The 57671-nt window shown below is 64.0% G+C and carries 47 protein-coding genes (1 of these 47 cut by a window edge); 31 read left to right on the forward strand and 16 right to left on the reverse strand.

The genetic code is table 11. The features are described 5' to 3' along the window. Positions 1–367 precede the first annotated feature (367 nt). Positions 368–3898, forward strand: coding sequence for a MobF family relaxase (gene mobF, locus EG850_RS03135; RefSeq protein WP_124970175.1), 3531 nt, complete (start codon positions 368–370; stop codon positions 3896–3898). Positions 3899–3964: 66 nt separating this feature from the next. Here the strand turns inward: mobF and EG850_RS03140 are convergent, their stop codons facing one another. Continuing rightward, entirely contained in the window at positions 3965–4960 is a 996-nt protein-coding gene (locus tag EG850_RS03140) for a DNA-processing protein DprA (protein WP_124969818.1), read from the reverse strand. Between the two features lie 69 nt (positions 4961–5029). Further along, positions 5030–5374 carry a hypothetical protein gene (locus EG850_RS03145; RefSeq protein ID WP_034375417.1) on the reverse strand — a complete coding sequence of 115 codons (345 nt, stop codon included), beginning with the start codon at positions 5372–5374 and terminating at the stop codon, positions 5030–5032. Positions 5375–5641: 267 nt separating this feature from the next. Between EG850_RS03145 and EG850_RS03150 the strand changes: the two genes are divergently transcribed. From EG850_RS03150 to EG850_RS03175, 6 genes are all read left to right on the forward strand, one after another. Next, a complete protein-coding gene (locus EG850_RS03150; RefSeq protein WP_047691388.1) occupies positions 5642–6598 on the forward strand; it encodes an AAA family ATPase in 957 nt (318 codons plus the stop codon). 83 nt (positions 6599–6681) lie between these two features. After that, positions 6682–9213: a S8 family peptidase gene (locus tag EG850_RS03155; protein WP_235829190.1), complete on the forward strand. Its 2532-nt coding sequence runs from the start codon at positions 6682–6684 to the stop codon at positions 9211–9213. A gap of 629 nt (positions 9214–9842) precedes the next feature. Continuing rightward, positions 9843–10667: an aminoglycoside phosphotransferase family protein gene (locus EG850_RS03160; protein ID WP_124969824.1), complete on the forward strand. Its 825-nt coding sequence runs from the start codon at positions 9843–9845 to the stop codon at positions 10665–10667. Positions 10668–10773: 106 nt separating this feature from the next. Beyond that, positions 10774–10995, forward strand: coding sequence for a hypothetical protein (locus EG850_RS03165; protein ID WP_124969827.1), 222 nt, complete (start codon positions 10774–10776; stop codon positions 10993–10995). Between the two features lie 45 nt (positions 10996–11040). Continuing rightward, positions 11041–12201, forward strand: a complete 1161-nt coding sequence (locus EG850_RS03170; protein WP_124969830.1) for a putative Ig domain-containing protein — start codon at positions 11041–11043, stop codon at positions 12199–12201. A 146-nt stretch (positions 12202–12347) separates the two neighbouring features. After that, the gene (locus EG850_RS03175; RefSeq protein WP_124969833.1) at positions 12348–12791 is read left to right on the forward strand and encodes a hypothetical protein; all 444 of its coding nucleotides are present in this window, start codon (positions 12348–12350) and stop codon (positions 12789–12791) included. Positions 12792–12798: 7 nt separating this feature from the next. Here the strand turns inward: EG850_RS03175 and EG850_RS03180 are convergent, their stop codons facing one another. Further along, complete coding sequence (locus EG850_RS03180; RefSeq protein ID WP_124969836.1) at positions 12799–13650, reverse strand: NADPH-dependent oxidoreductase; 852 nt, start codon at positions 13648–13650, stop codon at positions 12799–12801. A gap of 113 nt (positions 13651–13763) precedes the next feature. On the opposite strand from EG850_RS03180, the gene EG850_RS03185 reads away from it, so the two are divergent. Beyond that, on the forward strand, positions 13764–14669 hold the full coding sequence (locus tag EG850_RS03185) for a hypothetical protein (protein ID WP_124969839.1): 906 nt from the start codon (positions 13764–13766) through the stop codon (positions 14667–14669). Between the two features lie 88 nt (positions 14670–14757). Here EG850_RS03185 and aceB read toward each other — a convergent pair whose 3' ends face one another. Together aceB and aceA are read right to left on the reverse strand one after the other, a co-directional pair. Then, positions 14758–16431: a malate synthase A gene (aceB, locus tag EG850_RS03190; protein ID WP_124969842.1), complete on the reverse strand. Its 1674-nt coding sequence runs from the start codon at positions 16429–16431 to the stop codon at positions 14758–14760. A gap of 46 nt (positions 16432–16477) precedes the next feature. Beyond that, on the reverse strand, positions 16478–17791 hold the full coding sequence (gene aceA / locus EG850_RS03195; RefSeq protein WP_124969845.1) for an isocitrate lyase: 1314 nt from the start codon (positions 17789–17791) through the stop codon (positions 16478–16480). Positions 17792–17976: 185 nt separating this feature from the next. On the opposite strand from aceA, the gene EG850_RS03200 reads away from it, so the two are divergent. The 3 genes from EG850_RS03200 (at position 17977) to EG850_RS03210 (ending at position 20380) form a co-directional block, all read left to right on the forward strand. Beyond that, the gene (locus tag EG850_RS03200; RefSeq protein ID WP_124969848.1) at positions 17977–19443 is read left to right on the forward strand and encodes an XRE family transcriptional regulator; all 1467 of its coding nucleotides are present in this window, start codon (positions 17977–17979) and stop codon (positions 19441–19443) included. Between the two features lie 77 nt (positions 19444–19520). Continuing rightward, positions 19521–19709, forward strand: coding sequence for a hypothetical protein (locus tag EG850_RS03205; RefSeq protein WP_124969851.1), 189 nt, complete (start codon positions 19521–19523; stop codon positions 19707–19709). Continuing rightward, the gene (locus EG850_RS03210; protein ID WP_124969854.1) at positions 19706–20380 is read left to right on the forward strand and encodes a DsbA family oxidoreductase; all 675 of its coding nucleotides are present in this window, start codon (positions 19706–19708) and stop codon (positions 20378–20380) included. The genes EG850_RS03205 and EG850_RS03210 overlap by 4 nt, the downstream gene beginning before the upstream one ends. Positions 20381–20475: 95 nt before the next feature. On the opposite strand, the gene EG850_RS03215 is transcribed toward EG850_RS03210, so the two are convergent. Then, entirely contained in the window at positions 20476–21051 is a 576-nt protein-coding gene (locus EG850_RS03215; RefSeq protein WP_124969857.1) for a PadR family transcriptional regulator, read from the reverse strand. Between the two features lie 89 nt (positions 21052–21140). Here EG850_RS03215 and EG850_RS03220 point away from each other — a divergent pair, with 89 nt between their 5' ends. Both EG850_RS03220 and EG850_RS03225 read left to right on the forward strand, forming a co-directional pair. Further along, positions 21141–21611, forward strand: coding sequence for a nuclear transport factor 2 family protein (locus EG850_RS03220; protein WP_124969860.1), 471 nt, complete (start codon positions 21141–21143; stop codon positions 21609–21611). A 217-nt stretch (positions 21612–21828) separates the two neighbouring features. Then, positions 21829–22143, forward strand: a complete 315-nt coding sequence (locus EG850_RS03225) for an antibiotic biosynthesis monooxygenase family protein (protein ID WP_124969863.1) — start codon at positions 21829–21831, stop codon at positions 22141–22143. Between the two features lie 39 nt (positions 22144–22182). Here the strand turns inward: EG850_RS03225 and EG850_RS03230 are convergent, their stop codons facing one another. Continuing rightward, on the reverse strand, positions 22183–23070 hold the full coding sequence (locus tag EG850_RS03230) for a VOC family protein (protein WP_124969866.1): 888 nt from the start codon (positions 23068–23070) through the stop codon (positions 22183–22185). Between the two features lie 109 nt (positions 23071–23179). Then, positions 23180–24616, reverse strand: coding sequence for a DEAD/DEAH box helicase (locus EG850_RS03235; protein WP_124969869.1), 1437 nt, complete (start codon positions 24614–24616; stop codon positions 23180–23182). A 195-nt stretch (positions 24617–24811) separates the two neighbouring features. On the opposite strand from EG850_RS03235, the gene EG850_RS03240 reads away from it, so the two are divergent. Continuing rightward, a complete protein-coding gene (locus EG850_RS03240; protein ID WP_124969872.1) occupies positions 24812–25552 on the forward strand; it encodes a DsbA family protein in 741 nt (246 codons plus the stop codon). 75 nt (positions 25553–25627) lie between these two features. On the opposite strand, the gene EG850_RS03245 is transcribed toward EG850_RS03240, so the two are convergent. The 3 genes from EG850_RS03245 to EG850_RS03255 all read right to left on the reverse strand — a co-directional run bounded on the left by EG850_RS03245 (position 25628) and on the right by EG850_RS03255 (position 29453). Next, positions 25628–25975, reverse strand: coding sequence for a histone-like nucleoid-structuring protein Lsr2 (locus tag EG850_RS03245; RefSeq protein WP_124969875.1), 348 nt, complete (start codon positions 25973–25975; stop codon positions 25628–25630). Between the two features lie 218 nt (positions 25976–26193). Then, positions 26194–28686 (reverse strand): FtsX-like permease family protein, encoded by a 2493-nt coding sequence (locus EG850_RS03250; RefSeq protein WP_124969878.1) that lies wholly within the window; start codon positions 28684–28686, stop codon positions 26194–26196. Further along, positions 28683–29453 (reverse strand): ABC transporter ATP-binding protein, encoded by a 771-nt coding sequence (locus EG850_RS03255; RefSeq protein WP_124969881.1) that lies wholly within the window; start codon positions 29451–29453, stop codon positions 28683–28685. The genes EG850_RS03250 and EG850_RS03255 overlap by 4 nt, the downstream gene beginning before the upstream one ends. Positions 29454–29656: 203 nt before the next feature. On the opposite strand from EG850_RS03255, the gene EG850_RS03260 reads away from it, so the two are divergent. From EG850_RS03260 to EG850_RS03275, 4 genes are all read left to right on the forward strand, one after another. Next, the gene (locus tag EG850_RS03260; protein ID WP_124969884.1) at positions 29657–30952 is read left to right on the forward strand and encodes a sensor histidine kinase; all 1296 of its coding nucleotides are present in this window, start codon (positions 29657–29659) and stop codon (positions 30950–30952) included. Then, the gene (locus EG850_RS03265; protein WP_124969887.1) at positions 30949–31647 is read left to right on the forward strand and encodes a response regulator; all 699 of its coding nucleotides are present in this window, start codon (positions 30949–30951) and stop codon (positions 31645–31647) included. The genes EG850_RS03260 and EG850_RS03265 overlap by 4 nt, the downstream gene beginning before the upstream one ends. Positions 31648–31715: 68 nt before the next feature. Then, positions 31716–32678 (forward strand): AraC-like ligand-binding domain-containing protein, encoded by a 963-nt coding sequence (locus EG850_RS03270; protein WP_124969890.1) that lies wholly within the window; start codon positions 31716–31718, stop codon positions 32676–32678. A gap of 45 nt (positions 32679–32723) precedes the next feature. Continuing rightward, positions 32724–33656, forward strand: coding sequence for an AEC family transporter (locus EG850_RS03275; protein ID WP_124969892.1), 933 nt, complete (start codon positions 32724–32726; stop codon positions 33654–33656). Here the strand turns inward: EG850_RS03275 and EG850_RS03280 are convergent. After that, complete coding sequence (locus EG850_RS03280; RefSeq protein WP_124969895.1) at positions 33598–35499, reverse strand: heavy metal translocating P-type ATPase; 1902 nt, start codon at positions 35497–35499, stop codon at positions 33598–33600. The genes EG850_RS03275 and EG850_RS03280 overlap by 59 nt on opposite strands. Positions 35500–35672: 173 nt before the next feature. Between EG850_RS03280 and EG850_RS03285 the strand changes: the two genes are divergently transcribed. The 4 genes from EG850_RS03285 (at position 35673) to EG850_RS03300 (ending at position 38885) form a co-directional block, all read left to right on the forward strand. Continuing rightward, the gene (locus tag EG850_RS03285) at positions 35673–36167 is read left to right on the forward strand and encodes a beta-class carbonic anhydrase (RefSeq protein WP_124969898.1); all 495 of its coding nucleotides are present in this window, start codon (positions 35673–35675) and stop codon (positions 36165–36167) included. Next, positions 36164–36679, forward strand: coding sequence for a methylated-DNA--[protein]-cysteine S-methyltransferase (locus tag EG850_RS03290; protein WP_124969901.1), 516 nt, complete (start codon positions 36164–36166; stop codon positions 36677–36679). Before EG850_RS03285 ends, EG850_RS03290 begins: the two co-directional genes overlap by 4 nt. A gap of 76 nt (positions 36680–36755) precedes the next feature. Beyond that, a complete protein-coding gene (locus EG850_RS03295) occupies positions 36756–37709 on the forward strand; it encodes a lipase family protein (RefSeq protein WP_124969904.1) in 954 nt (317 codons plus the stop codon). Positions 37710–37796: 87 nt separating this feature from the next. Beyond that, on the forward strand, positions 37797–38885 hold the full coding sequence (locus EG850_RS03300) for an alpha/beta hydrolase family protein (protein WP_124969907.1): 1089 nt from the start codon (positions 37797–37799) through the stop codon (positions 38883–38885). A 37-nt stretch (positions 38886–38922) separates the two neighbouring features. Here EG850_RS03300 and EG850_RS03305 read toward each other — a convergent pair whose 3' ends face one another. The 4 genes from EG850_RS03305 to EG850_RS03320 all read right to left on the reverse strand — a co-directional run bounded on the left by EG850_RS03305 (position 38923) and on the right by EG850_RS03320 (position 45011). Then, positions 38923–42474 carry a DNA polymerase III subunit alpha gene (locus EG850_RS03305; RefSeq protein WP_124969910.1) on the reverse strand — a complete coding sequence of 1184 codons (3552 nt, stop codon included), beginning with the start codon at positions 42472–42474 and terminating at the stop codon, positions 38923–38925. Positions 42475–42476: 2 nt separating this feature from the next. Then, positions 42477–42809 (reverse strand): DUF6504 family protein, encoded by a 333-nt coding sequence (locus tag EG850_RS03310; RefSeq protein ID WP_235829191.1) that lies wholly within the window; start codon positions 42807–42809, stop codon positions 42477–42479. Positions 42810–43023: 214 nt separating this feature from the next. Then, entirely contained in the window at positions 43024–44232 is a 1209-nt protein-coding gene (locus tag EG850_RS03315) for an App1 family protein (RefSeq protein ID WP_235829192.1), read from the reverse strand. Positions 44233–44285: 53 nt separating this feature from the next. Beyond that, a complete protein-coding gene (locus EG850_RS03320; RefSeq protein WP_124969913.1) occupies positions 44286–45011 on the reverse strand; it encodes an SOS response-associated peptidase in 726 nt (241 codons plus the stop codon). A 42-nt stretch (positions 45012–45053) separates the two neighbouring features. Here EG850_RS03320 and EG850_RS03325 point away from each other — a divergent pair, with 42 nt between their 5' ends. The 9 genes from EG850_RS03325 to EG850_RS03365 all read left to right on the forward strand — a co-directional run. Beyond that, entirely contained in the window at positions 45054–45749 is a 696-nt protein-coding gene (locus tag EG850_RS03325) for a DedA family protein (RefSeq protein WP_124969916.1), read from the forward strand. A 162-nt stretch (positions 45750–45911) separates the two neighbouring features. Next, positions 45912–47336: a cytochrome ubiquinol oxidase subunit I gene (locus EG850_RS03330; protein WP_124969919.1), complete on the forward strand. Its 1425-nt coding sequence runs from the start codon at positions 45912–45914 to the stop codon at positions 47334–47336. Next, complete coding sequence (gene cydB, locus EG850_RS03335) at positions 47336–48427, forward strand: cytochrome d ubiquinol oxidase subunit II (protein ID WP_124969922.1); 1092 nt, start codon at positions 47336–47338, stop codon at positions 48425–48427. The genes EG850_RS03330 and cydB overlap by 1 nt, the downstream gene beginning before the upstream one ends. 182 nt (positions 48428–48609) lie before the next feature. Next, positions 48610–50283, forward strand: coding sequence for a thiol reductant ABC exporter subunit CydD (cydD, locus tag EG850_RS03340; protein WP_124969925.1), 1674 nt, complete (start codon positions 48610–48612; stop codon positions 50281–50283). Continuing rightward, positions 50280–51992: a thiol reductant ABC exporter subunit CydC gene (cydC, locus tag EG850_RS03345; protein WP_328588370.1), complete on the forward strand. Its 1713-nt coding sequence runs from the start codon at positions 50280–50282 to the stop codon at positions 51990–51992. Before cydD ends, cydC begins: the two co-directional genes overlap by 4 nt. Before the next feature lie 72 nt (positions 51993–52064). After that, positions 52065–54605: a leucine--tRNA ligase gene (gene leuS / locus EG850_RS03350; RefSeq protein ID WP_235829193.1), complete on the forward strand. Its 2541-nt coding sequence runs from the start codon at positions 52065–52067 to the stop codon at positions 54603–54605. 62 nt (positions 54606–54667) lie between these two features. After that, positions 54668–55432 (forward strand): phosphatidylethanolamine N-methyltransferase family domain-containing protein, encoded by a 765-nt coding sequence (locus tag EG850_RS03355; protein WP_124969931.1) that lies wholly within the window; start codon positions 54668–54670, stop codon positions 55430–55432. A 17-nt stretch (positions 55433–55449) separates the two neighbouring features. After that, positions 55450–56094, forward strand: a complete 645-nt coding sequence (locus tag EG850_RS03360; protein WP_124969934.1) for an immunity protein Imm33 domain-containing protein — start codon at positions 55450–55452, stop codon at positions 56092–56094. A 514-nt stretch (positions 56095–56608) separates the two neighbouring features. Next, on the forward strand, positions 56609–57671 hold the 5' portion of the coding sequence (locus EG850_RS03365; protein WP_185714927.1) for an N-6 DNA methylase. It continues 596 nt past the right edge of the window; only the first 1063 of its 1659 coding nucleotides appear in the window; its start codon is at positions 56609–56611; the stop codon falls past the right edge of the window.

A 57671-nucleotide genomic window follows, 5' to 3' on the forward strand; every position in this document is an offset into this window, starting at 1 on the left:
CGACGTAGTGAACGTCGCGCCCAAAAGGAGGTGGTCGGCATGCCGACGCTTTCTCTGCTGGACGACGCCTGCGGCATGTGGGAGTCGTAAAACGCTTGTGGAGGGGCCGTAGGTCCGTGGATAACCTCGCGGCTGGAACCCTGAGAAGCGAGAAGCGCGTCGCGGCGTAGCCACGTGGCGCATTCCATCCTGGCAACGGGGTGGCGTTCCCGAGACTTCGGTGAACGGCAAAACCTCCAGAGTGCGAAAAGATCCAGGAGGTTGGCGGCGACGCCGCCGAGGGGGTGGCCGTATAGGTCACCCCCTCTCTCGCATCTAGGACGTGAGCACCTTTCGGTGAGAGAGGTGGTTCGTCTTGACGGTGTCGATGCGGGTGATGTCGGCTGGCGACGGCTACACGTACCTGCTGCGCACTGTGGCGGCTGGTGATGGTGACCGGTCGCTGTCGACTCCGTTGACCCGCTACTACGCCGAGGCTGGCACCCCACCTGGACGCTGGCTTGGTTCCGGTGTCACTGCTTTGGGTAATGGTGAAATCGCCCCTGGAGCGCAGGTGTCGGAGGCGCAGCTTCAGTTGCTGGTGGGGATGGGGCGGGATCCGATTACTGGTGTGCCTTTGGGGCGGGCGTATCCGGTGTACAGCTCGACGGCGGAGCGGGTCGCGGACCGTGTCGCGCAGCTGGACCCTGCCCTGGGGGCGGTGGGGCGGGGGCGGGTCGTTGCGCAGATTGAGGCGGAGGAGGCTGCGCGGGGGTCGCGGCGTGCGGTGGCGGGGTTTGATTTCACGTTCAGTGTGCCGAAGTCTGCGTCGGTGTTGTGGGCGGTTGCGGACGCGGGGACGCAGGCGTTGATTGCGCAAGCCCATCATGAGGCGGTTGCGGCGGTGGTTGCGTTCATGGAGCGCGAGGTTGCAGCCACCCGCACGGGCGCAACTGCTGGGGATGGTGCGGTTGCACAGGTCGACGTCACGGGTTTGATCGCGACGGTGTTTGATCACTTTGATTCCCGTGCTGGGGACCCGCACTTGCATACGCATGTGGTGATCAGCAACAAGGCCCAAACGGTGTTGGATGGGAAGTGGCGGAGTCTGGATGGGCGTCCGATGCATGCCGCGGTTGTCGCGTTGTCGGAGCTGCACGAGGCTGTGTTCGCCGATCACATGACCCGCACCTTCGGCGTGAGCTGGGAGCCGCGGGAGATGGGCCGGGACCGGAACCCGTCATGGGCGATCACCGACGTCCCCGAGGAACTGGTGGCGGAGTTCTCGACCCGCTCCCGGCACATCAACGAGGCGACCGACGCGCTGATTGCTGACTACGTGACCCAGCACGGCAGGCGCCCGTCGCCGGCGACCGTCATGAAACTGCGCGCCCAGGCCACGCTCGCGACGCGTCCGGAGAAGCAGGTCCGATCCTTGGCGGAACTGACGGCCGAGTGGCGCACCCGCGCCAGCAGACTCTTGGGCAGTGATGCGACGGTGTGGGCGCGGACCGTCACCGGCGGGGACCGTCCGTTGCTGTTGCGGGCTGATGATGTGCCGTTGGATCTGATCGGGCAGGTGGGGCGCTCGGTGGTCGAGGTGGTCGGGGAGAAGCGTTCGACGTGGCGGCGCTGGAACCTGATGGCCGAAGCCGCCCGCCAAACGATGGGGTGGCGGTTCGCCACCGTCGAGGACCGCGAAGCCATCACCGCGATGGTCGCCGACGCCGCCGAACAGGCCTCGCTACGCCTGACCCCACCCGAACTGACCACGAGCCCGGTGGAGTTCCGCCGCCTGGACGGAACCAGCGTGTTCCGGCCGAAGCACTCGACCGTGTTCTCCTCCGACACCCTCCTCGCCGCCGAAGACCGCCTCCTGCAACGGGCCCGCACCACCACCGGGCCGAGCATCGACCTCGCCACCGTCGAAACGATCACGAGCAAGCCTGACGCCGAGGGTCGGGTGCTCGGTCCCGACCAGGCTGAAGCTTTGGCGTCGGTCGCCGTCTCGGGCCGGGTGGTGGATGTGTTGGTGGGGCCGGCGGGAGCCGGGAAGACAACGGCAATGAATGCGCTGCGCCGGGCATGGGAAACCGAGCATGGCGCCGGGTCTGTGGTGGGGTTGGCCCCGTCTGCGGTGGCGGCGCAGGTGCTGGCCGACGATCTGGGCATTCAGACGGAGAACACGGCGAAGTGGTGGACCACCTACCAACACACCGGCGCCACCTTCCAGGCCGGGCAGCTGGTTATCATCGACGAAGCCTCCCTCGCCGGCACCCTCTCCTTGGACCGGATCACGCAGGCAGCGGAGGAGGCGGGGGCGAAGGTGCTGCTGGTCGGTGACTACGCCCAGCTCCAGTCCGTCGACGCTGGCGGTGCGTTCAGCCTGGTGATCCACGACCGTGACGATGCTCCCGAGCTGGTCGATGTCCACCGCTTCACGAATGCTTGGGAGAAGACCGCGTCCCTGGAACTACGGCACGGCCGCACCCCGGTCATCGACACCTACCTGGCACGCGATCGCATCCACGACGGCGACGCCGAGGCCATGACCGATGCCGCCTACACCGCCTGGCGACACGACCGCCAGGCGGGATTGGCGTCGGTGCTGATCGCCGAAACCCGCGAGAACGTCACCGCCCTCAACGTCCGCGCCCGCGCTGACCTCATCCTGGACGGCACGCTGAAGCCCGGCCCCGAAATCACCCTGTCCGACGGATCGGCAGCGGGCGTGGGGGACACGATCATCACCCGCCACAACGACCGGCGGCTACGGAACCGGCACGGCTGGATCCGCAACGGCCAAACCTGGACCATCAGCCAGGTTCGGGGCGATGGGTCGGTCACGATCCGCCCACCCGGGGCCAGGTTCGGAAACAGCATCGTCCTACCCGCCGACTACGTGGCCGAGCACGTCGACCTCGGCTACGCCGTCACCGCCCACCGCGCCCAAGGCATCACCACCGACACCGCCCACGTCCTCGTCGAACCCACCACCACGCGGGAGAACCTGTACGTCGCGATGACGCGCGGACGGGAGTCGAATCAGGCGTACGTCGTCCTCGACCGTCCCGATGATCACGCCACTGCGCATCCGGGTGACAATCCTGACGCCACCGCCCGCACGGTCCTCTACGGCGTGCTCCAACACAGCGGTGCTGAGCTGTCGGCGCACGAGACCATCACCGCCGAGCAGGACCGGTGGGGCTCGATCGCCCAACTCGCCGCCGAATACGAAACCATCGCCGCCGCAGCCCAACACGACCGCTGGACCACCCTCATCACCAGCAGTGGCCTGACCACCGACCAAGCAGACGCCGTCATCGACTCCGACGCTTTCGGCGCCCTGACTGCGGAACTGCGCCGAGCCGAAGCCAAGCACCACAACGTCGACACCCTCCTGCCACGCCTCATCAAGGCGCGCGGGTTCGCCGACGCCGACGACATCGCCTCCGTCATCCACCACCGCCTCGCCAACGCCACCACCCGACCCGCCGGCTCCGGCCGCGCACGACGGGCGCCGCGTCTCATCGCCGGACTGATCCCCGAAGCCGCCGGCCCCATGACCCCCGACATGCAGCAAGCCCTGACCGAACGCCGCCACCTCATCGAAACCCGAGCAGAAGCCATCCTCGACACCGCCCTGCAGACGCAAGAACCATGGGCTATGGCACTCGGTCCGATACCCGCCAGTGGGCGGGAGCGGCAGCAGTGGCGACGCCGCGCTGTGGTTGTCGCCGCCTACCGTGACCGCTACCAGATCACCGACCCCACCCCGCTCGGCACCGAGCCCGAGGGCGCGGCGCAGAGGATCGACCGTGCCCGGGCCGAAACCGCGCTCCGGACGTTGCCCCGCCCGACCATCCACGACGAGCGTCATCGCCCCGCTGCCCAGGCGACGCGGTACCTCGACCTGTAAGGGGCACAAAGAAGGGGCTCGCACCGTCCAGAGGGATGGTGCGAGCCCCACTATCTGTCGACCGGGCTAAAGAGATCGCTCCTGCGGTCCAGCCGCCGGCGCCGTGTGCCGTGTGAACTCGGCTGACAGCCCCGGACAATGGGTTGTGCGGTCGGCGGTGAGTTCTTCGACGTCGGCAGCGGAGGTGACCAGGTGTGCGTGGCCGGTGCGGAGTAGCTCGTGCGGACCATGACTGGTGGCGCTGGTGACCGGCCCCGGCACTGCACCGACCTGGCGTCCGAGCTGGCGGGCCTCGGACGCCACGCGCAGTGCCCCCGACCGCGCACCGGCCTCCACGACCACCGTCGCCGCTGACATGGCCCCCAGCAGTCGGGAGCGGGCCAGGAACCGATGCCTCGTCGGCACCGCTCCGAGAGGAAGCTCGCTGACCAGCGCACCCACATCACCCACCCGATCCAGCAAGTCACTGTGCCCGCTCGGGTAGGGGCGGTCCACGCCACCGGCGAGCACCGCGATCGTGTCCCCACCGGCCGCCAATGCCGCGCGGTGCACGGCAGCTTCGACACCATAGGCGCCACCGGCCACCAGCACGCGTTCACGGTTCGCGAGGTCGGCAGCCAGTTCGCCCGCGACATGCTCCCCATACGCAGAGGCCGCCCGAGACCCCGTGACCGTCACCAGATCGTTCAACGGTCGCGCCAGGAACGACGTCGCCCCGCGCACGAAGAGAACATACGGAGCGCGTTCGTCGAGATCATCCAGCGCTCGGGGCCAGTGCGCATCCCCCGGGACCAGAGTGGCGATCCCGCTCTCCTCAACCATGCGCAGCCGCTGGTCAAGCCCATCCAGCCTGCCCGGTGAGGTGAGGCGGTCACGCCACACCTGACCATCGACCCGGGCCAAACCCGGCACGGTCGTGTCGGTGTCGAGCAGCCCGAGCGTCTCAACGGCACCCACGCGGCGCATCAGCCCACCGGTGACGGGATCATCAGGCTCCGCCAGCATGGCCAGCACCACTCGGGCACGACGCTCATCAACACCAAGACCAGTAACACCAGACATGACGCACCCTCCTCGAACAGACTCCGCCGAGTAGGTGCGCCAACACAGCCCGCGAGCCTCGCGCGGCTGTCAGGCCGTGGGCACCGGCGAACGTGACAGCAGGCGCCGGTCGCGACGCTCAGTAGTGCGGGCACGCACCAACAGCACCACGCTCACCGGCCCCATGACCAGGAACTTGAACGCGTTCCAGATGCACAGCAGCACCAGCAGGTGGAACCAACCAGGCGCACCGCGGCCGATGAGAATCGTCAGGATGTTCGCGCCCGCGAGATACGGGATGGCCAGCAACATCGCCGGCACGCCCCACTTCAGCCCCCGCCGCGTGCGGAGCCTGTCCAAGACGATGTTGGTCGGCATGTAGCGGTGCAGGAAGTCCCGCGTGTGGATGCTGGCGATCCAGATCAGGCGAAACATGAGCACAGTCCTCTCCTCGTCACCGGCGACAAGGAAACAAGAGGACCACTCCGACCGAAGCCATCAGGTCAACCACCGCATCCAACGGTGGGCCACGCAGGTAGAGGCCGCCTACAGGCAACCATACTGCCTGGCAGTCGCGAGGGAAGTGAACCCGCCGCTGTCGCGCGGGGACCGGGGTGTCCACGGCGGCGAGGCTCTCTCGGTTCCCGGTGCTCGCCGCTAAGATGGAGCAAGGGTAACGGCTAGCGGTTCAAGGAGGCAGAGATGGCGCGTGCTGACCTGCTACTTGACCTCGTCGAAGCGGAGAGACGTGGTGACCGAGACCGATTTCGCGTTCTCGTCGAAGCTGTAATCGCTGAGGAGCGAGCTAACCAGCATCACCTTGTCGCTGACCGCTTGTCCGAGCTGATTACCACTACTGGGCAGAGCGCTCCGCGTGACGACCATGCGGCAGCTATGCGCGACCTGATCCAGGAGATCGTTCCTCAACGCCGCTTGGAAGAGCTAGAGCTTGCACCGGTCCCTCGTCGGGTCGTCGCTGAGTTGATTGAAGAGCAAAAGCGTTCCGAGCTGCTCCGCAGCTACGGAATCGAGCCCCGCAACCGACTCCTGTTGTCTGGTCCGCCGGGTAACGGCAAGACCAGCGTCGCCGAGGCGATCGCCTCAGAACTGATGCTGCCCTTCTACGTCATCCGTTATGAAGGAGTGGTCTCAAGCTTCTTGGGCGAAACCGCTGCACGGCTCGACAATGCCTTCGAGTTCGCACGGACGCGCCGTTGCGTCCTGTTTTTCGACGAACTTGACACCATCGCTAAAGAGCGATCGGACGAGCACGAGACAGGAGAGATCAAGCGCGTGGTCTCGACACTGCTGCTCCAGATCGACCGGCTGCCTCCGCATGTCCTTCTAGTCGGGGCGACAAACCACAGCGAGCTTCTCGACCGGGCAGCATGGCGACGCTTCCAGATCCGCGCCGAACTCGAACCACCCAGCCGTGCTCAAGCGACGCGCTTTCTCGAACGCCTCGCCGCCCGGCTGGGCGGTGATCTCGGATTTGCCCCGCGCACTCTGGCGGACAAACTTGCGGGAGCTAGCTTCTCCGAACTGGAAGAGTTCGCTCTCGACGTGCGTCGCAGAGCAGTCCTCGAACTCCCCGACAGCAACCTCCGGAAGATTGTCCAAGAACGTCTGGAGCACAGACGAGATCAGGCAACGGGATGACGGCCGAGCCTCGGCCCCTCCTGGCATTCGGGGCACCGAAGGTTGCAGGCCGACCAAAACAAAAGGCACGCGATCTGCCACGCTTGTCCAAACCAACCAGCGGCAGGCAGGGCGCACGCCTGACACCGCAATTTGGTGAACTGCGCTCGGCGTTCGATGCCGAGCGCGCACGTCTCTCGCCTGACGCGCGGGATGAGGTAGATCCGGCCTTGGTAGTGGTCTTTGACCTCGCCGGCAGCGTCACGGATTTCCGCAACGCGATTGACAAAGTCGACGGGCTGGAGTTCTTGTCTGAATTGATCGGGGAGCAATCTGACCCTGACGACGATTTCCACATGGTGGAGTCCAAGAGCGGCCGTACGGACAAGCCCGTTCAGCACTCCCTGTACCTGATGCTGTCGAACGCAAGAGCGATTGATCAACTCCGCAGCTTGTTCAAGACTTGGCAAACAGACCCAACAACAAAGTTTGCTCGTGGCCTCGGCAGGTTCAAGACAGCGTTCGAACAGCTCACCTCAATCAGACGCTGGGGGCCAGAGGATCGCATCCGAGAGACCGGCCTTCGCGAACAGTGGCAAGAGACGCTCGACCTCGTCGGCCAATCCGTGAGCACTGTGATGGTTGAAATCGAGCTGTGGTACCGCTCCGATGCTAGACAGCGCGCCACCGCGCAAGCGCACGTCGAGCAAGTCATCGCCGACAGTGGCGGGCGTGTGCTCGATCGCTCTCAGATCGGGGAGATCAGCTACCACGCCCTGCTTGCCGAACTGCCGATTCAACAGGTTCATTCACTGACCACCGAGGGTGCCGAGTCGATCCAACTGCTGGCCACAGACGAAGTCATGTTTGTCAGCCCGTTCACCCCTATGCACGTCGCACCGCCGACCACGGAAACGAGTATTCAGTTCGACCTGGAACCCCGAAGAGGTGCCCCTTCTGAGTTGCCTAGGGTCGCCTTGCTGGATGGGTTGCCGTTCGCCAACCATGACGCCCTCGCAGGTCGACTGGTAGTCGATGATCCTGATGGTCTTGGCGAGGACTACCCGCTGGCCTCTCGTTACCACGGCACGGCGATGGCGTCCTTGATCATTCATGGAGACCTTGCCACCCGCAGTGAACCGATCGACCGGCCCCTTTATGTGCGTCCAATCATGCAACCCCACGAGTTCATGTCAGGACACGAACAGACCCTGCCAGACAGGCTGTTCCCTGACCTGCTACACCGCGCGGTCAAGCGAATCGTTGAAGGTGATGCCGGCCACGACCCTGTCGCACCCAGCGTGCGCGTCATCAACCTCTCCATCGGGTCCCAAGCACGAGCGCTCGTGAGAAGGATGAGCCCTGTTGGCCGACTACTCGACTGGCTAGCTCACTCCTACAACCTGCTGTTCATCGTCAGCGCTGGCAATCACCTCGGCCCAATCACAATTCCCGTTACCGTGGCCAGCGACCCCGAATCCGCTCGATCCGCTGCAATCCGAACCCTCCACGACAGTGCGCTGTTGCGCGGCATCCTCCCTCCAGGAGATGCTCTCAACGCACTCACCATCGGAGCGACCCACGCCGACGGGCTCGGCGATATCGACGTACCAGACACCGCCTGGGACATTACGCACCCGAACGGACCTGCCCACTACGGCGCTACGGGACCCGGCGTCGATCGATCAGTCAAGCCCGACCTGCATCACACCGGTGGCAGAGCGCTCTACACCCGCCCCGTCATTCCAGCCGATCGCCTAGAAACCGTTGCCGTGGAACTGGCCCAGACCGCAACTACCGGTCCGGGGCTCCAGGTGGCTGCACCTGGGCGAGCAGGCGCAACCAACCACACCGTCTTCAGCGTCGGCACGAGCAACGCAACGGCACTGGTGACGCGCGAGGCCAGCCGACTCTTCGATGTCCTTGAAGCTGGCTCCGACGATTCAGAAGACGCGCCGCTGCCAGATCCTCAATATCATCCCCTACTAGTGAGAGCCCTCCTTGCCCATGCGACAAGCTGGGGCGATTGGGAACCGCAACTGCGCCGCGAACTCAAGCTGAGCAAGCAGGAAGCTCGTCGACACCTGACCGCGCTTCTGGGCTACGGGCGCCTCGACACAGATCGACTCGGCGCTGGGGCCACAAACAGAGCAGTCCTAGTCAGCGGAGGGCTGATAGCCGGCGACCAACGTCACACCTATGAGTTGCCACTCCCGCCTTCGCTTCGTGCACGCGCAGAATGGCATCGCCTCACCATCACCCTGGCGTACATGGCCCCCACTGTCAGTCGGCTCAACCGCTACCGAAGTGCGAAGGTGTACTTCGCCACTCCAGACAAGCAACTCGCAGGCGGAGAACGCATTGATGCGGAGCACAACTCGGTCAGGCGAGGGAGCCTCCAACACGAGATCGTCCAAGGCAGCCGCGCCATGGTGTTCGGCGACGATGACACGTTCCCGATCCACGTTGAATGCATGGACGACGCCCAACACCTTGGTGCTGGTAAGACGGTGCGATACGCACTCGTGGTCTCCATCGAGACAGCAGAGCAGACCTCGACCACGATCCACGACGAAGTACGGGCAAGACTGCGGCAGCAAGCCCGCGATCGCGCGCGCGGCCGGGTACAGAGCTGATATGAACGGCGAAGGACTGCATACTCGGACCCAGCTCCTGTTGGAAACATCAGCGTTGGTCATGATGTCTTGAGCTCTTGCCGAAACCGTGGGGGGCTCCATTCAGACACGACCGTGCGTGTCGCGCATCATGACACCGGCGGCGATCAAGTGTTTGCGGACTGTCCCCGCGGTGTAGCCGAACTTGTTGCCCACACGCTCCAGTGAAGCCCCCTGCTCATACATGGACCGCATCAGCCGAATCTCGCTGATCGACGGGGAGTGGTTGCGGAGGACGACACCGCCCTCTCGCAGGAGGCGAGAGAGTCGCTCGTGTCCGAGGCCAACTTGCCGGGCCACAGCCTTCAGGGACCCGCCGGCAACGTAAGCGGCTTCCGCTCGCTGGAGGAGGTCTGCGGACGCTCGCGGCGCCTGCTGCGGTTGGTGCCTCCGGCGGTGCGTCCTGTGCTTTCTCGCGCGGATGGACTGGTGTGCTCGCGACATCTGAATCACCGGCGGGGCAAGTTTCGACAAGCCTCCCGCTAGGTCCACCACTCCAAACACCCGCACTTCACTGGAAACAGGCCGAAGTTGCGGGTGTTTTGTACTTAGCACAGGGGGTGCCGGCGGTCGCCGTAGAGTAGGGCGACATGCATCCGCTTGACCAGTGGCAACCAGTGCTCGAACGCTGGAGCCTAACTCCCGACGGGTTGCCGTTCTCAACCCCGAGCAGCGACCTGCTCGCGGTGCGCTGGCAGGGCCGACCCGCAATGCTCAAGCGCGCAAACACCCCCGAAGAACAAGCCGGGGCCGCCGTGTTGCGCTGGTGGGGCGGTGACGGCGCCGCCGAGGTGTTCGCATATGACGGTGACACCGTGCTCATGGAGCGAGCAACCGGCTCCGGCGACCTCATGAACATGGCCATCACCGGCCGCGACAGCGACGCCACGCTGATCTTGTGTGACGCCATCAAGCACCTACATCGGCAGCGGCCCGGCGCACCCGAAGCCACCCTCACCCCGCTCGCTGACTGGTTCAACTCGCTCGCCCTGGTGCGCAATGACGACCGACGCTACGCACGGTCTTGGGCTGTGGCCGAATCGCTCCTTGCCGATCCGCGTGATGAGGTCGTGCTTCACGGTGACGTGCACCACGACAATGTCCTTGACTTCGGCGCCCGGGGCTGGCTCGCGATCGATCCGAAAGGCGTCTACGGCGACCGCGGTTATGACTACGCCAATCTCCTCACCAATCCAGATCTCCCAACCGCCGCCGACCCCGAGCGCTTCGCGAGCCAACTCGAGGTCATCGTGGTTGCATCCGGGTTGTCGCACGAACGGCTCTTACGCTGGGTGCTTGCCTTTGCTGGCCTCTCTGCAGCGTGGTTCGACGAGGACGGTGATGCGGAGCGGCGAGACCGGGATTTCGTGATCGCCGATCTCGCCGCTGCACGACTTACTGACCGCTCCGAGTGATTAGTGAACTGGGACGAGGCTGGCTTTTGATCCCGTGCAAAGATTGGCAAATTCAGGCCCTCACAAAACAGCCCTGTGAGTAAGCCGTGAGCGACATAACGGTTTCATGAGACTCAAAGCGCACGCGATTCATCTACTCACCGCCGGTGCTCTCGGCGTAGCGCTCGCCACGTCGGCATTCGTGCCGACCACCGCACAAGCGGCAACGTTTGCACTCATCGAAGATGCGGCACTCGCCGGATGTATCAACGGTGCGCTCAAGCGCGACGCAGCGACGCCGATTACCGAGGCTGGCGTCGCGACATTCCCGGATCGGCTCAGCTGCTAGGGCCTCGGCATCACCGACCTCACGGGTCTCGAGCACTTCACGGGGTTGAAGACGCTGATTCTTCCGAACAATAAGATCGCTGACGCCTCGAACCTCGCGGCGCTCACTAACCTCGACGTGCTGCGACTCGACTACAACCCCGATCTCGCGAGCATTGAGTTCATGTCAGCGCTGAAGAACTTGACGGTGCTCCAGCTCAACTCGCAGCCGCTGCTCGGTTCGCAGACGGCCACCCTCGCCAACCTGCCGCTGAAGCAGCTCACCGTGAACAACATTGGCCTGACCTCGGTCGAAGAAATTGCCAAGATCGCGACCCTCGACTACCTGGCCATCAGCAACAACGAGGTGCGCGATGTTTCGCCACTCGCGGCGCTGACCAATCTGACTGACTTGCGCGCAATTGGTAACCAGGTGCTCAACTTCGACAGTCTCGGTGGCCCTGGCCTGACGACCTTCTACGGCACCAGCCAGTGGTCGACCGCTGACCGAGTTGCGTACGTTCCGGTCGGCGCGGCCAGCTACACGCATCCAATTGTTGCCGGTGAATTGACCGCGGTTGATGGCACGGATGCGGGCTTCGTAGCGCCGGATCGGTACACGAATACCTACACATTTGACACCGAGAAGGTTTCGTTCACCGAGCTCGCTGCGGATGCGGAAATCATCCGAGCCAAGTTCGCCCACGAGACCGCGCGCTTCAACGGCTGGGTCGCGTATGAGATCGTCTGGTCGGACTTCACGAATGCTGATCCGTCGCCCGCAATCGAGGGTGCGGCGGTGACGCACGAGTTCACCGTGACCGAGGGCTTCCCGGTGCAGCGGTTCGAGCTTGCTGAAGGCGCACTGCCTGCCGGTGTCACGCTCAACGAAAATGGCACGCTGAGCGGTACCGCGACCGAAGCGGGTACCTTCCCCATCACGGTGAGCGCCCTCGACGCGGTCGGCAACACCATCTCGCACACCTATGCGCTCGTGATTGAGCCGGCCCCGATTGAGCAGCCCACGGAGACAGCCATCGCGCCGACGACGGTGCCTGTGCCTTCGGCAACGGCTACTGCTACGGCTACGGCAGCGAAGCCGGGCAACCACCTCGCGCAGACCGGTAACGACCGAAACGATGCGGGCATCCTCTTCGGCGGTGCGGCACTGCTGCTTGCCGGCGCGGCGCTCCTCGGCTTCCGGTCGCGACTCGGTCGCGCGAACTAGCCGTTCACGAATCTGAACCAGAGCGAGGGTGCATCTCTACGGCGATGCGCCCTCGCGCTTGCGATTACCACCGTGCGCGCGATCCATACGCTCACGCCATACGTGCAGGTCAGCGACATACCCTCGTCACCGGTGAAGGGATGAGCATGGTTGAGACCACCGGGTCAGTATCCAGTTCAAGCGCGAGCGACGCCCGATCGCGCAAATTCGCATCGCTCAGCGAAGCGCTCAGCGAGATGAACATTCCGTTCGAGAATCACACGCTGATCCGTCGCATCGTCGAAGGATGCGATGTCATCGGCCTCTACGAACGCGGCGGCTACATCAAGGCGGTGCGACGCGACGGCGGCCGCGATCTCCACATCCACAGTGGGTTTACCAACGGCTTCGAATCGGCAGCCATCGTGCAGGCTCTTCTTGGCGAGGTGGAGTCGTTCGACTCGCAGCGCGGCTGGGGATTGGTGCATCCTGAGAACAAACTTCGCGAGGCGAGCGCAACGCCAGCAAAGGCGGCCCCGATTGACTACGGAGTGTGCGACAGCTGCTTCCTTACCCTGCCCGCCACCGGTGTTTGTGACTGTGGTGGCTAAGTCGCACCTACTCGGAGTCGTAACCTTGCTCGCGCAGGCGGTCGCGCATCCGGTCACGGCCGTGGAGCCCGGCGGCTGAGCCGAGCCGGCGCACGATCGTGCGCGCCCAGCTGTAGTTGGGCTTGTCGAACTCGGCGTAGTACTCGGCGAGATGGTTTTCGTAGTCAGATACGGGTTGCTCCCATGCCTCGGCGTCGTATTGCTCGTGGTGGAGCACGGCCGCCTGCGGCAGTCGGGGCTTCGTTCCCGCTTGCTCGGTCGGGTCGGGATGGCCAATGGCGAGCCCAAAAACCGGGAAGGTGAACTCGGGCAGACCGAGCTCGGCGACGACTTCGGCCGGGTTATTGCGGATGGAGCCGACGAAGACGCCGCCGAGTCCGAGCGATTCCGCCGCGAGGAGTGCATTCTGCGCGGTGATGCCCGAATCGGCGAACGCGACGAGCGTGCTTTCCATGTACCCGACTGTCGTGGCTTCGATGTCTTGGGTCTCGACGAGTTTCGCGGCGCGGTGGAAGTCGGCGACCCAGATGAGGAAGACGGCGGCGTCTTCGACGTAGCTGCGCCCGCCGATCGCTTCGGAGATGCGTCGTTTGCGCTCGGCATCGCGAACGGCCACGATGCTCCAAATCTGCAGGTTCGACGATTGGGATGCCGATTGGGCTGCCGCGACGATGCTCGTGAGTTCGGCGTCGGTGACCGGCTCGGCAGTGAACTTGCGCACCGAGCGGTGGCGAAGCTGCAGGTCGATCGTGGGCGAAGACACCACCTCGGCATCGGGCCACGACTCGAGCCCATAGCGAGTGGCGAGTAGCGATGCCGATTCAGAACGCCAATCGCTTGGCTGAGGTGAGTCGGTCATGTGCTGCTCGCTTCCGTCGCGGGGTGTGCCGGGCTGACACTCGATGCTAACGAGGCGCGGCTGAAACGGCGGTGCTTGGCGGTGCTCACCTTCGGTTCGATAGCGTGGCGTGCATGACTTCAGCGCGTAACTTCGCTCAAACTCTGCTCAACTCTCGTGGCGTGCCTTTTGGTGTGCTCTCGACTGCGGGCTATACGGTGCTCGGGCTCATTGATCCGAATCGCCTGCGGCCAGGCGCCCGACTCGGCTATCGGCTGGCGACGGCTGCGCTCGGTGCGTACTCGACTTGGGCGCTCCTGCGCACTGAGGGCGAGCGCGACGGCACGGTGCAGCCACAGCTCACTGCCGGGCTGACGGCGGCAACTGCTGGCGCGGTACTCGCCGGTTCCGAGGTTTCGGAAGCGCTCGACGCGCGGCTTCAGCGTGGGTTGCAACGTGCGGGCGTGCGACGACCTCGCGCCCTCATGGCGCTTGGCGGTGCGGCGATTATGGCGGGTACGTGGTGGCTGGATGCGCGCCGCCCCGCCGAGGAGGTTGCCGAGTTGGCCGATTGGCACCTCGACGGCGAAATTGAAGAGGAACTCGGCCCCTTGCCGAGCGAAGTGCGCGAAATCGTCGCGGCCATGCTCGATCGAGTGGATGGACCGGGTGCCGCCGCGCTTCGCGAACAGCTCGCGACGGCGAATTTCCGGCAGTATGTGCCGACCGACGAAGAGGGGTTCGTCGCCTCCGGTGCCATTGAGGTGGATGCATCGCTACCGTTGGCAGTGCCCGGCACCGGCAAGTTGCCGGTCGTCGCGCGCTTTCACGCAATAGAGGGCCGTACCTTTGACGTCGTCGTCTGGGCGATGGACGGCCGCCTCGACAGCGTCGCCATTCAGGAAGGCGCCGACTGGGACCGCGACGACCTCATCGAATGGGAAATGGCTGGCCACGGCCCGCACGAGCTGGGTGCGTGGCCCGCGCTCGGCGACCTCGAGTTCCTGGTTGAGACCCCTGAAGGGCTACTGCCGGCGTAGTGCGAAACCGCAACGGTCATCAAAAGTGGGGGGATCCGGTTATATAACCGGATCCCCCCACTTTTGATGACTCTTTCGTCGAGGCGACCTACTTCAGATAGCGGTCATACGCCGGCACGGTGAGGAAGGCCGGGAACTCCTCCCCAAGCACCAACTCCTTCATCAGTTGGGCGGCATCCGCCGCGCGGTTACCCGGCTCCTCGGCAAGTTCATCCGCGTACTTGTCGATGAAGTACTCGACCCGCTCGCGCACGATCGGGCGGCCCTCATCGCTCACGAGCCCCTGGTTGATCCACTGCCAAAGCTGCGAGCGCGAGATTTCGGCCGTGGCCGCATCCTCCATGAGATTGTCAATCGCCGCCGCACCTTGGCCGCGCAGCCAGCTGTCGAGGTAGCGCACGGCAATGCGAATGTTCGCGCGGATGCCGGCGTTCGTGATGCGCGCATCCTCAATCTTGAAGTTAAGCAGGTCGGCCGCAATCACGCGCACGTCGTCACGCTGCCGCTCAACCTGGTTCACTCGACCTGCCAGCACCGCATCGAATTGCTCGCGAGCAATCGGCACAAGATCAGGATGCGCAACCCAGGTGCCGTCGTAGCCCGCGTTCGCCTCGCGTTGCTTGTCGGAAGCAACCTGCGCGAAAGCACGTTCGGTGACTTCGGGGTCGCGACGGTTCGGGATGAACGCACTCATACCGCCGATCGCGTGCGCACCGCGGCGATGGCAGGTCTGCACGAGTAGCTCGGTGTAGGCCCGCATGAACGGTACCGTCATCGTGAGTTGCGCCCGGTCTGGCAAGACAAACGCGCGGCCGCGATCGCGGAACAGCTTGATCACGCTGAAGAGGTAGTCCCAGCGACCCGCATTCAAGCCAGCGCAGTGGTCGCGCAACTCGTAGAGAATCTCATCCATTTCAAACGCCGCGGGCAACGTTTCAATGAGCACGGTGGCTCGGATCGTGCCGTGCTCAATGCCGAGTCGCGACTCGGCAAACGAGAACACGTCGTTCCACAGTCGCGCCTCAAGGTGCGATTCGAGCTTCGGCAGGTAGAAGTAGGGGCCGGCGCCGCGCGCAATGAGTTCGCGAGCGTTGTGGAAGAGGTAGAGGCCGGCATCCACGAGCGATGCCGAGACAGTACCGCGGCTGCCGCCCGGCTGCGAATAGGCGAGGTGGCGCTCGGTGAGGTGCCAGCCGCGCGGCCGAAACACAATCGTCGGCGTCTGGTCTCCGAGTCGATACTCCTTGCCCTCGGGCGAGACGAAATCAATCTCGCGCCGAATCGCATCGCGCAGGTTAATCTGCCCGCCAATGATGTTCGACCAGGTCGGGCTGAGTGAGTCCTCATGGTCGGCGAGCCACACCTGGGCGCCCGAGTTCATCGCATTGATGGTCATCTTGCGATCGGTGGGGCCGGTGATCTCAACCCGGCGATCGTGCAGGCCGGGCCCAGCACCGGCGACGCGCCAATTCGCATCCTCGCGAATGCCGGCGGTCTCGGGCAGGAAGTGAGGCATCTCGCCCGCGGCGATGCGGGCGCGGCGCTCGCGGCGGGCGGCGAGACGCTCACAGCGGATGCGAGCGAAGCGGTCGTGCAGCGCCGCAACGAACTCAAGGGCCTCGGGCGTGAGGATGTGGTCGAATCCGGGCTCGAGCGGGCCGGTAACCGTGATGCTGCCGCGGGTCGCGGAGGGCCCCTCGGTGAACGGATCTTCGGGCAACTCAGTGGTCGGGTGGTCGGTGGTGGTCGTGGTGATAATCATGATCGTGGTCCTTTCTCGAACCGTTGCGAATCTCGAGCGGTCGAGATCAGTGGAACTGTTCCGATTCGGTCGAACCCACGAGCGCAAGGGTGGCGCTTTCGGGATTGAGCGTGGTGGCGATGCGGTCGAAGTACCCGGTGCCGACTTCGGCCTGGTGCTTGTGCGCGGTGAAGCCCTGTGCGGCCGCCGCGAACTCGCGTTCTTGCAGCTCGACGTAGGCCGACATTTGCCGGTCGCGGTAGCCGAGTGCGAGGTCGAACATGCCGTAGTTGAGGGAGTGGAACCCGGCAAGTGTGATGAATTGGAAGGCGTAGCCCATGGCCGAGAGTTCACGCTGGAACTTCGCGATGGTCTCGTCGTCGAGGTGGCGGCGCCAGTTGAAGCTGGGGGAGCAGTTGTAGGCGAGGCGCTTGCCGGGGAAATCCTGGTGAATGCGCTCGGCGAAGCGGCGGGCAAGCTCGAGGTCGGGTTCGCTCGACTCGACCCAGAGGAGGTCAGCGTATTCGGCGTAGGCGAGGCCGCGTGCGATGACCGGTTCGATGCCGCCGGTTGTTTCGTAGAAGCCCTCGGCGGTGCGCTCGCCGGTGAGGAATGGCTTGTCGCGCTCATCGATGTCGCTGGTGATGAGGTTGGCGGCGAGGGCGTCGGTGCGGGCGATGATGATGCTCGGTACGCCAGCGACGTCAGCAGCGAGGCGGGCGGCGTTGAGGGTGCGGATGTGGTGACCGGTGGGGATGAGCACCTTGCCACCCATGTGTCCGCACTTCTTTTCGCTTGCGAGTTGGTCTTCCCAGTGCACGCCCGCGGCTCCTGCCTCGATCATGCCGAGCATGAGTTCGTAGGCGTTGAGCGGGCCACCGAACCCGGCCTCGGCATCGGCCACGATCGGGGCGAGCCACTCGCGCGAGTTCGTGCCCGTTTCGGCGAACTCAATTTGGGCTGCGCGCATGAGCGCATTGTTGATGCGGCGCACGACGGCCGGCACCGAGTTCGCGGGATAGAGGCTCTGGTCGGGGTAGGTCTTGCCCGAGAGGTTGGCGTCGGCGGCGACCTGCCAGCCTGAGAGGTAGATGGCCTGCAGGCCCGCGCGCACCTGTTGCACGGCCTGGTTGCCGGTGAGGGCGCCGAGGGCGCGCACCCACGACTCGGGGTCGTCTTGGTTTTCCTGGATGAGGTCCCAGAGTCGCTGCGCACCGCGGCGTGCCAGCGTGCGCTCTTCTTGTACCGGACCGCGCAGGGCGAGCACGTCCTCCGGCGTGTAGTCGCGGCGGATGCCCGCCCAGCGCGGGTCAGCATCCCATTCGGCAGCGAGTTCGGCGGCGGTGGTGCGCTGGTCTCCGGGGCGGGTGAACGAGGTCATGGCAACTCCCTTGTTGTCATTCGGCTGGATGGATTTGGTGGGGGATTCCGCTTCGGTGTGGAGGCCGGGTGCGGAGGTCTTGCATTCAGGTTTGCGCCAATTTCGACCCCGAATCGGCGATTCTCGTAGTGAAATAACGCGATATTTCTGCCAAACCGAAGATTCACCGTGCGACGCTGTCCTGCATGACACGCAACGACGCGGTCGTCGACCACGCTGAAGACATGTTCGACTCGCTCACCATTGGCCGCCGCATCCGGGCCGGTCGCCTCGCGCGCGGAATGTCGCTCCAGGCGCTCGCGGAGCGACTCGGCAAAGCGCCCTCGCAGGTCTCGGTCATCGAGAACGGCCGCCGCGAGATCAAAGTGGGTGAACTGCAACAGATTGCGCGCATCCTTGAAGTGTCGTTTGACGACCTGCTGCGACCCGAGCCGCCGTCGAAACGAGCCGCGCTTGAAATCGCGCTCGAGCGTGCCCAGCGCGGGACGCTCTACAACAGCCTGGCGCTCCCCGAACTGCCGGTGCGCAAGTCGCTCAGCGATGAGGCAATTGAAACGATTTTGAAGCTGCACGATGAATTGCGCCGGCTCCACGAAGAACGTGCCGCCACCCCCGAAGAGGCACGCCGAGCAAACGGCCAATTGCGACGCGAACAAAGCCAGCGCGGCAACTATTACCCCGAACTCGAGCGCGCGGCCCGCGAACTGCTCGAGGCCATAGGGCATCGCGGTGGGCCGATTTCGCAGCGCGCCACGGCGGAACTCGCCGCGCACCTCGGCTTCACCCTGCACTACGTCGCCGACCTGCCGCACTCCACCCGCAGCATCACCGACGCCGAGCATCATCGCATCTACCTGCCACTGCGGCCCCACGCGACCGACCCGCGCTCAACGGTGCTGCAGGCGCTCGCGGCACATGTGCTCGGCAAACGCGAACCGGTCGACTTCGGCGACCTCTTGCGGCAACGAGTCGAGACGAACTATCTCGCAGGTGCCATCCTCATTCCCGAACAGGGTGCGGTTGAGTTCTTAACGGCCGCGAAGGATGAACGGGCGCTGTCGGTCGAAGACCTGCGCGATGAGTTTTCGGTGAGTTATGAAGCGGCCGCCCACCGCTTCAGTAACCTCGCCACGGAGCACCTCGGCATCCCGGTGCATTTCATCAAGGTGCATCCGAGTGGCGCCATTCTCAAGGCGTACCAAAACGACGACGTGCAGTTCCCGAGCGATGCGCTCGGCACGATTGAAGGCCAGGTGGTCTGCCGCTGGTGGAGCGCGCGGCAGGTGTTCGGTTCGGAAGACCGCATGAGCCCGTACTACCAGTACACCGACAAGCCAGCCGGCACGTATTGGTGCACCTCTCGCATTGAATCGGGATCGGCTGGCGAGTTCTCGATCAGTGTCGGCACGCGCTTCGCTGATGCGAAGTGGTTCCGCGGCCGCGACACCCAGCGACGACTCTCGTCAACGTGCCCCGACCCGAGTTGCTGCCGAGAGCCCGCCGACGAGCTCTCCTCACGCTGGCGCGAAACTGCCTGGCCGAGCGCTCGACTCAACGCATCCCTCCTCGCGGCGATGCCGAATGGCACGTACACTGGGGTCGACCGCGTGGCGGTGCTCGAATTTCTTGACCGACACGCCCCGAGCGCTTGATCGCTGCGCTGTGAGGTTCGCCAATGGCTGACCGGATGCGCTCGCGGCCGACGACCGCCGCGACTACGGTCGAGAGCATGACAAGTCATGCCGAGCATCCCAATTTGCCGACCGGAACCGAGCCTGGCGACGGTATCGACGAGAAGCTTGCCGATGTGTCGAAGGATTCCCACGAAACGGCGGCACCACTCGCCGTCTCACCATTCACGATGGTGGCAACTGAGGGCGGCTTCGGCGCCTGTGATGTGAACGGAGTGTGCGCATGAGTAACGAACGCCTCAGCATCGACATCTGGAGCGATGTCATGTGCCCGTGGTGCTATCTCGGTGACACCATGCTTGACCAGGCGCTACAGGAGTTCGAGCACGGCGACCAGGTTGACGTGAAGTATCACTCGTATCAGCTCATGCCCGAGCTGGCCCCCGAGACCGATATGAACCTCAACGAGATGCTCGTGACCGAGCGCGGCTACCCACGCGAGCAGGCTGAGGCGATGAACGCTGAAATCGCGAAGCGCGGCGACGCGATCGGGCTCGAGTTCCGATTCGATCGTGCCGTCGCGGCCAACACGCGCGCGGCGCACCGCTTGTTGCACTTCGCCGACGAGCACGGTCGCCAGCACGAGCTGGTGATTCGCCTCTTCAAAGCATTCTTTACCGACGGGCTGAAGGTCGGTAACCACGAAGTGCTCGCTGATCTCGCCGCCGAAGTGGGACTTGACCGTGACGCCGCGCTCGCTGCTCTCAATTCCGAGCAGTACGAGGATGCAGTGACTGCCGACATCGATCTCGCGCGCCAATACGGCATCAACGGGGTGCCGTTCTTCGTCATCGACGGCAAGTATGCGATCTCGGGTGCCCAGCCAACCGAGACTTTCCGCCAGGCGCTCGACACGGTTTGGCGGGAGCGTTCGGTCGGCGAGGCGACCCAGGCCTAGCCTCCCAGCTCACAGAACAAGCCCCGAGTGTGACTATGCACACGCCCGGGGCTTTGTTCTGGCCGTCTGTGTTGCTGAGGTTGGTGTTGCTGAGATTAGCGAGCCGAGACTGCGTCCTTGCGGGCGCCGCGCTTTGACTTGCCGTTGGTGTAGGCGTCGCTCACTTCGCCCCAGAATGCGACCTGCGAACGCTCGTAGTGCAGTCCGGCTCGCAGGGCGATGGTGGCGCCATCAAACGCCTCAGTGCGGCCGATCTTGACGAGGTGCTCGTAGTCATTCAGGCGAGCTTTGTGCAGTTCAACCTGCTCGTCAGCCAGTCGCTTCACCTCGGCGTCATCGTTGAGGTCGGCGAAGAACAGGCGCAGGAGACCGCCATCGCGCAACTCAGGGCGCCCCCCGGGTGAATTGAGCCACGACATGAGTGCTTCGCGACCCGCATCGGTGATGGTGAAGTGGCGTCGGCGACGACCGTCCTCTTCTTGTTCTTCATCAACGAGTCCAAGTTCGGCGAGCTTACGCGGCGCTGCGTAAACCTGGGAGCGCGGGAAATTCCAGAAGTTGCCGACTGATTGATCGATCAGTTCGTGCAATTCATAAGACGTTTTTGGTCCCTCTAGTGCGAGTAGACCGAGAATGACTTGTCCGGCGGTGCTGAGTTGGGGATTGGCCATTTAGAAACTGTAATGCATAAACCTGCAAGCAAACGCTCAACCGTCCGGTCTAGACTGTAAGGATGTGCTTGTGATCAGGGAGGATTGGCATGTACGCAGTGATCGTGGAGCGAGTGTTGCGGGGTGCGTTTGCGGGGCTCAGTGCCGGTGATATTACGGCAATTACGAACAAGCTCGCGCGCGATTGCGTGCACACGTTCATTGGTGAACATGCCCTCGCGGGTACGCGCAACACGCCCGACTCGATCCGTGCTTGGTACGAGCGCTTGACGTCGGTACTTCCTGGCATTTCCTTTGAAATTAAGCGCATTCGGGTGCGGGGCATGCCGTGGTCGACACTGGCGGTTGCGGAGTGGGTCGAGACCAATTCAGGGGTTGATGGTGTGCGCACTTCGGCCGGTGGTGTGAACGTGATGGAGCTGCGCTGGGGGAAGGTCACGCGCGTCTCGATTTACACCGACACATCAGCTCTCGAGCGCACGCTCGCGCGCGACGCGGTGGCTGGGCATCCGGATGCGCTGGCGGCGCCGATCGCTGATCAGGGTGCGAATCGTTGGTAGGTGTAATTTCATTTTATGAATAGGCATGGCTGCAATATATTTGCGGGAGCGTTCCATGTATCGCTGTTAATAAGTGAAAATCCATGCGTATAAATTCGGCACATGTGTGGAAGTGAGCGTGTGATTATTCCCAGTCCCGGTAATGCTGGACAGATGCTGTTTTGTGCGTGACTCGAATTGACGATGGCGTCTAGGGTGGTGCGGCTAGCCTCGAGGCATGACCATCGTAAAGATCAATGCCATTGACGTGCCGCCGCAGGCTGGCCCCGAGCTCGAACGACGCTTCGCTGAGCGCGGGGGAGCGGTCGACGGCTCGCCCGGCTTCCTTGGCTTTCAACTACTGCGCCCCACTGCTGGGGAAACCCGCTACTTCGTGGTGACACACTGGGCCGATGAAGCCTCGTACGCGGCCTGGCGTGACGGCGATGCGCGTGCGGCGCACGCCGGACAGCACAGCAAGCCGGTCGCTACCGGCGCGAACCTGCTTGAGTTCGACGTTGTGCTTGACGTCAAGCCGAAAGCGACCGACTAGTCGAGCTACGCGGGCTGCGCTCCTTACCTCGGCCCCGACCTAGAACGCGTCGATCTCGATCTTCGACATCTGCATCATCTTTTCGTAGGCGCCGGGCTTCGCCATGAGTTCTTCCATGTTGGCCGGCACGATCTGCCAGCTCACGCCGAACTCGTCCTTGCACCAACCACAGACGGCCGCCTCAGGAACGTGCGAGAGCGCATCCCAGTAGCGGTCGATCTCAGCCTGGTCGGCGCAGGCGACCGACAACGAGAGCCCTTCACCAAAGGTGAACTCGTGATCGCTTCCGCCGTCCATGGCGGTGAACCACTGTCCCCCGAGGGTGAACTCGCTGAACATAATGCCCTCAGCGAGTTCGGCCCCGCCAGCTTCGCCATAGGGCAACACGTTGCCGAGGTGTGAGTCGCGGAAGAGCGAGGTGTAGCGCTCAATGGCCTCGCGAGCGCGAAGTTCTGCTCCGGTAAACAGCAGCGAGGGGATGAGGAACGGGCGCGGTTCGCCCTCGGGGTTGGTGAGCATGAGCTGCCAATTCACGCCGTAGCGGTCTTCGACCCAGCCGTAGCGCTTACTGAACGGATACTCCTGGAGGGGCATCCGCACTTCGCCCCCGTCGGAAAGCCGCGCCCAAATCGCGTCGAGCGCGCCTGCCGCATCCGTCATGGCACTTGGATCGAAGTTCACGATGAACGAGATTGCCGGGGTGGGCCGAAACTCGTTGCCGGCGTTGATCAACGTGAGGGCATAGCCGTCGATCGCCAGATCAACCGTGAGGGCTTTCCCCGCGAAATCCTGCTGGAAGTCGAGCAAGCCTTCGGTCGGATAGTTCGAGCCGCCAGTGCGCTGCGCATTCGGAAACGTCGCGACATAGAAGTCAGCGACCTCTTCTGCATTGCCCTGGCACCAGATGTTTGGCGTGATGAACTGCATGGTCAGCTCCTGCGTTTGGGCGCCGAGGTTCGGCGCTGGCGACGAGAGCCTGTGACCGCTCGTCGTGGAATTGCCGACCGCGGCCTGTTTTCGTGCCCGGTGCGCCTAGCTAGTGTGCGGCGGGTGCGCCGCCGCGACCGCGCCCACCGCGGGAGCGGCGATTGCGGTTGTTCGACGAAGTGCCAGCACCTTCATTGCGGCGCTGACCCTGACCGCCGCGCTGTTGCTGACCACGCGAAGCTTGCGCGGTAGCTTGCTCGCCACGGGCCGCTTGCTGGCCGCGCGACTGCTGGCCGCGCGACTGCTGGCCACGGCCACCGCCCGATTGCTGGGGCTGCGGTGCCGGCGCCGGAGTGACAGGCGCAGCTCGCGGCCCGACGAGATGGTCAACGACCGGTGAGGTGGCCGTGACGTGATCAAACGGCGCCTTGATTTGCGCGCGACGCAGGAGCGTCGACACCTCGCGCTGCTCATCCTCGACGGCAACCGTGATCACGACGCCCGAAGCACCAGCACGTGCCGTGCGGCCCGAGCGGTGCAGATAGGCCTTGTGTTCCACCGGCGGATCAACGTGCACAACGAGTTCGACATCGTCGACGTGCACACCACGAGCCGCGACATCGGTGGCCACGAGCACGCGCACGGCACCGGGTGTGCCCGGTTCGGCAGCGAAGGCAGCAAGGTTGCGGTCACGTGCGTTCTGCGAGAGGTTGCCCTGCAGATCGACTGCCGGGATGCCATCCGCGGTGAGCTTGCGCGCCATCTTCTTCGCGATGTGCTTCGTGCGGGTGAAGAGGATGCGGCGGCCCTCACCCGAGGCGAGCTCGTGCACGAGCGCTGTCTTCTCTTCGCGCGACGGCACGACAAGCACGCGGTGGACCATTTCGCCCTGCGGCACGCTGTCTTCATCAACCGCGTGGGTGACGGGGTTCGAGAGGAACTTTCGCGTGAGCTGATCGACACCGCGGTCAAGCGTCGCCGAGAACAGCAAGCGCTGGCCACCGGTCGGCGTCGCCGAAAGGATGCGGGTGACGCCCGGAAGAAAGCCGAGGTCGGCCATGTGGTCTGCCTCATCGAGCACTGCTACCTCGACCGAGTCGAGGACGGCCTCGCGCTGTTGCATGAGGTCTTCGAGTCGGCCCGGGCAGGCCACGACAATGTCGACAGCGCCTCGCAGCGCCTCAACCTGCCGGGTCTGCTTGACGCCGCCAAAGATGGTGGTGACGCTAAGGCCCTTGGCCTTGGCAAGTGGCTCGATGGTCTTTGCGATCTGCGTGGCAAGCTCGCGAGTGGGGGCAAGCACGAGTCCGCGCGGGTGGCCGGGACGGGTGCGGGCGCCCGATTCGGCAAGTCGGTTCACGAGGGGCAGCGAAAACGCGATGGTCTTGCCCGAACCGGTGCGACCGCGGCCGAGCACATCGCGACCACCGAGCGAATCGGGCAGGGTGTCGCGCTGAATCGGGAATGCCGTGGTTTTACCCTCGGCGGCAAGCACATCAGCCAGGGCTGCGGGCACGCCGAGTTCGTGGAAGGTGGGTTCAGTCATGAAAAGCTCTCTCTTAGGCGCATCGCGGCGAGATCGTCACGCGACGGCAAACTGCCAGTCTACGCCCGGTGAGCCGATTCGCACTCGGGAAGTCGGTAATCCTGGGCCTCTACCCTGAACAGTGAGCGTGGGCAGAGCGCTTCCGCGCTTCGCAATAGCTTGCTGTTGCCATCCCTCGAGGAGTTCGGAGAGCCAATGTCAACTGTCACGAACCGCGCGTCGCGCATCCTGCTGAGTTCGGTCGGAGCGATCACGCTGATCGCGGGTCTGGCCGCATGTGCGGGCGGTGCCGAATCGCCGACCGAGACCGCACAGCCCGAGTCGACGACGAGCGCGACGACAAGTGAAACCTCGTCGGCGCCCACCACCACGCAGGGCGAAGGCGTTCCCGCTGGCACCTACTCAAGTGAGGCAACGCCCGAGTACATGGTGATTGGTGACGTCAACGCGCCAATCGAGATTCGAGTGTTCTCTGATTACCTCTGCCCGCACTGCGCGACATTCACGAATGGTGAAGAGCCGCAAATTATTCAGGAACTCGTTGAGTCAGGTCAGGCGAAGCTTGTCTTGAGCGACTTCATCGTCGTTGACCAGACCGGTTCGACGGCGCTCGCGGTAGCGGCACGCGCGGCGGGCGAGCAGGGTAAGTACGAGGAGTTCCACCAAGTCGTCATGACCGAACAGGACAATATTCGTTCGGGCGGGGTAATCGATCAGGCGCTCATGGTGTCGCTGGCGGAAAAGGCGGGCGTGCCGGATACCGAAGAATTCCTGGCGGCACTCTCATCGGCAGATTTGATTGCCGGAGTTAATGCCAGCCAGGATGAGGGGCGCACACTCAATGTTCGTGGCACGCCGACGGTGCTTGTGAACGGAGTCGCCGTTGAAATGCCGACCTTTGCTGCAGTAAAGGATGCAGTCGACGCCGTCGGCTAATACGATCCCTGCCATTTGGGCAAGGCAAAGGGCCGATACCTTGACTTAGGTATCGGCCCTTTGCATTAGCTGGGATTACTGACTGGCCTCATCGAATGCGTCGATGATGTTCTGCGGGATGCGACCGCGGTCGGCAACTTCATGGCCATTGGCGCGAGCCCACTTGCGGATTGCCGCAAGGTCACGCTTCGGCCCGGTTGCCGGGAGCTGGGTGCGAGTGCCGCGCTGCTGGCGACCGCCAACTCGACGCGCGGATGCAATGTACTCCGAAAGCGCCTCGCGCAATTCAGCGGCACGGTTGTCGGTGAGATCAATCTCATAGTCAACACCGTCGAGCGCGAACTTTACGGTCTCGCCCTTGCCCTCGTCGAGGACGGTTCCGTCGATATCGTCGACGAGCTGGTAGACGACTTTGCGGGCCATGTGATGCCTTTCTTGCTGAGTGCAACCTCTGCGGAATATCGCTCTTCATAGATATTTGCGTAATTACGCTGATGAACAAATGAGGTGCTCCGTCATAATGCGCGAATCTCATTCATTATGCAAGCGTCACCGCTGACAATTCCCGGATCGCTCCGCAATGTCATTCCGAAGATGGAGCACGCTTAAGACCGGTAGAGCTGGATGCATCCAATATTTTCCTATTCGTGCGCGAGTGCTTGCGCCGGAGCCACTCGAGCAGCCCGGTGCGCGGGCCCAAGTCCAGCCAGAATGCCAATCACGATCGCGACGAGGACTACCGAGACGATTCCAAGCCAGGGAAGTGCGAGAACGGGGTTGGACAGATTACCGAGCGCCGAGTAGACGGCGGCGACACCGAGCGGCACCCCAATCAGAATTGAGAGCGCTGCACCAATGAGGGCCAAGGTGATCGCCTCAATGAGCACCATGGTGCGCACGCCGCCACGGGTTGTGCCGAGAGCTCGCAGCAGAGCGAGTTCGCGATGGCGCTCTGCCACGGCGAGGGCGACGATGCTCGCGAGACCGATCGCCGAAATCACTACCGTGAGCGCAAGCATGGCAAGCACAAATGCGGTAAGGAATCCCACGATATCTTCGTAAACCGACCGCTCATGCACCGGCCCGCCAATCGAAAGGGCCGGGTCATTCGTCGTGAGATCACTGAGCTGTTTCACCAAATTTGATGACTCGCCGGGCTTTGCGTCAATCCATACCTGCGTGACCGCCGGTTCGCTGCCAAGTTGGGCAAACGCACTCGGGTTCACGACGCCTTGCACATTGCCATCGATCTGCGCCGTGGGTCGCAATTCGTTTGCGACCGGGTCGGCAACGAGGACAAATTGTTGTTCGCCCCCGTCAGCCGTCTTTGCGGCGACATTGGTGTTTGCCGGCACGTAGCCGTCCTTACCGAATTGAGGTTCGGGTACGAGCATGAGCATCGTTTCCATGCGCGCATCAATTTGGTCGACCCATTCGGCGGGGAGTTCGGCAACCGAAGTAATCGACGGGGCGCCAGGAATCTCACTGAGATATTCCGTGTCAACGGCAACGGTGCGAACTGGCGCAGAACGCTCGACGGCTTCGAGCGACCCAATCGCGACAATCTGCGCCTCGGTGAGCGCTGAGCCGTCTTTGTTCATGACCGCGGCATCCACGCGGTAGCGCTCATCGAGATTGGTATTGAGCGTCGCTCCAACTGAGCCAATCGCCGTGAGCATGGCGAGCACGAGGCTTCCACCGAGCGCAATGGCCAACACCACGGTGCCGGAACGTCTCGACGTGCGCACAAGATTCTCGCCGGCGATCTTCGACACGACTCCGCCACCGAGAAGTTTCGCAATGGCCGGCATGATGGCGCGCACGATAAGCGGCACCAGGATGATCAGACCGATCGCGGCGATGACACCCGAGCCAATGGCGCTGAGCAAGTTCGAGCCGAGCGCCGAGAGGAGAAGACCCGCCGCACCGAGCCCGGTGAGGACGCCGCCGATGATCCAGCTCGCGACGCTCGTACGACGCTGCTGCTGTTCGGTCGTTGAGGCCGCCGCGAGCGCAGCTACCGGCGAGAGACGGCGCGTACCGGCAGCCGGTGCCCAGGCTGCAATGAGTGTCATCGCAACCGTCACGACGAGTGCGGCAATCGCCCAGATGATCGGGAACCGCGCACCTCCGCCACCGAGCCCCGCAAGCGCCGCGATACCCCAACCGAGCAAGAACCCAATCGTGATGCCAGCAATGGCACCGACGAGGGCCACGATGAGCGCCTCGATGAGTACAGTCGATTGCACCTGGCCGCCGGTGGCACCAACGAGCCGCAACAGTCCGTGCTGACGCAGTCGTTGGGCAAGCAACACCTGGAAGGTGTTGCGAATCACCATGGTCGCGGCAACGAGGGCGATGAGCACGAAGGCGAGGAAGACGGTGGCGAGCAAGTTCGAGCCGCCGGAGAACTGGTCGACGAGTTCATCCACATAGGTGCTCGCGACGGCAGCCTTCGAGGCGTCCTCCTCGTCACCGAAACCGGCATTGAGGGTGTTGACGAATGTTTCGGGCGACACACCGGCGGCAAGGTCGACGATGCTGCCGCGGGACTGCTCGGCGAAGGCATTCGCGTCGACGTACATGATGTTCGTGGCGCCCTCGGCCCCCTGCGGCGCCTGGATCACGCCGACGATCGCCATGGGGATAGTCTCGCCATACGTGTAGGTCTCGACCAAGACCTCGTCGCCAAGCTGCAGCTTAAGGCGATCAAGCATTGCCTGCGAGAGTGCGACCTCGTTCGGGCCGCTCGGATCGGCACCGCTGGCAAGCGTGGTCCACCGCAGCGACTCGCTTTCGGGCACACCAAGCAATTGCACGTCGTGGCGGGCAGAACCAGCGAGCAATTGCGCGCCGATTTGTACGTTCGGTGCGGCTGCGACCACTTCGGGCAGTTGCGCGAGTTCAGCGGCAGTGGGAGCGGGGTTGTCGATGTCGTAGCCATTGCTGACGAAGACATCTGCGTTCGAAATCGGTGCGGAAATCGTCACCCGCATCCCGGCCTGCATGGTGGTGATGAACGTGCCGGTAGCCATGATGGCCATGGCCGAGAGGAGCGCCGCGATAATGACGGCGGCGACGCGACCAGGGGCGTTGCGCACCTGGCGACCTGCGAGGAGTAGCGGCGTGCTCATGAACCGACCTGCGCCATCATCGCGACGATCTGCTCGTAGCTCGGGCCGCGCAACTCGTGTGCGAGGCGGCCGTCAACCAGGATGAGCACCCGATCGGCGTAGGCAGCTGCCGCCGGATCGTGGGTCACCATGATGACGGTCTGACGGCGGTCGTGTGCGGCCATGCGGAGTGACTCGAGTAGGGCCCGACCGGTCTTGAGGTCGAGCGCGCCGGTCGGTTCGTCGGCGAATACCACCGCAGGCCGCGTGATCATTGCGCGAGCCACGGCGACGCGCTGCTGCTGACCGCCCGAGAGCTCGTGCGGATAGTGCTCGAGACGCTCGGCAATACCAAGGCGCGAGGCAAGCAGTTCGAGCTCGCCCGCATCCGGTTGCCGCCCTGCGAGTCGCATCGGTAGCTCAATGTTTTCGCGCGCCGAGAGTGTCGGCACCAGGTTGAACGACTGGAAGACAAAGCCGAGTCGGTCGCGGCGAAGTCGCGTGAGGTCGCGATCGCGCAGGCCACCAATGACCGTGCCCTCGATGCGCACCTCACCCTGCGTCGGTACATCGAGGCCGGCGAGCAAGTGCATGAGCGTCGACTTGCCAGACCCAGAAGGGCCCATGATGGCGGTGAACTCGCCCACACCGAAGGCGGCGTTGACGCCACCGACGGCGTGCACCATTGCGCTGCCTTCGCCATAGGTCTTCACGAGGCCCCGGCACTCGATCGCGGGCATTGCTTGCGAGGGCACCGGCTGGTGCGGGTGGGCTACGGGCATTGACATTGTTTGCTCCACGTCGGTTCGAGGCTGAGGGGTCCGGGAACTTTCCCGATGGCTCCCATGCTTCCGGGAGTCCCGAGTCGGAGCATCCTGCCCAAGAGCCAATCGCAATGGCGCAGACCAATACCAAAGAAGGAGAGGGAAAACCCCCCGCGCGACACCAACGGTGGAATCTCGCGTGAATCCGGGCGGCCTAGGCTGACGACATGAACGAGAGCTTCATCGGGGCCGCGCCGCAGCCGCTACGGGTGCTCCGGAATGATGCGATCGTTGCCGGCCTCGTGCTGCTGCTCATGCTCCTCATCAGCATGCTGCTCTTGAACACTCCGGCTCGCGGGGCGATTGGGCCGATGCTGATTGTGCAGGCGCTCATGCTGGTGCTGCGACGAGCGGCACCGATCACCTTCGCGATGTTGGCCGCAGTCAACGCCGGATCGAGTGTGAGTTCCAATGCGTATGGCATCGAGGTCCTCACCGTCGGCGTGATCGTGCTCATCAGCATCTACAGCGTCGCGGCGTTCGCGCAGCGGCGCTTGCGGTTCTTGGGATTGCTCTCACTCCCGGCGGCAATCGTGACGATCATCGGCACGGGGTACTACGGCTGGTTCTTGCCGCCGATGACCGCGCCGACAGGAGAGCCGATCGCGACACCACCCGAAATGATGGAGCCAGAGCTGGGCGCACTACTCATTTCTGCGGGAATGGTGTGTGCGTTGTACCTGGCCGCATTCGCGCTCGGTCTCGCGAAGCGCGGACAGCTCGATCTTGTCGGGCGTGAGCGCGAGCGCGCGAATCTGCTCGAACGGGATGCGCACCGACTCGCCGAACTCGCCGTCGCCGATGAGCGCACGCGCATTGCTCGCGAAATGCACGACATCATTGCCCACTCGCTCGCCTCGATCGTGACCCTTTCGGAGGGTGGCCGCATGGCCGCGCGCAACGATGCCGAACTCAGCGCGGAACTCTTTGCCAAGATCTCGGAGTCGGGTCGCGATGCACTCGGTGAAGTGAAACGGCTACTGCGCAATGTGGCCGATGTGCAAGACGATGAGCCGGCACGTGGAGCCGCCGATATTCGCGCACTTGTCGATCGCATCGCGCTCGCAGGCCAGCCGCTCACCATGCACGAGTTTGGCGTCACGCGCATGCTTCCGGCCGGTCTCTCGCTCGCCGTCTACCGCGTGGCGCAAGAGTCGCTCACGAATGTGCTCAAGCATGCGCCCGGATCCCGCGCTGAATTGCACCTCGATTGGCGCGGTGATCGCCTCGACCTCGAAGTCACGAACGTGGTTGAGGGCGCAGGCTCGGTGTCGGCCCCCGACGGTCGCGGTATGGCCGGGATGCGCGAGCGCACCGAACTCTTTGACGGCACCTTCGCGGTCGACCGCGTTGCCGGACTCTTCCGAGTGCGGGCAAGCTGGCCGCTCTCGGCAGAAACTCCGGCGGCACCGAGCATCGATCGCACCGACCATTCCACCAGCGAAGGGCAGATCACCCCATGAGCGAACCGAAGATTCGCGTCCTCATCGTCGACGACCAAGCCCTCGTGCGCGAAGGACTCTCACTCATCGCCGGATCTGACCCCGGCATCGAAGTCGTGGGGCGTGCCGAGAACGGTCGGGCCGGTGTGGCGGCGGCCCTGCAATTGCGCCCCGATGTGGTGCTCATGGATGTGCGCATGCCCGAGATGGACGGCATCGAGGCGACCTCGAAGCTCCTAGCGCATCCCGCCGAAGCCGCCGAGATTCGGGTGCTCGCGCTCACGACCTATGACTCCGAAGACTTCGTCGTGCGGATGCTCGCAGCCGGGGCCTCGGGGTTCCTCCTCAAGGATGCTCCGGGCGAAGATCTCGTCAGGGCCATCCGCACCGTGCACGCCGGGAACGCGATCATTGACCCGCAAATGACGAAGGGACTCGTCGACCGCATGCTTGCCGAGCCGGCAGCACCACTGGTTGACCCCATCCGTGTTGGTGAACGCGACTCGCAACTCGCCAGCCTCACCGACCGCGAGCGCGAGGTGCTCGACCACCTCGTCTGCGGCGAATCGAACGCGCAAATCGCGGCCGCGCTGTTTCTGGCCGAAGTGACCGTGAAGTCGCACGTTGGCCGCATCCTCGACAAGCTCGGGGTGCCCGACCGCATCCATGTCGTCATCTGGGCTTATGAAACCGGGTACCTCACTCCCGGCAACTGAGCCGTCGATTAACGACGAGTGTCAAACGCGATAGGCTCGGCGCATCGTATACGGCAAGGGAGGCGTCGGTGGATGAGCAACGGCTCATCGAGCTCGAAGTTCGCGGGGTCGATGAATGGCGCGAGACCGTCACTTCTCTGTTGCTGCCGTTGGCGATTGAGACTGACGATCCCGATTCTTTTCGGGCTTCTATTACGACCGTCACCGTGAGTGGCGTGCGCATCTACCGCATCTCGGCGACCTCGCACCGCTCCGCTCGCACCGAGCGTCTCGTCGCCCGCGGCGGCGATCCGTTCTATGCCGTCGTGCACCAGGTCGCGGGTTCGTCGCGCGTCGCGCAATACGATCACACCGCGGAACTTGTGCGCGGTGACTTCGCGCTTTACGACACCACCTCGCCCTATCGACGCGAGTTCCCCGAGGGCACGACCATGGTCATGCTCATTCCACAGCAGCTCATCAACCTGCCGCCGCGCGCCTTCGCGCAGATCGCGGCCCTGCGCATCCCCGGTGATCAAGGCATCGGCGCAATCGCCTCACCGCTCCTCACTGGCCTCGCAGGCAATCTCGGCTCACTGCTTGGGCAGGGCGGCCGGGCAGTGGTGCAGGCCGTCGTCGATGTGATCAGCGCCTGTGTCGCCGAGCAACTCGGTATTGCCGCACCGACGCGATCGACCACGCACCTTGAACTGCTCATGGAGGTGCGCGAGTACATCATGAGCCACCTCGGCGATGCCGGGCTCACACCGCAGCGCATTGCACAGCAGCACTTCGTTTCGGTGCGCACCCTGCATTCACTGTTCAAAGAACAGGGCACCACCGTGGCGACCTGGATTCGGGAGCGTCGCCTTGAGATGGCACGCCGCGACCTTATTGACGCGATGTGCACCGACCCGATTCGGGTGATCGGTGAGCGTTGGGGCTTTGTCGACGCGACGCACTTCTCGAACGCCTTCAAACTCGCCTACGGTGCCTCGCCCCGGCAGTATCGGCAGGCCGCGCTCCAGGCGCAGGCGGAGGCGCGCGTCTAACCGAGCGCGCATCTTGGGCATCCAGCGCGCGGTATCGTCACTCACGTGGCGGGAGTGTTTCAGGGATTCAGCGTCATCACGCTGATCATCATCGTCGGCGTGGTGATTGAGCGCACCGGTTGGTTGGGCGCCCACGGCCGCAAGGTGCTCACTGGACTCGCCTTTCACGTTGCGACACCGGCGCTCCTATTCGGACTGATGTACCACGCCGATCTCTCGGTGCTCTTTAGCGGTCAATTCATCGTGACCGCAATTGGCATGGTTGTGATCGCGCTCATGTACGCGCTGATTGGTGCGCTCGCGCGCTGGGGCACCGGGCCGACAACGATCGGCGCGCTCGCGGCGAGCTTCGTCAACTCGGGCAACCTCGGTATCCCAATTGCCGTCTACGTGCTCGGCGATGGCACGCTCGTGGCGCCCGTCATGCTCGCGCAACAACTCATCATGGGACCGGTCGCGCTGACGACGCTCGACCTCGCGACGCGCAGCCCGGATGCGGCCAAGTTGCGCTGGTGGCAATACGCCACGCGTCCCTTCGTGAACCCCATCGTGATCGGCGCGCTGACGGGGTTGCTTCTCAACGCGACGAACGTCGCGATGCCAGAGTTCGTGCTCGAGCCGATTTCGCTCATCGGCGCGATGAGCGTGCCGGCGATGCTCCTCGCCTTCGGCATGGGGCTCAACGACAGCCCGGTGCCACTGCGCGGGCCGGAGCGACCCCAGGTGCTTACGGCCACGCTCCTCAAGACGCTCGTGCATCCGCTGTTCGCCTGGGTGCTCGGCGCGTTCGTCTTCAACTTGGATGCAACCACGCTCTTTGTTGTGGTCATCACCGCCGCGCTTCCGGCCGCGCAGAACATCTACAACTACGCGGTCACCTACGACACCGGCGAGCGGCTCGCGCGCGACAGCATCCTGATCACGACGCTCGGCTCGGTGCCGGTGATTGTGCTCGCGACGCTGCTGCTGCATCCGTAGGTAGCTTGCTGCGGCCACCCGAAAGCGCGCGTAGCGCGTAAAGGATCGCAGCGAGGTCGACGAGTTCCTGGGTGAGTGCGCCGATGACCGCGGGGATGAGACCGAAGGCGGCAATAAGCATGAGGCCGAGCGAGAGGATGATGCCGATCCAGATCGCCTGCAGGGCCACGCCATAGGTGTGCTTGCCGATCTCAACGGCCCGCGCGGCGCGGCTGATGTCGTCACGCACGATGACGACATCAGCCGATTCGCTCGCGGCCGTCGCACCGCGTGCGCCCATGGCGATACCAACATCAGCCGCCGCGAGCACCGGGGCATCATTGACGCCATCGCCAACCATGATCGTTGGACCCGGCATCTCGCTCACGAGACGCACCTTGTCTTGGGGGAGGAGTGCGCCGTGCACGGTGCTGATACCAGCTTGCGAAGCAAGGGCATCGGCGGTCTGCTGGTTATCGCCAGAGAGCATGGCAATCTCGCTGAGGCCGAGTTTGCGTAGCGCGTCGACGGTGGCCGGTGCGTTGTCGCGCAGGGCATCGGCGAGGAGCAGCGTGCCAGCGAAGCGGCCATCGATGGCGATGGCCACCGAGGTTTGGCCGGGCTCGAGCGGCACGGCTTCGGCGGCCGGGTCAACCGCCTGCACGAACGCGAGCTTGCCGACCACCACCCGGCGACCGTCGACCGTTGCGCTGACACCGTTCGTGGCGATCTCTTGCGCATCGGTGCCGGGCGACAGCGCGAGCCCTCGGGCGCGCGCCGCATCGATCACACCGGCAGCAAGCACATGCGAGGAGTATTGCTCGGCCGAGGCCGCGAGCCGCAAGAGCTCGTCTTCGTCAGTGCCATTCGCCGTGATCGCGCGGATGAGTTCGGGTTCGCCGTGCGAGAGGGTGCCGGTTTTGTCGAAGGCAATTGAGTTTGCCTTCGCGAGCGCTTCGAGCGTTGCGCCGCCTTTGACGATGATGCCGCCGCGCGCCGAAGCGCTCATGCCACCCATGAATGCGACCGGCGCCGCGATGAGGAGCGGACACGGCGTTGCGAGTACGAGCACCTCGGCGAACCGCACGGGGTCGCCCGAGAGCCACCAGGCAATGCCGGCAATGGCGAGTGAGACGATTGTGAAGGGCACCGCGAACCGGTCAGCGATGCGCACGGTCGGGGCCTTGGCCGACTCGGCCTCTTGCACGAGCGCAATGATCTGCTGGTACTGCGAGGAGGCGGCATCGGCCGTGGCCCGCAAGTGCACGGCCTGTTCACTATTGAGCGCACCCGAGAGGATGCGTTCACCCGCCGTGTGCGTCACCGGCAGGCTCTCGCCGGTGAGGGATGATTCGTCAAACACCGCCTCGGCGCTGAGCAGCACACCGTCGACGGGCACGACCTCGGCAGGCTTAATGAGCAGCAAATCTCCCGCGACCACCTCGTCGACCGGCAGATCAGTCACCGTGGCATTGGGCGCATCGGAACTCAGGCGGTGCGCCGTTTGCGGTGCCCGCTTGAGGAGCGCATCGAGATCCTTCGTCGCCCGCGAGGCGGCGTAGTCCTCCAACGCCTCGCCGCCCGAGAGCATGAGCACGATGATGAGCGCGGCGATGTACTCGCCCACCCAAGTGGCCGCGGCCATCGCCACCACCGCGAGAATGTCAAGTCCGAAGTGCCCGCGCAGAATGTCGCGAATCATGCCGATGGCCGTCCACACAATGATGCCGACGACATAGATCGTCGCGATCCAGCGGCCAATGGCATACTGGCCTGCACCCTCGAGCATGAGCACGGTCGCCAGCACGACGATAGTCGCCGCGACGATCGGGTACTTCACCAAAAAAGTCCTGATCTTGTTCATATATCTATTGTCGGCGAGGGCTGAAATTGCCGCCAGCGAGGGCAGGCTTGCCTGAATTTAGGTGTGGCTCAGCTCACCGCAGTGGGATGCTTGCCCGGCGCACGGGCGTAGGCTGGAACGCACGCTGGGAACGGAGTTCCGAGCATCCTGTTGCCTGTTTGTGAAGGAACCTGATGACGAACACCGACGATTTGATTGAGCGCAATCGCGAGTACGCCAGCACCTACCCGGGGCCCAAGCCGTTGCGCCCTGGCAAGCACATTGCGGTCGTTGCCTGCATGGACTCCCGTCTGCAGATCTTCCCGATGCTCGGCCTCGAACTTGGCGACGCGCACATTATTCGTAATGCCGGTGGCGTCATCACCGACGACATGATTCGTTCGCTCACCATTTCGCAGCGCATGCTCGGCACCCGCGAGATCATCCTCATCCACCACACTAATTGCGGTCTGTCGACGTTCACCGAAGACCAGTTCGACGACAAACTCATGACCGAAACCGGCGCCCGCGCGCACTGGAAGGCGGAGTCGTTCAAGGACGTCGATGCTTCGGTGCGCGAGTCGATTCGTCGCATCCTGCAATCGCCCTTTATTGAGCACAAGGATGCGGTGCGTGGGTTCGTGGCCGACGTCGACACGGGACTGCTGCGCGAGGTCTTCCCCTCGTGACCGGCTGGCGGCTCGTCGAAACCCGCTTCGGGCCAATAGGTCTTGAGGCGACCGCCGCGGGCTTGCGGCAGGTGTGGTTGCCGCCGACGATCCCGCCAGATTTCGCGACGATGCCAGGCGAGGATGCTGACGAAGCGGTGCTCGACACTGTCGAGACCCAGCTACTCGAGTATTGCGCGGGGGAGCGACGCGAGTTCGATGTGCCGCTTGATTGGTCACTCGTGCCCTGTGGATTTACCGGTGAGGCGCTCCGCGGCATCGCTGAAATTGGCTTTGCTGAGGTGGAATCGTACGGTGAGATTGCCGCGCGCGTCGGGCACCCGCGGGCGGCGCGTGCCGTGGGCACGGCCTGTTCGAAGAACCCATTGCCGCTCGTCGTGCCCTGCCACCGGGTGGTGCGTGCCGGAAGCATGGGCAGCTACGGCGGCGGCGAGGCGATGAAGCAGGCGCTCCTCGAACACGAGTTTGCGGGTGCGGGCATTGAGATTTGGCCGGAGTGGTGGCGATCGTGACGCTGATGGGAGCGCGTGACAGGTGAGTCGACGGGTAAGTCGGAGCCGACTATTGCGTGCCCGGGCTCGCCGGGGCATGCTGCTCAGCGATGCGCGGCTCTCGTTTGCTGACGACGAGGTCATTGCCCAGTGGCAGGAACGTCAGCGAGAAGAGCTTGCCCGCTGGCAGGAGTGGCTTCAGAGTTTCCCGCCGCAACCGGTGTGGCGGGTGCGCGGGCGGCGGCGCAGTGACCGCAAGCATCCGGCCCGAAGTGTGCCGCTATTTACGATTCCACCCTGGTGGCGTCGTTTGCCGGGTGCACTGCGGTTCGGAGTGTCGATCGCGGCCGATTCGTTTGTTTGGGACTACCTGCAGGCTCGCTCGCTACGACCTCGACAGGTGCCAGGCCGGTTTTCGCCCGAAGACAACAACCACTCGTCACTGCCAACGGTGGTGCTCATCCCGGGGTTTCTCACGAACTGGCAATTCATGATGCCGATTGCTGAGACGCTGACTCGGCTCGGTCTGCAGGTGCGGGTGCTCCCGCAGCTTGGGTTCATGCTTGATTCGGTCGAGGCGTTGGCAGAGCAAGTGATCGATGATTTGCGTGTGCACGCCGATACTGGACCAGTGGTTTTTGTCACCCATTCGAAGGGTGGGTTGGTGGCCAAACGAGTGCTCCTCGCCGACCCTGAGGGCGAACTGGCACTTGGTGCGGTGACGATATCGGCACCCTTTGCTGGTGCACGGGCCGCACGGCTCGTGAGTGGCACGGTGCCGTTGCCGTATGTGCGTGAAGTGGTGATGTTGCGTCCGGGTACGCCGGCGATGCTCGACCTCGCGCGCGAGACGGCGGCAAATTCGCGCATCACGACAATCTCGCCAATCGTTGACGAAATTGTGGGGGCTGGTGGCGCACTGCCGGGCGCGAGGAATATCGCGGTGAGTTCGATTGGTCACAATCTCTTGCTCGCTGACGCGCGCGTGCATCGCATCATTGTGCGCGAGGTGCGTCGTCTGGTGCGGGCGGATGCAGCGAACGAGTCGTAGGAGTCTGTTTACCGCCGCGGGTCGGCGAGGATGGGGAACTACGACCGCGCACATGACGTGGATTGGAGAGGTGGGATGAGTCGCAGGGTGAGCCGCAGTCGGCTCTTGCTCACGCGGGTGCGGAGGGGGTTGCTGCTCACTGATGCAAGGCTCTCGTTTGCTGACGACCAGGTCATCGCCCAGTGGCAGGAACGTCAGCGCGAAGAGCTTGCCCGCTGGCAGGAGTGGTTTCAGCAGCTGCCGGCGCAGGTGGCGCAGACGCCCGAAGCGCGGGTGCGTCGGATGGGATGGTTGCGTCGCATTGCTCGCTCGAGAATCGCGATGCGTCGCTTGCGCGCGGTTGAACTGCGACTTCCCGAACTGCAATTGCCCGAGGTCGATCTTTCGGAGCTGTCGCTCACCCAGATCTCGACGCGACTCGCGGCCGAGTTTGAGCCGGCGAAGTTTCACCGGCGAATTATGGATGCGGCACGGTTCGCCGCATCGCTTGGTGCGGACTCGGCGATCTGGGTGTATTGGCAAACTCGCTCGCTGGTGCGGTTGACCCCACCGCCGCAATTGCTTGCTGGTGATCCCTCGCTGCCGGTGGTGTTGCTCATTCAGGGCTGGTCGACCACGTGGCGATTCATGGAGCCGATCGCCGAGGCACTTGATCGCGCCGGGTATCGGGTGCGGATGTTGCCGCAGCTCGGTCGTATGACCGGGTCGAGTGACCACCTGACGGAGCTTGTGATGCGCTATCTGCAATCGCACCGGGAGCTGTTGCCAGTGGTGCTCGTGACTCACTCGCGTGGCGGCATCATCGCGAAAAAGTTGCTGCAGCGCGACCCCGAGGGCGAGTTCGTGCTCGGTGCTGTGACACTCTCGGCACCGTTCTCGGGAGCGAAGGCAGCGCGCCTGATTCGGGCCGAGCTGCCGGGGCTCGAGGCAGTGACACTGCTTCGACCCGGCTCGCCGGCGCTCCATGAGCTTGCGCGCGAGACTGCCGCGAATTCGCGCATCACGACGATTTCGCCGATCGTCGATGAGATCGTCGGTTCGGGTGGTGCGCTTCCTGGCGCGCGTAACCTCGCGGTGAGTTCGATTGGCCACAACCTGCTGCTCGCCGAGCCGCGGGTGCACCGCGCGGTGGTGGCCGAGGTCGAACGCATCGCGGCGGCGGCCCGGGCTCACTGAGTCGGGATGCGGCGGCGCACTCTGCTGGCCTAGGCACTTAGCTCGCCCGGGCCCGCAGCGCCGACCACACCTCCCAGAGTTGCTTGAGATCTTGCGCCGAGGTCGCCTGCACTGAGACACCGCGCTCGCCGGTGCGGCGCACCGTGCCGTGAATAACGAGGAGCGGTGTGCCAAAGAGCACTTCGCCACTCGCCTGCTGTGCATCCTCGAAGAAGGTGGCGTCAGCGCATCCTGAACCATCGTCAACGCTGATGAACACCACCCGCTTGCCGCTACGCATTGGCGGGGTCTGGGTGGCCACGCGCACCCCCGCCACGATCACCTCGGCGCCACCGCGCAGGCCGAGCAGTTCCCCTGCGGGGGTCACCCCGAGCTCATCGAGGAGCGGCCGGTAGCCGTCGATGACGTGCTCCGAGAGATCAAGCGCGAGCACCTCGAGTTCGGCCTGCACCCGCGCTCGAGCATCGAGATCGGGCGCGCCACCTGCCTCGACCGGCACATGATCGACCGGAGCGTGACCGCCTTCAAGCGCGAGCGGTAGCTCGAGCACATCCGCGCCGACCTTGCGTTTGCGGGCCCGCGGCCGCGAGCGAATCGCAGTGATGAGCTCGCCACGGGTGGGCCGGGCAGGTTCGAGTTCATCGAGCGCGCCAATGAGCGCGAGCCGTTCGGCGAGCGGCCGGGACGGGCGGGCGCGGCCAAGGAAGTCGCCGAGTGATTCGTAAGGGGCGTGCGCCTGGATGCGCGCGAGTTCAGCCTCCGAGATCCCGCGGATATCGGCGAGCGAAAGCCTGATACCGAGATCGCCCGGCGCCGTTGCGGTGCCGGGGGCGGTGTCGCGCACACGCTCAACGACAAACTCAGCGGTCGACACATTAACGTCGACCGGCAGAATCGGAATCCCAAGCCGACGGGCATCGCCGAGCAGCAAGCGCTTCGGATACATACCCGGATCATGGGTGAGCAACCCCGCAAAAAACTCAGCCGGATAGTGGGTCTTCAGCCACGCCGTCTGCCAGGTCGGCAACGCAAACGCCGCCGCATGCGCCTTGCAGAAGCCGAACGAGCCGAAGCCCTTGAGCACATCCCAAATGCGGTCAATCTGCGCGTCAGTGAACTTGCGACGTCCCTGCGCATCCCGGTTCTTGGCGGTCTCGCGCCGGAACCGTTCTTCAATCGACTGCCCGCGCTTCTCCATGAGCCGGCGCAGCTCATCGGCCTCGGCGAGGTCGATGCCCATGCACTCGTGCAAGATGCGCAGCACCTGCTCGTGATAGACGACCACCCCGTAGGTCTCGGCAAGAAACGGTCGAAACGAGGGATGCAACCAATCGGGTGTCGCAAACCCGTGCTTCACGTCGAGGAAGGGCGCGACCATATTGCCCTTCATCGGGCCGGGGCGGAAGAGCGAGATATCGGCGATGAGGTCGTCGTAGACATCGGGTTGCATCTTGCCGATGAGTTCGCGCTGGCCAGGCGACTCGATCTGGAACATGCCGAGCGTGTGCGTCGTGCGAATCGCCTCGAACGTGACCTCATCGTCTTTGGGAATATCGTCGAGCACGACGTGACCATCGCGCGAGACATAGCTCGTGTCGGGGGCGAGCCCACCGCGCACGGCGGCTTGTGGTCCGTGCATCCGGCTTATTTCACCGACCGCATAGGCGAGCGCAGATTGCATGCGCACCCCGAGCACATCGAGTTTGAGCAGCCCCATATCGTCAATATCGTCTTTGTCGTATTGGCTCATCGGCAGCTCGAGCCCGCTCGGTTGCACCGGCGTGGTCGACAGCAGGGTCGCGTCGCCGATGAGCACGCCGCAGGGATGCATCGAGAGGTGCCGGGGGAGCCGGTCGAGCCGTTCGGCGAGATCGATGAGGAGGTCGAGATCGCGGTCGCGTTTGGCTTCATCGGCAAGTTTGGCGAGTTCGGGTTTCTCTTTGAGTACCTCACGAAACTCGCCCGCATTGAAGCGCCACAGTGACTTTGCGATCTTGTCGATGCGGGCCTCGTCGAGTCCGAGCGCGAGCCCGGCATCGCGGGCGGCGCCGCGCGCGCGGTAGGTCGAATGCATGGAGAGCAGGGCCGTGCGTTCGCGGCCATAGCGCTGGAAGATCATGCGGTAGACATCGTGGCGGCGGGCAGACTCGACGTCGACGTCAATATCGGGCAGGGTCGAGCGCTTGCGGCCGAGAAACCGTTCGAACACGAGGTCGTGCTCGATCGGGTTCACATTGGAGATGCGCAGCAGGTAGTTGACGAGGCTTGAGGCACCGGAGCCGCGGGCCTGGTTGCGCACACCCATCGCGCGAATCGAGTCGGTGACATCGGCGACGGCGAGGAAATAGGTGGCGAAGCCGAAGCCGTTGATGGTGCTGAGTTCATCGCGCAACCGCAGGTCGAGGGTGGTGCGTTCAGTGCCAGCGGCATCGGGAAAGCGCTCGTTGAGGGCGGCTTCACAGCGGCGGGCGAGCGCGCGGGCGGGGTCGCCGGTGATGCCGAGCACGCTCGGTTCGGGAACTTTGGGTTGCTGCCAGCGCACATCGCTAACCGGGTCGAGGCGGCAGCGTGCAGCGAGCTCGGCGGTGGTGCCGAGCAATTCGTCGAGGGCGATGCGGCCAAGTCCGGTGCGGCCAACGATGAGTTCGCCGAGTGCCCGCATCCGGTCGGGTGATTTGAGCCAGGCCTGGGCATTCGGCTGCGGCGGGAAGGAGCCGAGCGGTCGCAACTCGCCCGCGGCATCGAGCACATCGCCGGTGAGTGCGTCATCGGGGTCGAGATAGCGCACCTGGTTCGTGAGCACCGCGGGGATGCGGCAGGTATGCGCGAGCTCAAGCATCGCTGCCGCGTGGGCGAGGGAGGCGGCGGCCCCGGGTTCGGTGAGGTGACAGACAATCTCGAGGGCGATGGCTCTGGGGAGCTGGCGTTGCCATGAGCGGATGCGTGCCCGTGCCTCATCGGGACGACCCGCGGCGAGTGCCAGGCCGACATCGGAGTGGGGACCGAGGAGCACCGTGCCGAGGGTGTCGTGCTCGCCGAGGAGGAAGGGGGAGAAGCGTTTCGGGGCGAGCTGTGCGCGGTGCTGGCGGCGAGCGGTGAGGTTGGCGCCGCGCGGTGGCATATGCGCGGCCGAAATGAGCCGGGAGAGCGCCGCCCAGCCGAGCCCGTCATTCGCGCCGTGCGCCAGCACCGTCACCCGCGGCCGCTTCACCGCGTCCGGTGCGCTGAGGCCACCCGGTGCACTGAGGCTCTCGAAGTGTGCCGCCGTCAGGCGGCCGCCTTTTGGTTGGTCGAGTGACGCCGTGAGGTGGCCACCTTTTGGTTGGTCGAGTGCCGCCGGCAGGCGGTGTATCGAGACCCCCGCCTCACCCCCACCCTCAAGCGCCAAATCCACCCCCACCACCGGAGCGACCCCCGCCGCAATGCACGCGCGAATATGCCGAACCGCGCCGTAGAGGCCATCGCGGTCGGTGATCGCCGCCGCCTCGGCGCCCCACTCCGCAGCCCTGGCGACAAGGGCTTCGGGGGCCGAGGTGCCGTGGTGCGTTGAGAACGCCGAAGCGACGTGTAGATGCGGAAATGCACTCATGGCTATGCGAACAATCTTTCGTCTATTTCGTCGTCCCAGGCGCGCGCGAGCGACCAGGAGCCATCGGGGAGTCGGGTGAGGTCGAAGCTGCCGTCGAGGGGTCGGCGCACCGGCTGCAGGGGAGTTGCATCCACTCGCCACATCTCGCGCTCGAAGCGACCGCCGCTTCCACGTGGTGCCCGTGTTGCGGCCAGCCACCAGGGTTCGCGGCTGAGCCAGGGTTCGGGCGCGCAGGTGACGCCGTAGCGCACGCCGCGCCAAATAAAGCGCACGGGGGCGCCGTTCGGTGAGAGCTCCACCTCGACCTGTTCGTCGACGACCATGATCTCCTCCATCGTTCGTAGTCGAATCTATGTTCGACAATGAACGTAGATGGAGCCTACGACACGAGGTGGCGACCCGCTAGTTCTGGATGCTGTGGATCAGCACGCTGCCCAAAATGTCATCCAGATGGGCCGATCCGGTTATATAACCGGATCGGCCCATCTGGATGACATCTAGGGTTTGCGGTACGCAACAGCACCGCATCCTGATGACAATTAGGTCGAGCTACTCGGCGAGTTCCGGCGGGAACGGCCGCGCAATGCGGCGGTCGCCAAGGGTCTTCGAGAGGTCAACGAGCTCCGCCGCCGACGGGTCGTCATCGAGCAGGCCCAGCTGCGCGAGTTTCTGCATGAGAATGGCGCCGTTCGGGGCGTGCACCCACGGCACATTCGTGCGCGCACGCCAACGAGCCGATGAGGATGCGCGGGCGCCCGCAAGCACCGACTCGGTGTTCGAGAGCTGGCGGATCGCGACGCCAACCACCGCATCCGGGTGCTCTTCGGCAAACTCACCGAAGATCTCCTCATCGTGCTGTCCGTCGTCACCGATGAGCAGCCACTGCATGTGCGGGAACTCTTCGTGCAGGCGGCGCAGGTTCTCACGCTTGTGCTCGGTGCCCGAACGGAACAGCCGCTGCGGGGTGGGGCCCCAATCGGTGAGCAACAGCGGCCCGAAGGGGTAGAGGTTGCGGCCGAGGAAGCGCGCGAGCGTCGGCGCCACATTCCACGAACCGGTCGAAAGGTAGAGCACCGGCGTCGTGTCATGACCGAAGCGGTCGATCAGGCGGTCGTAGAGCACGTTCATCCCCGGCACTGCCGAGCGCGCGTGCTCATCGAGCACGAAGGTATTCCACGCGGCGAGCAACGGACGCGGCAGCGAGGTCACCATCACCGTGTCGTCAATATCCGAGACAATGCCGACGCGCTGCTCATCACCGACGATAAAGATCTTCGCCTCCGAGACTTCGCCATCGGCGCTCACAAACTCAATGGTGTTCCAGCCCGGAGGCAGCGTTGCCGGAATGTGCTGGTCAATGATGCCGCCGCGATCGGCCTCGAAGGGATGCTCCACCTCGCCAATACGCACGAAACCCTGTGCGTGCGGCACAGCAACGCGCGTGAATCCGCGCCAACCGCGCACTGAGCGCTCCTTGCGACGCTTGCCAATACGCAGCGTCGGGAAGCGGCGACGGCCAGCGCGGCGCACCGCGACCGGCACCATGTGCACTCGGCCGAACACGCGCACCCACTCGGTCGAGCCGTAGCCCGCGTAGGCCTCCACCGCTTCAACCTGGCCGCGCTCGCGGGCGCGGTGCATGCGAGTGCGTTTGATCGCATCCTCAATGCGGAAAGCATTGTTGATCGCGAGTCGGCTTAGCGGGTTGCTAATGACTCGATCACGGATCGGTTCTCGGCGGGGAGTGATGATGCGCACCCGGTCATCCTTCCATGGCCGGGCAACAGCGCCGTACCAGCGGCTCGGGGCGGCTAGAGTTCGATCGGTTCGATGAGCGCGGCATCGTTTTCGCGCACATTGCCGACGCGGCGGTCGACCGGATAGTGCTCAAGGCGCTCGGCAACCGTGGCCGAGCGATCGGCGAAGTCGAGGATGAGATCGGCATTGCCGTCGACGGTGGGGTCGAGCCACTCGGCGACGTCAGTGCGGTCGAGAAAGACGGGCATCCGGTCATGCAATTCGGCCATTGGTCCGGGTGCCGAATCGCGCGTAAGAATCGTCGCGCTGAGCAGCCACTCGCCGTCGGGCGCCCGCCACCACTCGTAGAGCCCGGCGAAGAGCATGAGCGAGCCATCGGCCGGTCGAATGAAATAGGGCTGCTTTGTGCCGCCCGCGAGCTTTTGCCACTCGTAGTAGCCATCGGCGGGAATCACACCGCGACGCTTCTTCACGGACGCACGAAAGGTGGGCTTCGTCGCGGCAGTCTCGCTGCGGGCGTTGAACGCGCGCACGCCCACCGACTCGTCTTTCGCCCAGGTCGGCACGAGTCCCCAGCGGGCGAGTTCGAGCCGGCGAATCGGCTCAGGTCCGTACTCATCGACTTCTTCGGCCGGGGCTGCGGCTTCGACGACGATTGGGATGCGCGTGGTCGGGGCGACGTTGTACGACTCGCGCACGGGCTCGTCACTCACGCGATCTACCTCGAGATCGGCAGCGAGATCAGCGCTCGCGCGCGCGACGACGAACCTTCCGCACATGCATCCAGCGTACGCGCGGCGGGCCTCTGCGAGGCTGGTGGGATGCTCAACGAGCTCATTGACTGGCTGATTAGTACCGTGCAACAGATTGACCCGGTGCTGAGATTCCTGCTCGCTGGCTTGGCGATTCTGCTGGAAACGAGCCTGCTCATCGGGCTCATCGTGCCCGGGGATACGGTGCTTCTGGTCGCCTCGACCGGCGTGACGAACTGGGGTGCGTGGGCGGCACTCGTCGCGGCCGGCATCATCGGCGCGCTCTGCGGCGAATCGCTCGGCTACCTCATTGGTCGCTGGCTCGGTGAACCGTTGCAACGCTCGTGGCTCGGCCGCAAGATCGGCGCGAAGCGCTGGGCCGCCGCCGAAGCGTTCCTGCATCGGCGCGGGGGAGTGGCGGTGTTTATCTCGCGCTTCTTGCCGGTGCTGCACTCACTCGTGCCAGCAACCGCCGGCATCGCGCGCATGCCCTATCGCAAGTTCATGGCCTGGACTGCCCCCGCCTGCACCATTTGGGCGCTTGCCTATGTGTCGGCCGGGGCGCTCGCGACCGCAAGCTATGCCCAGCTCGGTCAACGCCTGCACTGGGCGGGCTACATCTTTGTCGCGGTGATCGTGCTGTTCCTGGTCGGGATGTGGTTGGTCAAGCGGATGCTCTCGCGCCGCGTCGACGCCGAGGTCGATGCTGAACTCGACTCCGAGCGCAAAAAGGATGTGGACGCATCCGAGTTTGCAAGCGAGTGACGAAACCTACGCCTGACCGCGCGAGGGATTCGTACAAATAGTGAATGGCGTTCATCCGTTCACCCAGAGGACTAGACTGGCGGCGGAGTCTTCGCTGAGAAATCAAGTCGAAACCGAGATCCCAGCGAACTCGTACCATTCCTCATTCAATCGGAGGGTTTCGTGGACGCCTTACTGGATCCGCTCGTTCTGTCTCGATGGCAATTTGGCCTGACGACGCTGTACCACTTCTTGTTCGTGCCGATCACGCTGGGCATGGTGCTCGCGGTCGCGATCTGGCAGACCGCCTGGGTGCGCACCGGCAAGGTCGTCTACCTGCAGCTCACCCGCTTCTTCGGTCAGATGTTCCTCATCAACTTTGCGATGGGCATCGTCACCGGCATCGTGCAGGAGTTCCAGTTCGGTATGAACTGGTCAAACTACTCGCGCTTTGTCGGTGACATTTTTGGTGCACCGCTCGCGTTCGAGGGCCTGCTCGCCTTCTTCATGGAAGCGACCTTCATTGGTCTGTGGATCTTCGGCTGGAACAAGCTCAAGCCCGGCGTCCACCTCATCACCATCTGGATGACCGTGGTCGGCACCTGGGTCTCGGCCTACTTCATCCTCGCCGCGAATGCGTTCATGCAGAATCCGGTCGGCTACGAACTCAACGCCGAAACGGGTCGTGCCGAGCTCGTCGACTTTGGCGCCGTGCTCTTCAACCCGGTGGCGCTCACGCAGCTGCCGCACACACTGACCGCCTCGGTCATGCTTGCCTGCACGATCATCGTTGCGACCGCCGCCTGGCACCTCAAGAAGGGCCAGCACATTGAGACCTTCCGCCCGGCGCTGAAGTTCGGCCTCTGGGGTGTGCTCATCTCGGGCTTCGGCATCATGATTTCGGGTCACTCGCTCGGCCTGGCAATGACCGAGACGCAGCCGATGAAGATGGCCGCGGCCGAGGCCATGTATGCGACGTCTTCGGGCGCGGATGCATCCTTCTCGCTCTTCTCGATTGGTACGCCAGATGGCGCGCACGAGGTCTGGTCACTGCGCATCCCGTATCTCGCGGCCTTCCTCGCCACGAACTCGTTCGAAGGCACCGTGCACGGTCTCAACGACCTGCAGGCCGACTACACCGCCCTTTACGGTGCTGGCGACTACATGCCGATCATCTGGATCACCTACTGGTCGTTCCGCTGGATGATGTTCTTCGGCTTCGCCGCCATGGCAATCGCCTTCATCGGCCTCATCGTCACCCGCAAGAGCTACGACACGAAGCCGTGGCACTGGAACATCGCGATCTGGACCGCCACCTTCCCACTCTGGGGCATCCTCATCGGTTGGGTGTTCACCGAAATGGGGCGCCAGCCGTGGATCGTGTTCGGTCTGATGAAGACCGAAGACGGTGTCTCACCCAATGTCACCGGCCTCACGGTGCTCCTCTCGCTCGTCGGCTTCACGCTCGTCTACGGCATCCTCGCCGTGGTCGAACTCAAGCTGCTGCTCAAGGCGGCGCAATCCGACCCCATCCAGGTCGAAGCGGCCAATGAAGACGGCGTCGTTGAAAACGTCGAAGACCTCAAGGTGAAAGCGAGCGTCTACTAATGGATCTGCAGATTCTCTGGTTCTGGATCGTCGGATTCCTGTTCATCGGGTACTTCGTCCTCGACGGCTTCGACTTCGGCGTTGGCATCGCCCTGCCCTTCGTGGGCAAGGACGACACCGACCGTCGCGTACTCATCAACACCATCGGCCCGATCTGGGACCTCAACGAGACCTGGGTCATCGTCGCCGGTGCGTGTCTGTTCGCCGCCTTCCCTGAGTGGTACGGCACGATCTTCGCCGGTGCCTACCTGGCACTGTTCGTCATCCTCATCGCACTGATTGTGCGCGGCGTCTCGTTTGAGTACCGCCACCAGGGCAAGGGCGTGCAGTGGACCCGCTGGTTCGACGGCATGATCTTCTGGGGCTCGGCGATCCCGGCGCTGCTGTGGGGTGTCGCCTTCGCGAACATCGTGCGCGGTATGCCGATGGTTGAGGCAGTCGCGGGTGGCACCAATGTCACCGGTGAACTCACCTTCCACTACAACTACTCGGGCACGTTCTTCGATCTGCTCAACTTCTACTCGCTGCTCGGTGGCCTCACGACGCTCGCGCTGTTCTTCTACCACGGCCTCGTGTTCATCACGCGCAAGACCGATGGTGAGCTGCAGCAACGCGCGAAGCGCCTCGCGACTCTCGTTGGTGTGGCCGTCGCGGTGCTCGCGATCGCCTTCCTCGGCTGGACCGTCATCGCCTACTTCAGCGTGCCGACGCTCGTGCTTTGCCTCATCGCAGTGCTCGCGTTCGTCGCCTCGTGGGTGGCGAACCTCATGGGTAAGGATGGGGCTGCGTTCGGTTTCGGTGTCGTCACCATCATTGGCGCGGTTGGCGGGCTCTTCTCGACGCTCTTCTTCTCGCACGGTGGCGAGCACATGCTCATGAAGAACCTCATCGAGGGTGGCCGCGATATGACCATCTACAGCGGTTCGGCAAGCCAGACGACGCTGGAAATCATGTCGTGGGCGTTCCTGTTCATCATGCCGTTTGTCATCGCCTACCAGGCGTGGTCATTCTGGACCTTCCGCAAGCGCCTGCGTCGCGACGACTTCATTGCCGAGGCGGAATCGCCTGCGGTGGAGCACGTCGGCGCGTAGTCGCTGAATAATCAGGCCCTCGGAGACCTCCGGGGGCCTGATTTCGTTTCTGGGGTCGGCGAAGTGGTGCAGAAACAAGGGTCATCCGGCGATATGCGCCGGATGATGCCTGTTTTTGCTCCACTTGGCCGACGCGCTCTCTTCGGGTTCGCGAAATCTCGCCGGACTAAAGTGGAGGCACCGTGAAACCGCTTGATCCCCGCCTGCTTCGCTACGCTCGCTCATCCCGTGCGTTCTTGGTGCTCGGCGGATTGATCGGCGTCGTGCAGACCTTCGCGATGATCGGTTTCGCCTGGTGCATTTCGCTCGTCATCGTGCGAGCAATTGATGGCCAGGGTGCCGGAGCGCTTGCGCCATTCCTCTGGGGCGCACTTGCGTTTATCGTGGTTCGCGCCGCCACCCAGTGGCTCACCGAAGTCGCCGGTGCCCAAGCAGCTGCCCGCGCCAAGATGGAGCTACGCGCAGAACTCATGCGCGCGGTCGCAAAGCTCCGACCGACGCGGCTCGGTGGCTCCACCACCGAGGTGACGACGCTCGCCACCCACGGGCTCGAGGCGCTCGACCCCTACTTCGGCAAATACCTGCCGCAACTCATCCTCACATTCACCGCGATGCCGCTCCTCATCGGCTTCACCTTCCTGGTTGACCCGGTGTCCGCGATCACCGAGGTGCTCACTATCCCGGTGATTCCGCTGTTCATGATTTTGATCGGGTGGGCGACCCAACGGGTGCAGCGACAGCAGTTCGATTCGCTCACGACGCTCGCGAACTCGTTCCTCGAGATCATTGCCGGGCTTTCGACGCTCAAGGTCTTTGGCCGTGCGCGTCGCCAGCGAGACCGGGTCGCCGCAATTACCGAGGATTACCGTCGCTCAACCATGAAGGTGCTGCGGCTCTCGTTCCTGTCGGGTTTCGCGCTAGAACTCTTCGCCTCACTCGCCGTGGCGCTCGTGGCAGTGCAGATCGGCATCCGGCTTATCGACAATGACATGGCGCTGCAAGCCGGACTCATGGCACTCATCCTTGCCCCCGAGGTGTTTGCGCCGTTGCGTCAGGTCGGTGCGCAATTCCACGCGGCGTCCGAGGGCGTCACTGCCTCGCAACGGGTCTTCGTGATCATTGAGCGCGCGGCAAGCGTGAGTGACGCTGAGTCGGCGCGTCCCGATGCCGAGACCGCGCCCCGCCTGCGCACCGGGCTCGAATTGCGCGACGTGACCGTCGCCTACGACGGCCGCCCGGTGCTTGACGCGCTGGATGCATCCTTTGCTCGCGGCCAGGTCACCGCGATCGTGGCGGAGTCGGGCGCCGGTAAGTCGACCTTGCTCGCGTTCATTCGCGGTGAGCTCGATGCCGCCGACGCGACTGGAATCCGCGAACTCGATGGTGCCGAACTCTCGGCGGCTTATGCGCACAATCATCTTGCATGGATGGGGCAATCACCCTCGCTCATGCAGGGCACGGTGCGTGACAACGTCGCGCTCGGCCGCCCCGAGCTCAGCGACGAGGCAGTGCAGGATGCACTCAATCTCGCGGGTCTCGACTGGCTCGACCCAGCGCGCGAACTCGGTGTTGGCGGTGAGGGCCTCTCGGGCGGCCAGGCGCAGCGGCTCGCGCTCGCCCGCACGATCGCCCGCGCTCGCGCGATTGATGCGGCGCTCGTGCTTGCCGATGAGCCGACGAGTGCGCTCGACGCCGAACGTGAGCAGGTCATCATTGCGGCCCTGCGCACTCTCGCCGAAGAGGGACGCGCGGTCATCGTCGTGAGCCACCGGCCCGCGGTTGTGGATGCGGCCGACCGGGTACTAGAGGTGCGCACGATCGTGAGCACTGCATCCGTAGCGGGAGGTGCCGATTGAGCACCGAGACTCGCGCGCCCGACGCCACCCAGTCGCGCCCGCTCGACCGCATGCTCGGCCTCGACCCCGACGAGCGGCGGGTGCTCGAACTCGCGATGCCGCCGGCCCGGCGCATGGTGCCGACCATCGCCTGGGGTGTGCTCTGGGCGATCTCGGTGGTGGCGCTCCTCGCGACGAGCGCGTTCCTCATCACTCGTGCCGAACTCATCATCCATATTCTTTGGCTCGGCATCCCGATCGTTGCCGTGCGCATGTTCGCGCTTGGACGAGGCGTCTTCCGCTACCTCAAGCAGCTGCAGGGGCATGATGCCTCATTCCGACAGCTTGCGGCGATGCGGGTGGGCCTGCTCGATCGGCTCGTGCCGCTCGCGCCGGCGGGGCTCGGTCGCACCGGCCGCGGCGACCTGCTTGCCCGGCTCGTCGATGACGTTGACGAGCTGCAATTCCTGCCGCTGCGCGTTGCCGAACCGCTCATCACCTCGACGATTACGGCGCTCCTGGCGGTGGCCGGTATCGCGCTCATTTCGGTGCCGGCGGCACTCACCCTGCTCGTCTGCCTCGCGCTCTCGTTCATCATCGCGACCCTTGCGCAGGCTCGTATCGCCGGTGGCGCCGACCGCGCGATCGCGCCGCTGCGCGCTCGCCTCGGCGACCTCGTGCACGACACCATCACGAATCTCGACACCCTGCGCGCTTACGACGCACTCGATACGCAGCTTGAGCGCATCGAGGTGGCTGATCGCGAGCTGAGCGAAGCACTGCGCCGCTCGTCATTCGGCGCAGGCGTAGTCACCGGTGCGATGACGCTCTTTGCTGGCGTTGCGACGGTGGTGGCGCTGTTCTGGGGTGTTGACCCGGTCGTCGCTGGCACGATGATCCCCGAGTTCCTCACGCTCATTGCGCTCGTGCCGCTCGCACTCTTTGAAGTGTTTGCGCTCGTGCCGCAGGCCGTGGCCGCCTGGCGCCGCGTGCGAGTCTCGGCGGGGCGCATCGCCACCGTCGCGCCGGCCGAGATCCCGGCTGAGATTCCCGTAGCCTCCGGTTCGACGCCGATGCCGGAAGGCCCGCTCGACCTTGAACTCGCAGACCTCTCGGCACGCTGGCCGCACGCTGACCGCGACGCCGTCTCGAATCTCAGCCTGCGCATCCCCGCGGGCGCCCGGATGCTGCTCGCTGGCGAATCGGGTGCCGGCAAGACGACGCTCGCGAATGTGCTCGTGCGCTTCCTTGAGTACCGCGGCAGCTTCCGCGTCGGTGGGGTAGAAGCGCGCGACGTCGACCCCGATGAATTGCGCCGCCGTATCGGGCTCATCGAGCAACGTGCGCACATCTTTGACGACAGCATCCGGCAGAACCTCCTCTTCGCCCGCGACACCGCGAGTGACGACGAACTCGAAGCCGCAATCGAACGCGTTGGTCTCGGTGCCTGGATGCGCGAGCGCGGCGGTCTCGACGCGCCCGTTGGCGAACGGGGCGCGCTCGTCTCCGGCGGACAGGCGCAGCGCATTGCGCTCGCGCGGGCTCTCCTCGCTGATTTCCGCGTGCTCGTGCTCGACGAGCCGACCGCGAACGTCGACCCGGGTCGTGCCGATCAGCTCATCGCCGACCTCATCGGTGCGGCAGGCGTCGACGACACCGTGATCATCATCAGCCACACGCCGATTGACCCGGCGCTTGTGACGCAGCGCGTGCATCTCGCGGCACAATAGCCAGCCACAAGACAACGTCTGCGCGCGGCTAGAATGGGGAAGTTCATCCCCGATCTGAAAGAAGCGAACGCAGTGACCGCTGAGCGCGACGACGACCGCAATGATTACGACTTCCGCCGTCTCGAGGCAAAGTGGCGGCCGATCTGGGATGAGCTTGAGCCCTTCGACACGACAAAGGCTGATGACGAGCGCCCACGCAAGTACGTGCTCGACATGTTCCCGTACCCCTCGGGCGATCTGCACATGGGTCACGCCGAGCAGTACGCCCTCGGTGACGCGGTGGCGCGTTTCTGGCGCCACCAGGGCTTCAACGTGTTGCACCCGATCGGTTGGGACTCGTTCGGTCTGCCCGCCGAAAACGCGGCGATCAAGCGCGGTGGTGCGCCGAAGGACTGGACGTACGACAACATCGCCCAACAGCGCGAATCGATGCGTCGCTACGCCGCGAGCTTCGACTGGAACCGGGTGATCCACACCTCCGACCCCGAGTACTACAAGTGGAACCAGTGGCTGTTCCTTGAGATGTACCGCAAGGGTCTCGCATATCGCAAGGAATCGCTGGTCAACTGGGACCCGGTCGACCAGACCGTGCTCGCCAACGAGCAGGTGCTTGCCGATGGCACCTCGGAGCGCTCCGGCGCGATCGTGGTGAAGAAGAAGCTCACGCAGTGGTTCCTGCGCATCACTGACTACGCCGACCGCCTGCTTGACGACCTCGACCGGCTCGAGGGCAAGTGGCCGCACAAGGTGCTCACGATGCAGCGCAATTGGATCGGTCGCTCGCACGGTGCCGATGTCGACTTCGTCATCGAGGGGCTGGATGCACCGGTGACGGTCTACACGACCCGTCCCGACACGCTCTACGGCGCCACGTTCATGGTGGTCGCGCCCGATAGCGACCTCGCGGCCCAGCTCGTTGAGGGTGCCTCGGATGAGATCAAGGCGCAGTTTGCGGAGTACCTCACCGCGACGCAGAAGCTTGGTTCGATCGACCGGCAGAACACTGACCGCCCAAAGACCGGTATTTTCCTCGAGCGGTACGGCGTGAACCCGCTCAATGGCGAACGTCTGCCCATCTGGACGAGTGACTATGTGCTCGCCGATTACGGTCATGGCGCGATCATGGCTGTGCCTGCGCACGACGAGCGCGACCTTGCGTTCGCGCGCCAGTTCGATCTGCCGGTGCGCGTCGTCATCGACGTGACCCAGACACCGGATGCACCGGTCGATGCCGAGGGCCGCAAGCTCACGTTCGCCGAGGTTGACCCGTCGGTGACGGGCGTCGCAACTGCGGGCGAGGGGCGCCTGGTGGCGTCGGGTCCGCTTGATGGACTCACGAAGGCCGAGGCGATTCCGGCGGCGGTGGCGCTCCTCGAAGAGCGCGGCACGGGCCGGGCGGCGAAGAACTTCCGCCTGCGCGACTGGCTCATTTCGCGCCAGCGCTACTGGGGCACCCCCATCCCGATTCTCTATGACGAAGACGGCAACGAGGTGCCGGTGCCGTTCGAGCAGTTGCCGGTGCGCCTGCCCGAGGGTGAGGGCCTCGACCTCAAGCCCAAGGGCACATCGCCACTCGGCGCCGCCACCGAGTGGAAGACGACGACGACCCCCGACGGTCGCCCCGCGGTGCGCGACACCGACACGATGGACACCTTCGTCGACTCGTCGTGGTACTTCCTGCGCTTCCTCTCGCCGAACGATGACACCCAGGCGTTTGACCCGGCCGAAGCCAAGCGCTGGGCACCGGTCGACCAGTACATCGGCGGTATTGAGCACGCGATCTTGCACCTGCTCTACGCCCGCTTCATCACCAAGGTGCTCTTCGACCTCGGTCACCTCGACTTCGATGAGCCGTTCAGCGAGCTGATGAATCAGGGCATGGTCATCCTCGATGGCGCGAAGATGTCGAAGTCGAAGGGCAACTTCGTGAAGCTCGGCGACGAGCTTGACGCCTTCGGTGTCGACGCGGTGCGCACGACGATGCTCTTCGCTTCGCCGCCGGAAGAAGACGTCGACTGGGCTGATGTGTCGGTGGCAGGTTCGGGCAAGTTCCTCGCGCGCGCCTGGCGCGTTGCGCAGGATGTCGCGTCGGAGCCGGGTGTTGACTTCGCTTCGGGCGACGTCGCCGTGCGCCGCGCCGTCGCGCGCTTCCTCGATGAGGTGCCGAAGCTTGCCGGTTCGTTCAAGCTCAACGTCGTGGTCGCGAAGATCATGGAGCTCACGAACGTCACCCGTAAGGCGATCGACTCGGGCCCCGGCGCTGCCGACCCCGCCGTGCGCGAGGCGGCCGAAGCGATCGCCATGGTGCTCGACATGTTCGCACCCTATGTGGCCGAAGACATGTGGGAGGCCCTTGGACACGAGCCATCGGTGGCGAACGTCGTGTGGCCGACTGCTGAGCCGGAGTTGCTCGTCGAAGACTCGGTCACCGCCATCGTGCAGGTGAACGGCAAGGTGCGCGATCGTCTCGAGGTGCCGCCGACGATCTCGGATGCAGAGCTTCAGGAACTCGCGCTCGCATCGGCCGGTACGCAGCGGGCAATTGAGGGGATGCAGGTGGTCAAGGTCATCGCCAAGGCCCCGAAGTTCGTCAACATCGTCGTCAAGGGCTGAAGCTGAAAGGTGTGCTGAGGCTCTCGAAGCACGCTCACTAATCAGTCAATGAAAGGCGGGCTATGGCTGAGCAGTGGTTCATCTGGCTGGTGATCGCGTGGATCAGCCTGGGCGTGGTGTCGTTCATCGCCTTGCTCTTCATCGATGTGCCCTACGGCAAGCAGTACGGCACGAAGACTCGCGCCTGGGGCCCCGGCATCCCGAACCAGCTCGGCTGGTTCATCATGGAAGCCGTCGTGCTCGTGTCGTTCTTCGGCACGTTCGCGACGATGAATGCATCCTGGTCGTCGCCGACGCTGCTCTTTGCCGCGCTCCTCACGATCCACTATGTGAACCGCGCGCTCATCTACCCGTGGCGCACGCGCACGCGCGGCAAGAAGATTCCACTGTCGATGTTCTTGATGTCGACGGTGTTCAACACGATGAACGGCTTCTTGCTCGGATGGGAGTTCGCGCTCTACGCCGATCGCGATGTGTCGTGGTTCGCTGATCCGCGCTTCAACGTCGGCATGTTGCTGTTCATCTGTGGCATGGTGCTGAACATGCACAGCGACAATGTGCTGATCAATCTGCGCAAGGGCGGCGACACCGGCTACTACGTGCCGCACGGCGGCGGATTCCGCTACGTGTCGAGTCCGAACCTGCTCGGGGAGATCACCGAATGGGCAGGGTTTGCGCTGCTGACCTGGACCTGGTCGGGGCTCGCTTTCTTCGTCTGGACCGCAGCCAACCTCGTGCCGCGTGCGCGCGCGAACCACCGCTGGTACCGCGACGAGTTCCCTGACTATCCGACGAATCGCAAGGCGCTCATCCCAGGCATCTGGTGACAAGTTAGGGTGAGCGCGTGACCGATCTCACCTCGCAAATCACCACCCGCACCGTCGATGGCGTGCAGATCTCGGCGACCGCTGCGGCCCCGCTCACCCCGCTCGTCAACGATGTGCTCGACATTTTCGAGTCGAAGCGTGATGAGTGGGCGCACGAGTTCATCATCTGGTTCGGCTGGATACCGATATTCCTGGTCGCCGATGGCGATGACTACGTGGTGACGAGCTACAACCTCACGGGCGACAACACCACCGGAACTCGATCGCAAGACCTCACCATTGCGCTCTCGACAACGGCGCTCTTGGCCGAGTATCCGCGGCGTTGCGGTCTCACCCCAGCCGAGGTCTACTTCAATCAGGACGTCATCGCGGCTCGCGGATGGGAAGAGTCAGCGGGGCTGCAACTCGACAGATCGTTCGTGACGAACCCCGATGACTCGGGTTGGTTTATCCAGCCCTTTCCGCAGGTTGACCCCGACCGAGAGTGGCAGGTCGACGAACTCACTCGTCTCAAGGTCTATGAAGTCCTCGCCGCAAGACCTGCTGCGGCGCATGTCATGGGCCTACCGACTGGCGTCGTAGCTGTCATTACCGATGACAATGTGCGCGCGATTTTCAATGGCGACGACGGCACGATCCTCTGGGACGATCGCGGCGACTAACGGGCCCTACCGACCGGCCTGTGGAATCTGATTCGTCCACAGGGGGAGGAGTTCGCGCGGCCAATGGCGGAGCGCAGCGGCTAACGTGCCGGCGTGCCTCAGGAACGAGAGTTTGAACCACCACCCGACGAGGATGCCCTGGATGATTACAACGGGGCAAGTCTGCGAATGCGTAAGGTAGACACTGAGAGCTCATCGAGCCCGCCGAAACAGCGGCTACCAGCGGTAAACGGTGCCAGCCCTCGGCCCCCAAGTGTGGCCGTTCGATGTCGCTCGTATGCCCTCAACGAGTCGCGACATACGCGTGGGTATTTGGTCACGATTGGGCTGGGGCAAGCGGTCAGCCCCATGCAACGCCGTAGTCGGATAATTCGAGTCCACACGTCCACACGCATGGTCCAGGAGGCGCGTAGCCCAATCAATGGTCGCCATCCCACGTGGCACGCGATCAAGAGGACCAAGTGTGGAGACATGTCCAATAAAATAGCTGATAGCTAAAATGGAAGGAGCTAATTTGACACTGCCAGGATTAGGGCACGAGGTTGCACTCGACGACTATGCGAATCGATCATCGTTCTCTGCATCCAAGGTCGGTCGCGTAATTCGCGCGCTTGTTTCGACGGACATGAGTCCAGATTTGATTCGTCAGCGGTGGCTCCAAGCCGTTGCGACTCGAACATCCGCGGCAAGACCGGACATTGCGTCAACGCTGATCGATGTGATCGGCGTAGAGCCGGTGGGCGAGGATCACCTCAAGGGCTTAACTATCGGTGAAGTTGGAGTTTGCTACGAAGCGCTCCTTGCCCTCATTGACCGCGACATGCGCAAATCGGCCGGTCAGTACTTTACTCCGGACGATGCGGCGCGATTCATGGCGAGTCAATCCGTCGAATTCGGCGATGGAGTTTGGTTGGATCCGTGCTGTGGCGTGGGGAACCTTTCATGGCATCTCTGCAGTGTGCAGCCAGATCCTGGTGCTTTTGTACGTGATCGACTCTCACTAATCGACAAGGATGAAATCGCACTCAAGTCCGCAGTCGCAATCCTGAGCGCAGATTGGGCGGACAATGACGACCATGAGGCAGTGCAAAAGCTACGCGCGCGATCAATTCAAAGAGATTTCTTGGGTCGCTCGATGCTTCCTGAGCACGATTACGTAATTGTCAATCCACCGTATGCTCGCACAGAGGCAAATCCAGATTTTCGAACCTCAGCATCAAAGGACTTATTTGCATATTTTCTCGAGAAGGTGGCAATTAGTTCCAAAGGATTCATTGCGGTTACTCCAGCTTCGTATCTGTCAGTTCCTAAATTTCAAATCCTGAGAAATGTGATAGATGAGAAATTCGCAGGAGGCGAGGTTTTCGTTTTCGATAACGTCCCAGATACTCTTTTTCGAGGATACAAATTCGGTTCAAACAATACGTCGAAAACAAATTTTGTGCGCGCTGCAATTACTGTTTGCTCGCCGCGGAGTGCCAATTGGTTAATCACGCCGATTATTCGTTGGAGTGCTAATACCCGGGCGATCATGTTCGATGAGTGCCATCGTCTACTTACTCCTCGACGGATAGGGC

The organism is Gulosibacter macacae, from assembly GCF_003865375.1.
Taxonomy (GTDB): Bacteria; Actinomycetota; Actinomycetes; order Actinomycetales; family Microbacteriaceae; genus Gulosibacter; species Gulosibacter macacae.

What these genes read in the sequence shown, in the direction of transcription:
- mobF (WP_124970175.1), top strand. Translation starts at nt 368, where the DNA reads ATGCGGGTGATGTCGGCTGGCGACGGCTACACGTACCTGCTGCGCACT.
- EG850_RS03140 (WP_124969818.1), bottom strand. Translation starts at nt 4,960, where the DNA reads ATGTCTGGTGTTACTGGTCTTGGTGTTGATGAGCGTCGTGCCCGAGTG.
- EG850_RS03145 (WP_034375417.1), bottom strand. Translation starts at nt 5,374, where the DNA reads ATGTTTCGCCTGATCTGGATCGCCAGCATCCACACGCGGGACTTCCTG.
- EG850_RS03150 (WP_047691388.1), top strand. Translation starts at nt 5,642, where the DNA reads ATGGCGCGTGCTGACCTGCTACTTGACCTCGTCGAAGCGGAGAGACGT.
- EG850_RS03160 (WP_124969824.1), top strand. Translation starts at nt 9,843, where the DNA reads ATGCATCCGCTTGACCAGTGGCAACCAGTGCTCGAACGCTGGAGCCTA.
- EG850_RS03165 (WP_124969827.1), top strand. Translation starts at nt 10,774, where the DNA reads ATGAGACTCAAAGCGCACGCGATTCATCTACTCACCGCCGGTGCTCTC.
- EG850_RS03175 (WP_124969833.1), top strand. Translation starts at nt 12,348, where the DNA reads ATGGTTGAGACCACCGGGTCAGTATCCAGTTCAAGCGCGAGCGACGCC.
- EG850_RS03180 (WP_124969836.1), bottom strand. Translation starts at nt 13,650, where the DNA reads ATGACCGACTCACCTCAGCCAAGCGATTGGCGTTCTGAATCGGCATCG.
- EG850_RS03185 (WP_124969839.1), top strand. Translation starts at nt 13,764, where the DNA reads ATGACTTCAGCGCGTAACTTCGCTCAAACTCTGCTCAACTCTCGTGGC.
- aceB (WP_124969842.1), bottom strand. Translation starts at nt 16,431, where the DNA reads ATGATTATCACCACGACCACCACCGACCACCCGACCACTGAGTTGCCC.
- aceA (WP_124969845.1), bottom strand. Translation starts at nt 17,791, where the DNA reads ATGACCTCGTTCACCCGCCCCGGAGACCAGCGCACCACCGCCGCCGAA.
- EG850_RS03200 (WP_124969848.1), top strand. Translation starts at nt 17,977, where the DNA reads ATGACACGCAACGACGCGGTCGTCGACCACGCTGAAGACATGTTCGAC.
- EG850_RS03205 (WP_124969851.1), top strand. Translation starts at nt 19,521, where the DNA reads ATGACAAGTCATGCCGAGCATCCCAATTTGCCGACCGGAACCGAGCCT.
- EG850_RS03210 (WP_124969854.1), top strand. Translation starts at nt 19,706, where the DNA reads ATGAGTAACGAACGCCTCAGCATCGACATCTGGAGCGATGTCATGTGC.
- EG850_RS03215 (WP_124969857.1), bottom strand. Translation starts at nt 21,051, where the DNA reads ATGGCCAATCCCCAACTCAGCACCGCCGGACAAGTCATTCTCGGTCTA.
- EG850_RS03220 (WP_124969860.1), top strand. Translation starts at nt 21,141, where the DNA reads ATGTACGCAGTGATCGTGGAGCGAGTGTTGCGGGGTGCGTTTGCGGGG.
- EG850_RS03225 (WP_124969863.1), top strand. Translation starts at nt 21,829, where the DNA reads ATGACCATCGTAAAGATCAATGCCATTGACGTGCCGCCGCAGGCTGGC.
- EG850_RS03230 (WP_124969866.1), bottom strand. Translation starts at nt 23,070, where the DNA reads ATGCAGTTCATCACGCCAAACATCTGGTGCCAGGGCAATGCAGAAGAG.
- EG850_RS03235 (WP_124969869.1), bottom strand. Translation starts at nt 24,616, where the DNA reads ATGACTGAACCCACCTTCCACGAACTCGGCGTGCCCGCAGCCCTGGCT.
- EG850_RS03240 (WP_124969872.1), top strand. Translation starts at nt 24,812, where the DNA reads ATGTCAACTGTCACGAACCGCGCGTCGCGCATCCTGCTGAGTTCGGTC.
- EG850_RS03245 (WP_124969875.1), bottom strand. Translation starts at nt 25,975, where the DNA reads ATGGCCCGCAAAGTCGTCTACCAGCTCGTCGACGATATCGACGGAACC.
- EG850_RS03250 (WP_124969878.1), bottom strand. Translation starts at nt 28,686, where the DNA reads ATGAGCACGCCGCTACTCCTCGCAGGTCGCCAGGTGCGCAACGCCCCT.
- EG850_RS03255 (WP_124969881.1), bottom strand. Translation starts at nt 29,453, where the DNA reads ATGTCAATGCCCGTAGCCCACCCGCACCAGCCGGTGCCCTCGCAAGCA.
- EG850_RS03260 (WP_124969884.1), top strand. Translation starts at nt 29,657, where the DNA reads ATGAACGAGAGCTTCATCGGGGCCGCGCCGCAGCCGCTACGGGTGCTC.
- EG850_RS03265 (WP_124969887.1), top strand. Translation starts at nt 30,949, where the DNA reads ATGAGCGAACCGAAGATTCGCGTCCTCATCGTCGACGACCAAGCCCTC.
- EG850_RS03280 (WP_124969895.1), bottom strand. Translation starts at nt 35,499, where the DNA reads ATGAACAAGATCAGGACTTTTTTGGTGAAGTACCCGATCGTCGCGGCG.
- EG850_RS03285 (WP_124969898.1), top strand. Translation starts at nt 35,673, where the DNA reads ATGACGAACACCGACGATTTGATTGAGCGCAATCGCGAGTACGCCAGC.
- EG850_RS03295 (WP_124969904.1), top strand. Translation starts at nt 36,756, where the DNA reads ATGCTGCTCAGCGATGCGCGGCTCTCGTTTGCTGACGACGAGGTCATT.
- EG850_RS03305 (WP_124969910.1), bottom strand. Translation starts at nt 42,474, where the DNA reads ATGAGTGCATTTCCGCATCTACACGTCGCTTCGGCGTTCTCAACGCAC.
- EG850_RS03310 (WP_235829191.1), bottom strand. Translation starts at nt 42,809, where the DNA reads ATGGAGGAGATCATGGTCGTCGACGAACAGGTCGAGGTGGAGCTCTCA.
- EG850_RS03320 (WP_124969913.1), bottom strand. Translation starts at nt 45,011, where the DNA reads ATGTGCGGAAGGTTCGTCGTCGCGCGCGCGAGCGCTGATCTCGCTGCC.
- EG850_RS03325 (WP_124969916.1), top strand. Translation starts at nt 45,054, where the DNA reads ATGCTCAACGAGCTCATTGACTGGCTGATTAGTACCGTGCAACAGATT.
- cydB (WP_124969922.1), top strand. Translation starts at nt 47,336, where the DNA reads ATGGATCTGCAGATTCTCTGGTTCTGGATCGTCGGATTCCTGTTCATC.
- EG850_RS03355 (WP_124969931.1), top strand. Translation starts at nt 54,668, where the DNA reads ATGGCTGAGCAGTGGTTCATCTGGCTGGTGATCGCGTGGATCAGCCTG.